Genomic DNA, 46,380 nt, shown 5'->3' with positions numbered 1-46,380 from the left:
TTCATTAGATCTCAACTTCTGACCTTTGACACAATTTATTTTACAATCCCCTAGCGACTGCTGAAACTCATTAGAAGCGCGATCGACCACCCTGCACGAATGCCTTAAAGCCTTCAATGCAACGTGAATTCAACGAAACCTTTCGCCGCAATTATGAATGCAAGAAAGCAAGCTAAATCTCCCCTCCTCCCTCCTCCCCAAACCGAACCAACCAAACCACCCACTACTATTCCCCAACGTCCCATCTTTGAGTATTCTCATAGTTGCCCTTGAGATAGACATCTATGCTGAACCTGACCGGAAAAAATGCCTTAGTGACTGGGATCGCCAACAACAAATCGATCGCCTGGGGCATTGCCCAACAACTCCACAAAGCCGGGGCAAATCTTGGCATTACCTATCTACCCGACGAAAAGGGCAAGATGGAGAAAAAAGTCGCCGAACTGGTCGAGCCGCTGCAACCTAGCCTGTTTTTGCCGCTCAACGTTCAGGATGATGCTCAGGTGCAGTCTACGTTTGAGACAGTACGCGATCGCTGGGGCAAGCTAGACATTCTGATTCACTGTTTGGCATTTGCCAGCAAAGATGATCTGTCGGGCGACTTTAGCAAAACGTCTCGTGCAGGCTTCAACACGGCTCTGGATATCAGTGCATATTCGCTGATCACGCTGGCTGGAGCGGCAAAACCATTGATGACAGAAGGGGGAAGCATTGTGACGTTGACCTATTTAGGCGGCGTGAAGGTGATTCCGAACTACAACGTCATGGGGATTGCAAAGGCGGCACTAGAGATGAATGTCCGCTATCTCGCTTATGAGTTAGGAGGGCAAAATATTCGCGTCAATGGCATCTCAGCCGGCCCCATTCGCACGTTGGCCTCCTCTGCGGTAGGTGGCATCTTAGATATGATTCACCACGTCGAAGCGGTAGCTCCCCTCAAGCGAACCGTCACTCAAACAGAAGTTGGAAACACAGCCGCGTTTTTGTGTAGCGATCTATCGAGCGGCATTACAGGGCAGGTGATCTATGTCGATGCGGGCTATGAAATCATGGGCATGACCGGAACAAAAGGCGAGTAAACATCCCATTTAGAACCTGGTTGACTGACAAAACTTCTTGCTTGGCAGTTAAAACCGCAGCCATGAGAACAAAATCCACCTTCGCGGATTAACAAAACCTTGAATAGCTTCGGATTTCATTCGCTAGTCAACCACCAACAGATTAGGGCTTCCAAAAGTTTTGTCAGTCAATCAACATCAAAAACTGTATTGGATGCGATCGCTCTAGTAAAAAACTTTCCCTAGAATTCGATGAAACGCTTCTTAGTTAAAGATTCTAGCTGCCCTCCAACCCCTCGCCCGTGAGGAACTTTACATCAGCCGCTTGTCTAAAAGTCCCTCAGAATTGGCAGCTTGGGGGGCAGAAGTACCAAACACCGAAGCGAAAACCCCTCATCAAATCCAGGTTCTAATGAGTGCCGTAATGCGTTTCTAAAAGCGATCGCAGCATATCAACCATCGGGATTCCTTCTTCAACCGCCTTTGCTTTGATCGCTTTGTGCAACGGTTTTGCAATATCCAACGTTAGCCGCTTCATCTTGACGTTTTTATTAGCCTCCTCCTTAACCGTTTCTTGAGGGGTTGGCTCGACTACGATCGGTTCAACGACATCAGTTTTGGTGATCTTTTTGGCGCTGCGAGTCTTCTTTTTGGTGGGTTCTGCGATGGGATCTGAAGGTACGATCGCCGTTTCCAAAACAGGACTTTCTTTAACGCTGATCGAAGTCGGAATCGATGTAGCCTCAGTCTTGGAGCTTTTCGCTTTTTTGTTGACCATGTTTGCTTGTCCTACTGACGCTAGGAATAATTTGTTTTCTGTGAATACAATAACTCACATTTGCAGAAAATCGTAAATACAGAAAACTAGACCGTTGATGAAAGTGAGGTCTTCTGCACCAGAGCAAGCAATTTTTGATGGGGTGAGCGATCGGTATTCCTCTACACCTGTCGCAAAAGTTTAGCCCTTTAAGATCACAAAGTTGCATTCAGACATCTGGATGAAAACAGCGTCGCTTTTAAGGAACTTACCAATGGTTTGTTTTGATTTCAAAAGTCTTGCATCCAAGCTTCTGCTCACCAGTATTGCAAGTATTTTTTGCGTTCCTCTACCGTCACTTGCCGCCGAGCCAATTCGCGTTATTCTTGACCATGACGGCGGATTTGAAGACTACTATTCACTCCTGGTTTTGGCGCTGGCTTCTCAAAAAGATGCGCCCCCCGTCAAACTTTTAGGAGTCACAACCGCTTCTAACGGAGAGTCTTACTGCAAAGATTCTAACGGATATCCAGAGTTAAAAAAAGAACTGTTAGGCAACTTTAGTGCAGACGAAGGCTCGATTTCGGGCATCACTCAAAAAGTTCTCTCCGTCGCGGGCTATAGTGGCGCAAAAATCTATACAGGCTGCGATGAAAGAGTGACAACAATTGCCGTTCCCAATCAAGCCGACGAGTTTGGCAAGCCGCTTCCTGGCTCCAAAAGAACGCGGTTTCGAGTCCAACTTCCGCTATCTGGAAAACCTGGATTAGAACCTTGCTTGCTGCACAAAGAATTTGTTTTTTCTCAACGAGACATTGTTTGTTTTAACGAATTCAATCGACCCTTTCGAGATGAAACTTTGCGGTACGTTTTGCCCAAAGCACAAGACGCACTCAATGAGTTTCAGCTACCCGAATTAAACTTATTTGACCCCAGAAAGAAGGCTTCTACATTCTTGGCAGAGGCAATCTGTGAGTCTTATCAAAAGCAGGAAAAGCTGACGATCGTTGCCGTTGGCCCCGCGACCAACATTGCCAGAGCCTACGCCAAACTAGAGCAAGCCCCCCAAAAATATGGCTGTCCTTTTAACATCAAGCTGACCGATTTGAAATCAGTGATTTCGGTACGCTACATGGGAGGCGCATGGGACGCTAACAAAGCCGACAATTTTGACGCAAATGGCAACTATCGACTCAACGAACCCTTCCCCACCTGGACAGAAGGCAACATCTATTTCCAAGCTGGAGAACACATTTTTGGAATGCACCATCTTCCCTTTCCCGGCACAAACTTTGAAGCCATCCAAACCGGGGAATCTAAAAAAGCATTCAACTCTCTGAACAACGCAGAATTTAACTTTTGGATCGACGCAAAAGCCGTTGAGAAACTTCTAAACTCAGGCATTCCAACTGACATTGTGCCGTTAAATGCGACCAATTTTGCCAGACTGCAAGGGTTTGCCGATCGCATTCAAGATAACCCCGCTCAATGCAAGACGGCTCCCGCTCAGTTCGTCAAAAATGTGCAGTTAGCCAACTCTCCTGCTCCAGGGGTGTTTGTCTTTGATGGGCTATTTCTCTGGGATACGTTAGCAGCAACCAGCGTCTGGAATAACTTTGTAAACTTTGAAGACTTCCGCGATCTCGAAATTACAACTTTGACAAATGGAGATCCCAACACCGTGACGGGACAGATTTCTGCCAAAGAACTTTTTCGTCGAGATATTGGCAGTCTATTTAGACTGGGACGAGTCAACAATCCTGTTAGAGTGGGGCTTACCGTCAATCCGGCTCCCGGCGACCCTGACTTTAAGACAACGATTCAAAACGTAGTGTTTGATCTAGTTTGCCCTTCTTAAAAGGTTAGTTAAATGGGTAGTTTATCTCTAATTGAGGGCGAAAATTAACTACCCACTTTTTCAAATCTAACGTTCTTTTTTGATTGAGCAGCGATCGAACCAGCCTTGATATAACTCAGATTGACTTGCGTCTTCTAACTCGATTTCAACTCGAATGCGTTTGCAGCCGTGCCGCAGTTGGTGAGCGATCGTATCCATCAACCAGGCTGCCGTTTTGGGTGAATCGAATTCTCCACTAACAATATGATTGCTAATTTGATGCGTCTCAGGAATGTAGTCTTGCAAATTGAGATCAGAAATTCCGTCTTCTCCCAAATCGATTTCAGCAAGCTGTCTACGGTCTGGGCTAATCTGTTCGACAATCAATTTTTCACGCCGGACAGGAACCTGAATCATCCGAGTTTCGATTTCTTTACGAACAATTACCTCGCCAACTTTATGTTTCGTGTAGTCAACTTTTAGCCGTTCTTCTAATAGCTGAATTGACTCTTCTTGTACAACCGTTTCTGACAACACTTTTGGACTGTCAACATGCTCAATCACACCCTGCGCCTGTTCAGGAATGGGCTGATTTTCGAGGGTGTCAACTTCAATTTCTTGAGCCTGATTGTCCTGCTCAATGATGATAGCGCCAAATAAGTCTTGGGTCGGTTGATTCGATGATTGCATGGGAAAAGAATACTCCGGAAGACGACGAATATCTGCTTGATTAAGATTGATCGCAACGGTGCGATCGCGTGATTTTACACGACTGACAAATCGACTAGAAAGCAACAAAAATCGCTCTCCTTGGTTGACATCCGGTTGAGCAACAATAATCTTTAGACGCTGCTGATCATCAAGGATCAAATCTCTTACCTCGCCAACAAACCGCCCCTGACGATCGACCAGATTAAAGCCCATAATTCTGCTTTTCAAATGGTCAAGTCTAGCGTTAATCGGCTCAGATTCTCCTGTTTGGGGTGAATGCTCTTTTGTAAAAGTTTCAGAATTCATAAGGTTGAATTTTCGGGTAATTTCACTTCTTTAAAAACACAGGCAGAGCCTCACAGATTAGCCCTGCCCATGTCTCTTAAACGATTAGATCAGCCATTAACTAACCTAGATTCTGCGGTTTGCAGCGTCGCCTTCCACCACGGGGCGGCCTTGAGTATCCACATCCAATTCTTCACGACGGATTTGTTCTTCGGCGGTTACAGTGTCTTGCTCGACTACTTTCTTCACCTTCACTTCTTCCCGCACAAACGCTTCTTTGTGGATGTCTGGCGTTTCCTCATAAACTTCAACTCGCGCCACTTCACCTTCCTGGAAAGCAGTTGCATCAGGGGTGATGGTGCCAGAGGTAGGAGTTGTCCGCTCGATCACAACGCGCTCTTTTTCAACGGGGACAGAGACTCTAGCGGTTTCGGTTTCGACGCGCTTACCGATCGCCACTTCGCCCGTTTTGGCACGAGTCTTGCTGGCTACTAGACGTTCTTGATACAGCTTGAGGCTGGGGTGTTTGGTGTCATCGATCGCATACAGATCTGCGTCGTGGTTGTCATAGCTGTAAGTGTCACGATCGTAGGTCGCAGGAGCCGCACCCATTGATGAGCCAGTGTAGGCAACGCCAGTATCAACTGGGATCGGAGAGTCAAGGGAAGCAGAGGCTTCTAAAGGAGCGCCAAGACCTGTTGTTGCGGTAGCCGCAGTTGGACGGTAAACATTACGAACTTGCTCTTCATGCTCGTAATCGATCTTCAAATCTTCGGTAAATTCAGGCAGAGACTCGACTTGAGCTTTGGTTAGACCATCCGCATAGACGTGGTTATCGCTGTAATCGATGCGGGCACGTCCGATCGGCAGCATGACTTGCTTGCCAAAAATCCAGGCTCCGGTGTTGATGACTAAATAGCGAAAACGCCCTTCCTCATCGACTAAAACATCATTAACTGAGCCAATTTTCTGGTCGCCAGAATAGAGATCCATACCTTTAATATCGTGACCCTCAAAGTGATCGCGATAGTCAGGATCAAAGTCCTTAATTTTATAGAGTGCCATGTTTAGTTTCCTCAAGTTTAGCTTTGGTTTCAACTATCAATGTTAGGGATTGAATTTAGAAAGACCATCTTTCTAATGACCTAATCAACTCTCTCTAATGACTGAACTTTTCTCAAATGTAACTTCCGATTAATTTACGACTAAGGTAATCTTTTGATTAAGAAACATTGAAGGAGGCGTTGAATTCGATAAAATCATTTCTCTTGACTTCTACAACTTTGTATTTCTACAACTATTTATAGATGAAAGCAGACTCTTGGTTAGCAAAGCTTCGAGCACATCGAGCGATCGCGGTTATTCGTGCCCCTACGCTCAACCTGGGTCGAGAAATGGCTAAAGCAGTCGCACTCGGTGGAATGAAGCTAATCGAAATCACCTGGGACAGCGATCGCCCCGCTCAATTAATTCATGAACTCAGGAACGAACTTTCTGACTGTACGATCGGGACGGGCACTGTTTTTACACTCCATCAATTACAGTTAGCGATCGAGGCGGGGGCGGAGTTTGTCTTTACGCCTCATGTCAATCTTCATTTGATTGAGCGAGCGATCGAGCAAGAAATTCCTATGATTCCAGGGGCGCTTACGCCGACTGAGATTGTGATGGCGTGGCAAGCAGGGGCCAGCAGCGTCAAGGTTTTCCCAGTTCAGGCGCTTGGAGGAAGCCGCTATATGCAAAGTTTGCAGGCCCCTTTGGCACACATTCCGCTGATTCCAACAGGTGGGGTAAGTCTGGATAATGCAAAAGAGTTGGTGGCGGCAGGCGCGATCGCTGTGGGACTATCGGGCAATTTGTTTCCCAAGTGGGCAGTCGAGAATCAAGATTGGGACGCGATCGTGCAGCAGTCCAAAAGTTTGATGCAAGGGTTGGAGGATTTTAGAAGAGGGAGGAGGGAGGAGGGAGGAGGGAGGAGGGAGGAGGGATGAGCTGTCCAACGTGGATTCTGTACTTGTCGCGGCGTTGCTGAATCAGGGGGTGTGCCCCAAAGCGGCGGGAAACCCAAGGTTCAAAGTCCCCCAATTTTGGGGGATTTAGGGGGCGAAAAGACTAACGCTTCCCACAGATTCATCCCTCCAATCAGCAACGCCCTTGTCGCTTTTGTTGCAGGTTCGCTTTGCTTCATAAATGGAGGAACTTTGAACCGGAAATTTTCTCTGAAAGTTACTCAGAATTGGCAGAAGATTTGAACATTGAAGCGAAACAACTTCATCGAATTGATATTAAACAAAATTGGGAGTGACTGGAATCTGTACAAGTGGCGGTGTAGTCGAATAGACAAGGGCGAAACAAGTATAAATGTCCGATGCGAAAGTGAAATGGCTCAAGATGCAAATTCTACTTGCAGACTTTCTGAAGCTGACTTTTGCACAGGGTTGCAGCATTACCACCAACATATCCATTATCAATAGAAGAGAGGGGCTAAAAATGAAGTGCCTCAACTACGCTGCTGCTATGCTTTTGGCTACTACTGGCTTGACTTTGACTACCCTAAATGTTGATTTATTACCTGCTTTAAGCAAACCTGTCTCGATCGCGAAACCAAGTCCGGTCGTCACCAAAATTGCAGCCCTCAAAAAGTCTAACCAACGTTGGATTGAGATCGATTTGTCCAGTCAACGGCTCACCGCTTGGCAAGGCAAAAAGCCCGAATATGCAATGATCATTTCGACGGGTAAAGACGCGACCCCAACACCAACGGGTGTGTTTGCAGTCCAAACTAAACTAGAATCGGCTCGAATGCAGGGTGACGACTATGACATTCCGGATGTGCCCTACACCATGTTTTATTCGGGCAACTATGCCATTCATGGCGCTTATTGGCATCGCAGGTTTGGCACGCCTGTCAGTCATGGCTGTGTCAATGTGGCCGTCGATCATGCAGAACGTCTGTTTGATTGGGCTGAAGTCGGTACTCCAGTCATTGTTCGCGAGTAGTTCCTGAAGGTGGGTAGCGATCGACCTGAGTTTTATCGAGTGCATTAAATTGATATGAATTCTATGATGTTAGCGGACGTTTGAAACGTATCAGAAGCTGCTTTGCTTTGTTGCTGTCCCGCCACTAGCGGGTGAATGCGATCAACGGTATTCTTTAAACGTCCTTCTACAATCAGGTTGATGATTTAGGAAACTTGAAGAAAGTTATGCATAAACTGATGAGCTAGAGGCGCAACCAAAGGAGAGAACTGTTTGGCTTCTATGAGCATTCGATCGACGCTCTCATCAATTTGACTTTCTGCAAACTCTTGCTCAAGAACAATTGAACAATCTTGAATTACAGCGTCATCCATTTCTAGATGAAACTGAATCGCCCATAGAAAGTCTTGATAGCGAAAAGCTTGATGGGTATAGATTTCACTTTTCGCTAAATGGGTGCAACTTGGCGGTAAATCAAATGTATCTTGGTGAGACTGAAATACTTTGAAGCGATCGGGAAACTCCCTCAACAAAGGGTCAGTTTTTGCCGCCTCGGTTAATTGCACCTCACACCAACCTGCTTCTCGACCCGCCTTTCCCCGATAAACAGAGCCGCCCAGAACTTTTGCCAAAACTTGCGACCCTAAACAGATGCCCAATGTGGGAATTTTTTGAGCGATCGCGCTTTCCAAAAGCTTAAATTCATCGCGCAAAAATGGATATTCGTCATTTTGATAAGCGCTAATACTGCCGCCCAAAACAACAATATGAGAGTAGTTTTCTAGCGGGTGACTCAACCCCTCACCTTGAGAAATATCTAAATATTGAATCGAAAAATTATTCTCCTGAGCAGCATTTTTTAGCATTCCTAAACTGGTACATTTCTCATGTCGAATGACTAAAATTGCAGTCATTTAGCGTTCCCTCGTTTTGACAGAATTGATGTCTCAAACCGCAACCTTTCTTGAATGCTGCTAGGTTTTAAATCCCGGTTTCTGTATTCCTCGCCACATATCATAACAAGTGGATACGGTACAAATTTTGAATCATTCCGCAAGCCGAATTCACTATGCCATTGAGCCTGATCACCCCAGAGCAGCACGATCGCTTTCGAGAAGATGGCTTTTTGATTGTAGAAAACCTGATTGATCAACAGACCGTCGATCTGTTAATCGATCGCATTGATCTGCTTTTTTCGGGCGAATTTGAGACGGGCATGTATCCCGATGAATGGTACTGGAATCCCGCTCTGGGGTTGCCGACTGCCTCTGGTCAGATGAGTAATGTCTGGAAAAGCGATCGTACGTTTGCCTCAGTCGTCCTCTCGGCCAAAATTGGCGAAATTAGTGCCGCTTTGGGCGGTTGGAATGGCTCCCGGTTGCTCAGTGATAGCCTGTGGCGCAAACCTTACGGAGCCAATGAAACGACGCTGCACCAGGACTCGATGTACTCCTTTTATCACACGCCTCAAGAACTTGTGACTTGTTGGATTGCGTTGAGCCATGCCGTTAAGGGAGCCAGCACGATCGAGTATGTGCGCGGTTCTCATCATTGGCCCAGGTCAGGAGCCGTCGCAGAATTTCACGCCACAAACAAGAGCTATCGATCGGATATGGAGCAGGCCGCCCAGCAAGCAGGCATCAATCATCCCGAAGTTTTGCAATTAGAACTCAAGCCAGGAAGCTGCGCCTTTCATCACGGAAACATGTGGCACGGCTCTAACAAAAACTTAATGCCTGGTGTCGTGCGTCGCAGTTTGGTCATGGCTTACATTCCCGCAGAGTCTCGATTCAAACCCGCCGGGGCCTATGTGCCAGGAGGCTATCTGCCAGGACGATACAAACGATTTGGAGACGACACAATGGATGAGAGTTTTTTCCCGATCGTCTATCACTCCAAGGGCGATCGTTCGGCGTTTTTGGAAGACGCTAAACGTTAGAAGACTTAGACATTAGACCGAAGACTAAACGTTTATTGAGTCAGAGTGAATTCGGTGTGAATCCGATGAAATTCTTCACTTCGCTTACAGATTCAGAGGAGCAAACTAAATCCCCACGACTAAGGGATTTTGGAACTCTTCTCTTGAAGTCCCCCAAATTGGGGGGTTGGGGGGCAGAAGCTCCTAATAACGAAGCGAAAGAATTTTATCAAATCCACGTTTCCCCAAAGTCCAAAGTCCAGTGTCTAATGTCCTACCCCATGCAGCTAACCCAAACGCAAATTAATCAGTTTCGTGAACAGGGATTTCTCATCGTGGAGAAGTTTCTCACCTTCGATCAGGTCGATCGCCTCAACGATCGCCTCGATCCGCTCTTCGCCACTCAGCTAGAAACAGGCATCTACCCCGACGAATGGCACGGTCGGCCCGGATTGAGTCAGCCCAATGCAACTCGCCAAATGTCTGGGTTGTGGCGCTGCGATCGTACCGTTGCCAGCTTTTCACTCTCTGCCCAAATCGCCCGTCTCAACGCAACCCTCGCAGGCTGGTCAGGGGGACGGTTTGCCCTCGATAGCTGCTGGATCAAGCCTCCCAACGCGCCCGAAGTCTCCTTTCACCGCAACAATACGCTCGTTTCTAGCATTGCGCCCTCTGCGATCGTCACCTGCTGGATTGCACTCGACAACGCCACCGCCGCCGCCGGAACGCTAGAATTTGTCCCCGGTTCTCATAAATGGGAGTGTCACGATCGCTTTCGATTTTTGCACGCACCTCAAGCCGACTATCGACAACCCCTCTGGGATGCTGCCCAAGAAGCGAAACAAACTGGGACGATCGTTGCGGCAGAGCTTTCTCCGGGTGGATGTGTGTTTCTTGACGGCAACCTTTGGCACGGATCGGGACGCAACCAGACGGCTGATTTGACTCGCCGCAGTTTCTCAATTAGCACCTTTCCGCTGGATATTTGCTTTCGATCGCCCGGAGTCGGAACGGACTATATTTTTGGTCGCTATCGTCGTATCGGCAGTGCTGAAGTTGATGAGAGTTTTTTCCCGACGCTGTGGACATCAGACGGGTATCGCACACCAATGGTTAACGAGTATTGCGATGATGCGTTAATGAGTGTGAAATGATTCAACAAATGTGATCTTCTGCGGTCAGTAACGATTGCTACGAATTTTAGGTAACGATTCTCGTAGTGTTAAGCAGGTTACTTTGGCACGATCACAACCTACGGATTTTTGGTGGCTTATAGTTTGATCTCGATCGCCGCTCCCGTTTATCTTCATCGAGAACACCAATTGCGCTGGAGTGATGTAGTGTTTGCAATATTGAGTGTAGCTTTCATGGTCTTTCCGGTTCTCAGAAACGTTGACATTTCCGGTAAATCTAGTTTTTTTCCGGTTCCGACGGTTTATTACAATGTGTTTTCTTATTTGTTTTTACTGTATTTAGTGGTGGGCGCAGGTTGGTTTCTCTATATGCGATTTCCTGAGATCATTAACCATATGGGGAGAGACATCAAAGCCTCACACAGCCGTTCTAGCGACCTGAAAAAAGTGTAATTTACGGAGGTGTTGTCATGGTCATGGAAATTACGAAGCCAGAACAAACGATCGACCCAATTGCCGAATTTATCGCCACCCTTAGAGCGCAGAACGTTGAATATGTGCGGTTTGAACTGCCCGATCTACACGGGGTTTCTCGACTCAAGGTGGTGCCGATCGACAAAGTAGAAGGCTACACGCGCAAAGGGCTAAACTTCTACGGCGGTACATTGGCCCTTGATACAGCCTCAATGGTCGTTCCCAAATCGGGACTGCACGAAGAACGCAACTATCGCGATCATTTGCTGGTGCCCGACCTCAAAACGCTGGCTCCCGTTCCCTGGCAACCGCACACGGCAAAGGTGATTTGTGATGCGGTGTGGAGTGCTGATGAGCCGCTAACCGTTGCCCCTCGCTACGTCTTCAAACAGCTATTAGACAAAGCGACTGAGATGGGATTTGATGTGATGATGGGTCACGAATTTGAGTTTTACCTACTACATAGAGAGACTCAAGCGCCGCTGTTTGGCGGGCTACACATCTTCAATCACATTCGCAATCAATATGTCCCCGAACTCAATCAAATGTTGGATTACCTGCGGGCGGCGGGCATTGATGTGATCACCCACAATTGCGAGTATGCGCCTTCTCAATTTGAGATTAATTTTGGGCCGGCGATCGGGCTTCACGGGGCAGACAAGGCCTTTACCTTCAAGAATGCGGTCAAAGAAATCGCGCATCAACTGGGCTATCAGGCCACCTTTATGTCTAAGCCATTTTCCGATCGAGCGGGTTGTTGTTGTCACTTTCACATCAGTTTGCTCGATCGCACCACTCAACAAAACGCCTTGCTCGATCGCACTCAGCCTGATGGATTGTCTCAAACGGCTCGATCGTTCATTCAGGGCATTCTCACCCACGCGCCCGCGATGATGCCGTTGATTGGCCCGACTCCCAACTGTTACCGCCGTCTCAAACCCCACACCTTTGCCCCCTCCAACATTAGCTGGGGAATCGAAGACCGATCGGCGATGGTGCGCGTCAAAGCTACGGGCGATCAAGACACTCACTTTGAAATGCGGGCGGCTTCTGGGTTGAGCAATCCTTATCTGACGGCGGCAGCGACCCTTGCGGCGGGTTTGTTGGGCGTTCAACACGGCTATAAATTGCAGCCCCAGGCGGACGGGCCGAGTGAAGATAATCCCGATTTGCCCAAGTTACCGCCGACCTTAGAAGCTGCGCTAGAGAGTCTGAATGCGGATAGTGGGATGCGATCGCTCTTAGGCGAAGAATTTGTACATCTATTGACAACCGTCAAACAGTTTGAATTAGGGCGTTTTCACAGCCACGTCAGCGATTGGGAGCGACAAGAATATCTGGAAGTCTATTAGTAAATCAAATAACTCCGGCAATTAATTTGCGGCTATCACAACGAAACCCACCTTCGCAGGTTAAAACTTTCAGTTGTAGATTGTTCATTCCTTTCTCCTTAACCAGTCTGGTTGTGAGGTTTACTCGGACTGCCATTGTCCCAAATGCTGATCACAAAGCCTTGTTGTCTGGCGTGCTGTTCGATCGCGCTTTGATCCAATCGGTTAGCAAAGAGCAAGATTCCGCCCTCACAGCCATCACCCCGATTTAACGCCTGAGCGATCGCATCGAATGGTTGCAGATGATAGCCCTGCCACCCAAACGTTGGATAGGTGTCGCAAACCAAGACGAGCGATCGTGCCTCCCCTTTAACAGTGCCAGCCAAAATCAGAAAGTGCCCCACATTCCAATCCGCCGGGGGCGCAGAAATCGGGTTGCCTTTGAGATAAGCGATCGCGTCACTGACCGACAACTGGCTTCCCCACAAATGGCTCGTTCTCAGGTTGCAAAGCGGAATCATTTCCCAATCTGCCTGATGACAAAACTTCAAAACCGCCTCGACCCGTTCAGCAGACCACTCCGCCCGCAGAGGCACCAGACAATAAGCGTTTTGAGAATGCTCTGACACCGCCTCGATCAAACCCTGAGCAGACGTTCCCGCATCTTGCAGACGATCAGTTTCTGGTAAAGCCAACTCATAATCCTGACGAGACAAAGCACCCCTAGGCAGCCAGTTTGACGCATCCCCGATCGGAAGGACTGAACCCGCCGATCGCGCGATCGCTGCGGGAGAAATCGAGAAGCGGCGCGATCGTAGCAACAGAGATGCCCAATAGGGCCCACAAAGATTATCCTGCTGCTGTCCTGCAAGCTGACGTTCGCTCACAGCCTGCGACATTCCAGGAAGTAGCTCGATTGAGAATTCACGATGCTGCATAGGGAACATCAGCTTACTTTTTAATGACTATAGGTTAGGGAAAGGACATTGGACGCTAGACATTCGACATTAGAAGTTAGGTATGAAGCAAAGCAAGTCTTGGGTTTGTGTCTCTTGCCTCCTGTCCTCTGTTTTCTCTCTTAGGTCAAACGTCTTCAGCCTATTTCTCTATCTTTTGGGATGCAAGTGGCGCTTGCAATTGGGGGCAACACTCGCTACGATGGTGCAAGTAATGCTTACATAACCCCACTGTAACGCCCTGCGATCAAAAATCCAGGTCATAGGAATTTCAATGACTCCAAACTCTCCGACTGTTCTTCCTAAGAGCAGAAACACCCTTGCGCCCAGTTGGATTACGATCGCCTTTCTGACTTCAATGCACGCGCTGGCACTCTTGGCTCCCTTGTGCTTCTCCTGGTCTGCCCTGGGGGTTGCTTTATTTCTCCACTGGCTGTTTGGCGGGATTGGTATCTGTCTGGGGTATCACCGATTGTTGAGTCATCGGAGTTTTCAGGTTCCTAAATGGTTAGAGTATACGATCGCCACCCTCGGCGCTTTAGCGATTCAAGGCAGTCCGCTTTCCTGGGTTGGGGGTCACCGCCAGCATCACGCGCACACCGAAGACGTTGACAAAGATCCTTACTCGGCAAAACGTGGCTTTTGGTGGAGTCACATGCTCTGGTTGCTGTACGATCGTCCCGAATTTTTTGATCGAGAAGTCTATTCTAAATATGCGCCTGACCTGGCCAAACAGCCCTATTATCGCTGGCTCGATCGCTACTTTCTGGTGTTGCAGATTCCTTTAATCGTTTTGCTGTATGCGATGGGTGGCTGGTCGTTTGTGCTGTATGGCGTTGTGGTGCGATCGGTTTTGTTGTGGCATTCTACCTGGCTGGTCAATTCGGCGGCTCACGCTTGGGGCTATCGTACCTTTGATGCCGCAGACGGCTCTCGCAATTTGTGGTGGGTTTCGCTGGTCACCTATGGAGAGGGCTGGCACAACAACCATCACGCCTATCCCCATGTTGCCCAAGCAGGCTGGCGCTGGTGGGAAGTCGATACAACCTGGTGGGCAATCCGCGTTTTGAAGATGTTGGGATTGGCCAAGAAAGTTGTAATGGCTCCTGTGCAGGTGAAAAGTGAGTAAGCGTCTTTAAGGGAGCAATTAGCTGCTTTTACGAAAGTAGAACGACTGTGCTGACCCTTGGTATCAAACAGATTCAACGACTTTAGAAGAATAGAATACACTCTCGTTTAGATCTCCGATTTCTTGAAGAAGTTGGGGATTTTCACCTTTAAAGTGATGTCAGTTCGATGAACGCTTCGCTTCGCTTTTAGATCCAGGAACGCCCCCTAAATCCCCCACGAGTGAGGGACTTTGAACCAGAATTCCTCTCTTAAAGTCCCCCAAATTGGGGGGTTGGGGGGCAAAAGCCGTGAACAACGAAGCGGAAAACCTCTCATCGAATTCACCTTTAAAGTGATTCAAATAACGTGTCGATGAAGTTTTCTCGCTTCATTATTGGGGATGAATCGTTGAGGTTGAAAGTTCGGCAGTCTCGCAGAATTGGGGTTTGGGGAGCGAGTTCAGACCGTTATTCAGCAAGGTCAAAGTTCTGGGAAACGTCGATCGCGCCAATAACTTCCCAAATCTGCCCAATTCAGGGACAATCAAAGCGATAATCTGTAGCAACTTTCAGCAATGGACTCACAAATCGCGCAGTTAGTCGTCAACGGTATCTCGATCGGGACAATTATCGCGCTGTCTGCGGTGGGTCTGACGCTAACCTATGGCATTCTTCGGCTGTCTAATTTTGCCCACGGGGACTTTATGACGCTGGGTGCTTACATTACTTTTGTCCTAAACACGGCGGCAGGGGTGAATATCTGGTTGGCAATGGGGATTTCATCGATCGCAACGATCGCTGTCGCCCTCCTGACCGAAAAGATTCTCTGGGCCCCGATGCGAGCCAAAAGAGCCACTTCTACCACACTGATTATTATCTCGATCGGGCTGGCCTTATTCATTCGCAATGGCATTATTTTTATTTGGGGCGGCAGTAACCAAAGGTATGATCTCCCCGTTGCCGAAGCGCTTTCTTTTTTAGGAATTCGCATTCCTTTTTATAATCTTTTAGTGATTGTGTTAGCAGTCATTGCGATCGCGGCCCTGCATTATCTCCTGCAAAACACCAAAATCGGTAAAGCCATGCGAGCCGTTGCCGACGATATCGATCTGGCCAGAGTCACCGGAATTAACGTTGATCGCGTTGTGCTTTGGACGTGGGTCATCGCAGGCGGAATGACGGCCCTGGGAGGCAGTATGTTGGGCTTAGTCGAAGCGGTGCGCCCCAGTATGGGATGGTTTCTAATTTTGCCGCTGTTTGCGTCGGTCATTTTGGGCGGAATTGGTAATCCCTATGGGGCGATCGCGGGTGCCCTGGTCATCGGCATTGCTCAAGAAGTTAGCACCTACTTTTTGCGCCCCGAATACAAACAGGGAGTGGCCCTTTTGATTATGGTGCTGGTATTGTTGGTGCGTCCGCAAGGTTTGTTTAAGGGGACGATGTAGGCGGATCATGAGGTCGCCCTTGAAGAATCTATATTACAAATTCAATTACATCGTCCCGATGAGGAGCCGCTTATCCGTTCAGTTTTTTGGCCAGCAGTTGATTGGTTAGTTTGGGGTCAGCCCGTCCGCCTGTTTGCTTCATGACTTGACCCACAAAGAATCCTAACAGCTTTGTTTTGCCACCGCGATAGGCTTCCAGTTCTTTAGGATTGGCAGCAATGACGGCCTCGATCGCCGCTTCGATCGCTCCCGTATCCGAAATTTGCACCAGTCCTTCTCGTTCGACGATCGCCTTAGGTGAGCCGCCTTTGGTCAGCAGTTCGGGGAGGATGTCTTTGCCGATTTTGTTGCTGATCGTGTTGGCATCAATTAGAGCGGTCAATTCTGCCAGAGCGTCTGGGGTGAGCGGCAGATCTTGAATGCTTTTCTTCTCGGTGTTGAGATAGCCGCTGATGTCGCCCATGATCCAGTTTGCAGCTTGTTTGGGATTGGCCTTGGCGGCAACGGCCGCTTCAAAATAGGCGGCGACATCTCGATCGTCCGTCAACACCCGCGCATCATAAGCCGACAGCCCAAACTCATCTTCATAGCGATGGCGCTTTTGATAAGGCAGTTCAGGCAATTCATTGCGCCACTGGTCTAACTGCTCAGATGTGACTTCGATCGGGCCCAAATCCGGCTCAGGAAAATAGCGGTAATCGCTGGAGCCTTCCTTGATTCGCATACTGATCGTGCGTTGTGATCCTTCTTCCCACAGTCGCGTTTCTTGAAGGATCTTTTCTCCGGTCTCGATCGCGGCAATTTGTCGTTCAATTTCGTATTCGATCGCACGTTGAATGGCATTGAACGAATTCATATTTTTGATTTCGACCTTGGTGCCAAACTCGGCTCGACCAACGGGACGCACTGAAATATTCACATCGCAGCGCAGTGACCCTTCTTGCATGTTGCCATCGCTCACGCCCAAATAGCGCATGATTCGCCGCAGTTCTTGAGCATATTCGGCCGCTTCTTGCCCCGATCGCAGATCCGGTTCTGACACAATTTCAACTAGCGGCACGCCCGCCCGGTTGTAATCGACGAGCGAATAGGTTGACCCAGACAGTCTATCGCTGCCGCCATGCACCAGTTTTCCAGCGTCTTCTTCCATATGCAGTCGAGTCACCCCAATGCGTTTGCGAATGGGCTTGCCCTCTGCGTCAGGCAGTTCGATCTCTAGCCAGCCATGTTCGGCGATCGGCAGGTCAAATTGAGAAATCTGATAATTCTTAGGTAGGTCAGGATAAAAATACTGCTTGCGATCGAACTTACTATAAGGTGCAATCTGACAATTGAGCGCCAGTCCCGCTTTGACCGCATACTCCAACACTTTCTGATTGAGCACAGGCAACACCCCCGGCAGTCCCATACAGATTGGGTCAATGTGAGTATTGGGGTCGGTGGTAAATTTTGCAGAGCTATCGGAGAAAATCTTGGTTTCAGTGCTTAACTGACAATGAGTCTCTAGCCCGATCACCGCTTCATACTGTGTTTTGGTTGGGGCAGCAATGGTCATAGAATCCTTCCCATATCGTGAAAGCCATACACTATTATTGTAACTTCAAGCGTGAGAAGGCTCTTCAACCTCTGACCCTCATACCTCATGCGTCTCCTAACGTTTCTCACAAAATTCTGCTTAAGATAGTCAATAGAACCGACACAGAAGGGTTTAATAGAAAAGTTCCCCACTTCTGACTTCCACGGGAATTGAGGAAGATCCCAATGCTTGTTTGCCCTCAGTGCCAATTCGAAAATCCTCACACTAACAAGTTTTGTCAAGAGTGCGGAAGTTCTTTGACCGAAAAAGCTTGCCCTACCTGCGGGACGATCGTATCCCTGAGCGACCAGCGCTGTCTCAAGTGTGGCACCGTCACCGGAACTCTCTGGTGGGCGATTTTGTCAAACCCGTTGGATCAAACGCGGCAATCAGACTATCTGGATGTCGATCGTCGCTATCAGATTCTTGAACCCTTGCCCGATGCTCCCTCAGCCGTGAAGGTTCTTGATTTGCAGCCGCTACAGCTATCACCTCTAGAGACGCTGATTGCACCAGTGGAGGATATCTCCGAGCCTCAAGCTGTTGATCCCAGTGCAGAAGCGTTGAGGTCGGTGATCATTTCGCCCCAGGTTCAGCTTTATCTAGACGTGCGATCGCAGATCAATCAGACCATTCCTCAAGTCCACGATGCCTGGAAAACGGAGCATCAAGAAGTGCTGCTGGTCGAAGATCGCTCTTCCTTGCCGTCTCTTGCGACTTACCTCAAGTCACAGTCTGCCATTCCGCTTCTGCAAATTTTGCACTGGTTTCACGAGATGCTGGACATCTGGGACGCTCTGGAGCCATACCACGCTCGTCAAAGTCTGCTGGACTTGCAAAATTTACGCCTCGACGAAGACCAGGCACTCTGTCTGCAATGGCTATCTGGGGAGTCAGAACCCGCACCCAACCTGCAAAATTTAGGAGGAGTCTGGCAATTTCTCTTAGAGCAACTTTCTCAAACTCAATCGGCCGCTCTGCATCTGCTGGTTGTAGACTTGCAAGTCGGTAAACTTGAAACAACGGACGTGCGATCGCGACTCGAAACGATTGCCCACGATTTTCAAATCAGTCTTACGCAAACCGAAACTATGCCTGACCCCCAAGAGTTTTCGCCTGATGACACGACCCTGCCGTTGAGTTCCGACGAAGACGGGGACGACGATTTTGCCCAAGCTGTGACCCTGCCTCCCGACGTTGAAGAGGACTCAGATGGGGACGATATGCCTACGATCGTTCTGCCGATGCAGCTATTCAGTCTGGATGATGCCGGACGCACCGACATTGGTCGCCAGCGCGATCACAACGAAGATTGTTTTTGCATCAATACACGGGTGATGAAGGCGCAACTTCCGGGAGGTAAAACCGTTCGGGCGCGAGGGCTATACGTGCTTTGTGACGGAATGGGCGGTCATGCCAGCGGGGAAGTAGCCAGCCAGTTGGCGGTAGACACCCTCAGAGAGTTCTTTCAAGACTTCTGGGAAAATGACGCGACGGGGCTACCCTCTAAATCGGTGATCCAGGAAGCGGTGCAGTTGGCAAATAAGGCGATTTTTGATGTCAACCAGCAGAATGCGCGATCGGGCAGTGGCAGAATGGGCACCACAATGGTGATGATGCTGCTTCACGATACCGAAATTGCGGTTGCTCATGTAGGAGACAGTCGGCTTTACCGCTATACGCGCAAACGACAGTTAGAACAGATCACTCTGGATCACGAAGTTGGACAGCGAGAAATCCAGCGAGGAGTTGAGAAAGAAATTGCCTACGGTCGCCCCGATGCTTACCAGTTGACTCAAGCGCTAGGGCCGCGAGATGAGCATTTCATCAACCCCGATATCCAGTTTTTAGAACTCAATGAAGACACTTTGATCATCCTGGCTTCTGATGGCTTAACGGACAATGATTTGCTGGAGAAACACAAATTGACTCACCTTGATCCCTTTATCAGTTCACAAGCCAGCCTGGAGCAAGGAGTGGGTCAACTTATCGATCTTGCTAATGAGTACAATGGTCACGACAATATCACGGCCGTCGTGATCCGTGCCAAAGTCCGACCCAATTTGGATCATTTGAAGTAAAGCGTTCTGAGTTCTAGTTTTGATCGATCCGTTCTATTAACTCAAACCTAGAACTCAACTTTTTGTCGTAACTTTTTGGAGTATTTGGCGAAAGTAGGCTTACTTTTTTATTCTTCGCACAGAGTTGTTAAAAAACTCATGCTGAGGTCTACTAATCTTCTTCCCAGCTATCAACTGATAACAGGTCACTAACAGGGTCTTGCATGGTGAAGTCAAACGCCTGGAGTTCTTGTTTCCAATAGGCCCATTCGTCTCCATAGAGTAGGGCAATCTTCCACAGGCTGTCGCTGGGTTTGAGCAGTTTTGAATCGACGAGCGATCGCACCTGGCGTTGCAGCTTAACCATCGGGTGAGCTACTTGTTGAGTCATACCGTCTTTGATCATGATTAGGTTGTGTAAAAATCTAAGTCAGCCTTCTAAAAGTTCCTGAGCAATGCGTAGGTAGTTGCTTAATCAGAAAGCGGCTTTTCAGCTTCTAATGTTAGCGTATTTAGTGAGCTTTGTGGCAAGTAATTTTTTTTGATCCGCACCTTTAGATCCGTTGATGAATCTATCTGTAATAATCGTGAAAAATCACGGATAGTCTAGCATCTACAGGAAGAAGGATTTTATTTACTCAGTCACATAGCGTACTTCTAAGCTTTTTTGTCTAAGTCTGCTAATGGCTCTGCAATCGTTAAGGGTAGCGCTGTGGGTCAAAGGTGAGTCAGACTTTTTTTCGTGGCTGAGATAGTAGGGTGAATAGCTTGAGCGATCGTATCGTGAATCTAAATTACAATACTCAGCAACTCAACTGACTAAGATAAAAAAACGACCATCATCTACTGACAGCCGCTTGTAAGTTCAGGGAATGATTTAGGAAATTTAAATTGAGTCTAGGCAACCCCTACTAATTTGTGTTCTGGATTCATTTGTAACACTGACGACTCAGCCGGAATGATCGAGAAATCAATGGCTAAATGTGGATCAACGCCTGATGCGGCGGCTAGATAGCGTTCTGCGATCGCATTCACAATCGGCATCTCTCCAAAGGCTCGGCCATCGACTGATCGGATCGGCGTAATCTCAGCCAAAGTCCCCACCAGCGCCATCTCGTCTGCAATGATCAACTCAGTGCGATCGATCGGCCGCCGCTCAAACGGAATCCCCATTGAGTTGCACAACTCTTCTACAATATCGATGCTGATACTTTCTAAGGCACCTTCCCAGGCGGGTGGCGTAAACACTTTGCCATCGCGCACAATGATTACACAAGAAGAAATGCCTTCAGCGACTCGCCCTGCCTGATTGAGCAAAATCATGTCAGAATAGCCGCGATCGCGTCCTTCAATCTTCACAAATCGCGCTACTTGATAATTTGTGCTGGTTTTGACTCGACAGGGAAGGGCGAGATCGGTGGCTCGTTGCCAGGGGCTAATGCCAACATCCATTGGGGCCGGGCGCTCTTTTGGGGTGTGGTAGGCCGTCAACACTAGATTAGTCGTGCTGTCTTCGCCCCAGTGGCCTTCGTCTCCATAGAGTGTGGCGCGTACCCACATATTTTTGTCGTGTTTGTAGAGTTGTTTTACCAGTTCGTGAGTAGCCTGTTCAAATTCTTCGTAGCTCATTTCAAAAGGCATGTACATGATCTTGGCAGAACGCAGCAAGCGATCGTAGTGTCGTCTCATCGCTACAATGCCAAAGCTGCCGTCAGGTTGCCAATAGCCTTTTAGACCTTCAAAAACATTTAGCCCCCGCAAGACGGCCTCGCTTGAAATGTGAAAAACAGCCTCTTCCCACAGACAGACTTTCCCGCCAAAGTAGACGTATTTGGGTTTCTGTAGCTTTGTTGATAAGGTCATAGGGTCTGATTCCTTCAGGTAAACAGGAGATGAGTGAACCGGATTGTAAAGCTGAAAAGAGATCGTCCTGGGACACTGCTCAAACAAAAGGGGGGCTTTTGAGACATTCGCTGGACTGGCAACTCTGAAAGGGGTCAAGTCGTCTGGTTGGGTCTAGAGGTTAAGCACTCCAAAAAATCCTCCGAGTTTCTCCGCAGAGGGGGAGTTAGTTAATTACTCCGTATCATAGTTACGCCAGAATAATTACTGATGACTAAAGTTGAGAACTTTATGGAATTCTTAAGGAAAACCTAAAATTATAAATTTATTATTTCTCACAAGTTGAATTAGGCAGAAAAAGCAACTTCTAAATTGGATGAACTGCTTGCAAAATATGGCTTACTCAATCGTTTTTTAACTGCTCATCCATTCGTATTTGTCTAAAAAGGTCATAGATTAATAACGATGTTTACTCAAACAAAAATGTACTCAATCAGGCAAGAATGAACGCTCAAATTTCCATTCTCTTGCTCTAATCAGCTTTTACAACTTCTCAAGTCTCTATTCAAAGCGTCCCTAAAAGCGATCGATCGCTAAACTGCGATCGTCGGCATATCAAACCGAATATTGGATTGTCTGAAGCGATCGAGGGCCTCACCAAGACGATCGCAGTCCGCAATCAAGCTAATCCGCACATAGCCTTCGCCTCCCGCTCCAAAGGCGTTTCCAGGAGTCACGACTACACCCGTTTTCTGCAACACAGACAGCGCAAAATCAGTCGAACCCGTACCTGGAGGACAGGGAATCCACAAATACATCGTGGCTTTGGGGGTAGGAATCGACCAGCCCAGGTCTGCCAGACCTTTGATCAAGAAGTCTCGACGAGTGCGGTAGCGATCTTGCACTTCAACCAGGTACTTGTCTGGAAGCTGAAGGGCTGTTTCTGCGGCAGTTTGCAGCGCGGCAAAAATTCCGTAATCCAGATTGGTTTTGAGCGTGCGTAAGCCTTGAATCACATGCCGATTGCCGACGACAAATCCGACGCGCCAGCCTGCCATATTGTAGGTTTTGGACAGCGTATGAAACTCAACACCAATTTCTTTGCCCCCCGGAATCTCAAGCAAGCTGGTGGGCTGATAGCCGTCAAAGGCTAATTCTGCATAAGCCTGATCGTGGACGAGCAAAATCTGATAGCGACGGGCAAAGGCGACAACTTCCTCAAAAAATTCACGCGGGGCGGTGGCCGTTGTGGGATTGCTGGGATAGTTGAAGTAAAGGATCTTGGCACGTTCGGCAATGCGATCGGGAATCGCCGCCAAGTCAATCAACCAATCCTGCTCCGCCTTGAGAATCAACGGATAAATTTCTCCACCTGCGATCAGCGGCCCGCGAAAATGGGGCGGATAAGACGGACTCGGCACCAAAACGACATCGCCTGGATTAATATAAGCCAGCGCCAGGTGAGTGAGTCCTTCCTTGGAACCTAAGAGGGGCAACGCTTCACCGTCAGGATCGAGATCCACTGCATAGCGACGACGATACCAATCTGTAATCGCTTTTCTAAAGCTGGCAGTGCCTTCAAAGGGAGGATAGCCGTGATTTTTGGCATCCTGAAGGGCCGCGCTGGCCGCCTCAACGATCGGAGCCGGAGTCGCCCCATCAGGATTGCCCATTCCCAAATCAATTAAATCAACCCCTTGCGCTCGTGCATTTGCTTTCAATTCATCCAGCCGCGCAAACACGTAGGGAGGCAAAGATCGCAGACGATCGGCGGGGGTAATCCAATTTAGGCTCATGATCAATGGGTGAGGAGTGAGGAGTGAGGAGTGAGGAGTTAACGAAAGGGGTAACTTACCCAAACTGCCTGTCTGAGTTAGGTATTTTAACCTGGAATAGATCCCGATCGACCATCCTCACGGCTCACACTTTTCTCCTCACTCCTCACCCCTCTCTCCTCACCTCTTCCACAAGGCGCTGTTGTTGAAACCATTGCGGCCATCAGTTGGGCTGGAGTCACGCTAAAGGGTAGACGATGAATGTCAGAAGTCTCGGCGCAAGCGATTTCGGCGGATTTTTGAAGGGCGGCGATCGTTACGCTTTCTAGTCCCAACTCTGTCAACGTTTGTGGCAGTCCAATTTCACGGTAAAACTTCAACAACTGCTGGCGGGCTGTGGCGGCTAATTGGTTGCCCTGGATCATTTCTTCGAGACGAAGCTGTACCAAAATCCCAAACGCAACCTTTTCACCGTGTAGGGTTCCATGACTTTCGAGCAGGTGCGTTAAGCCATTGTGAACAGCATGAGCCGCGACGGTTCGACATTGTGCGCCGCCGATTCCCCCGATTACGCCCGCCATCAAAACGGAGGCATCGACGACTTCGCGCCACGGTTCGCTCCCTGGTTGTTGGAGAGCGATCGCTGACTTTTGAAACAAGATATCTCGCAGCACTCGCGCCTGCTGGACGGCAGCAATCAGAAAGGTTTTTTCAGAGTGACCGCTACTGACCGAAGCCTCATACCATTTGGCGATCGCGTCTCCAATCCCGGCAACCAGCGTTCTTTGGGGTGCAGTGGCGATCAGGTCATAATCTAGAATCAGTAAGTCAGGACATTTTGACAAACTCACGTCATACAAAAACGCCCCTTGTTCTGAGTAAATGTTGGAGAGGGCAGTCCAGGCGGCACAGGTAGCCCCGGAAGTTGGAATCGTGACGATCGGCAATTCACCTTGAAAGGCTAGAAGTTTAGCGGCATCCAACGCTTTACCGCCGCCAATTCCAATAATCAAATCAGCTTGATGATCAATGGTCGCCTGTTTGAGAGACAGAAGCGCTTTTTCGCTGCAATCTGCGCCATAAGAAGCTTGAGCGATCGACAGCTTTTGCGCCTCCAAAACAGAATTGAGACGAGGCTGGATCACTTCTAACGTACGATCGCCTCCTACCAATAGCGGACGAGATCCCAATCGAGCGATCGTTTTACCCATCTGCTCCAACGCTCTTACCCCTCGAACGACTTGAGCAGGAGCGATCGCCAGCGAAATCAAAGAATCAGTTTGAGTGGACATTTGAGCTTAACGAATCACAAAGACAACGGTTTATGGTTGAGATTTTTGGAAGGGCTAAGGATCGTGAATTGAATAAGATCGATAATTGCCTGGTTGCTTCGCCCCCTAAATCCCCCATTCTGGGGGACTTTGAGAAAGAAGAAATTCTAGAATTTAAGGCAGTTTCGCGGTTCAAGATTTAGGGGGCAGAAGCCGAATCAAACGAAGCGAAACCGCGAGAATTACAGGTTGTTTAATTCACGATCCCAAGGATTAGAGTTTCAAGCTTTTGCCTGCGGGAGTTGAGCCAGGTTTTCGCGGTAGATCTTAATGGTCGCCTGATCATCGTCTCGAACGGACAGCGATCGCTGAATTTCTCCGATAAACAACGGCTGAGACAAACCTTCTCTGGGATGCAAAATCGTCCGCGCTCGAATCAGCAGGCGATCGGCTCCTTGAGACAAGCGACCTGGAGAATACAAATCGGCGGAGGCTTGACGCAGGGTGGCTTCTAACTGCGGCTCCGTAACCGTCGGCGGCACAGCAATCACCACAACATCAGCCGACTGGTCATAAATTCGAGAATAATGCACCGCACCCGGAATCGACGGACGCGCATGGAGACCCAAACTCAGCCCAAAAATTCCCGCCGTCAAAACCCCCATAAATCCAGTAATCCCCACCAATCGAAAGCGAATTCCCCATTTGAACAAAAAGGCCATCACAGTCAAGACCGCCAGCGCGATCGTCAAAATTCCTGCCCATTGGGTTCCGGTAATCAGTTGTTGAGTTTCAAACATGGCAAGGCGTTTTGAGGGTTAAATTAAGCTTGAATTTGAGGCTATTCGTTGCTGACAGCGACAGGCGCGTTTGAAGCTTCGAGGGCAGCTTTCATCGTATGCCAGGTCAGCGTTGCACATTTGATTCTGACAGGAAACTGAGAAACGCCCTGCATAACATTGAGCTTGCGCTGCTCCGTCGGAAATTCAGCTTTGCCCAACATCATATTTTGAAAGCGCTGCACCATTTCTAACGCTTCGTCAGTCGCTTTACCGCGCAGAGCCTCCGCCATTAGATCCGCCGATGCCATTGCGATCGCGCAGCCTTCTCCTTCAAATTTCACATCCTCAATGCGATCGCCCGTCTCATTAAGCTGTACGGTTAGCTCGATCGTATCTCCACAAGAAGGGTTGTGTCCCCGCTGTTGACGGTGAACCGGATTCGTCACCCCTTTGTGTTTTGGCTTCTTGTAGCGTTCAAGAATGACCTGTTGATAAAGGTCGCGCAGGTTCCCCAAAGTCATGGCTTGGATTTGTAAATGGATGGTTCATCTTTCTTCACTCTAGAAGTTTTTGAGCCGTTCTGTCATAAATCGCGCAAGAAAGAGACATTCGACCAGAGACAAAGAGAGACATTGGAAGTTAGACCGGAGACGTTAGACCGGAGACGTTAGACCGGAGACGTTAGTCCAAAGTCCCTTCTGTCCAAAGTCCAAAGTCCCTTTTGTCCAAATTCTACAAACCCGATCGCTATCTAAATTTGGTACTCTATCGAAATAGTCTTGGGGAAGAGAGCGTGGATATTCAAATTGGCAGGGGCAAAACCGCTCGTCGAGCATACGGAATTGACGAAATTGCGCTGGCTCCAGGACAGCGAACCCTCGATCCAAAGTTGGCCGATACTCGGTGGAAAATTGGCGGCATCGATCGCGAAATTCCGATCATTGCCAGCGCGATGGATGGAGTCGTCGATGTAGAAATGGCCGTCTTATTGTCAAATCTGGGAGCATTAGGCGTTCTCAATTTAGAAGGGGTACAGACGCGCTACGAAGACCCCAACCCGATTTTGGACGAAATTGCATCAGTCAGCAAAGACGAATTTGTCACCCTGATGCAGCGACTCTACGCCCAACCGATCAAACCTGAACTGATCGAACAGCGCGTCCGAGAAATCAAAGAGCGCGGTGGCATTGCGGCCGTTAGTGCGACCCCGGCGGGCGCGGCTCAGTTTGGGCAGGTCGTCGCTAAAGCAGGAGCCGATTTGTTCTTCATTCAGGCAACGGTTGTCTCAACGAACCATTTGTCTCCTGACGCGATCGCTCCCCTCGATCTGGCAAAATTCTGTCTAGAAATGCCGATTCCAGTCATCCTGGGCAACTGTGTCACCTACGAAGTCACGATGAATTTGCTCAAAGCAGGTGCGGCTGGCGTTTTGGTCGGAATTGGCCCCGGTGCAGCTTGTACCTCGCGGGGCGTTTTGGGGGTGGGTGTCCCGCAGGCAACGGCGATCGCAGACTGTGCGGCCGCTCGTGATGACTACTTCCGCGAAACTGGAAACTATGTGCCAGTCATTGCCGATGGCGGCTTGATCACGGGGGGAGATATTTGTAAATGTATCGCCTGTGGAGCCGATGGTGTGATGATTGGTTCCCCGTTTGCGAGAGCCAAAGAAGCGCCTGGTCGCGGATTTCACTGGGGAATGGCCACACCAAGCCCTGTTTTGCCCAGAGGCACTCGGATTCGAGTCGGCACCACAGGCACGCTAGAACAGATTTTGCGTGGCCCGGCTCAACTTGACGACGGCACCCACAACTTTTTGGGCGCACTCCAAACCAGCATGGGCACTCTTGGCGCAAAAGACCTCAAGGAAATGCAGCAGGTAGAAGTGATCATTGCCCCCTCACTACTCACCGAAGGCAAGGTGTATCAAAAAGCGCAACAGTTGGGGATGGGGAAGTAGAGGATGAGTGTCAATTCGACGCTGAAAGTTCAAGCTTCTTTGCCAAGTTCTAAACGAATTCTTAAGAGTTTTTTCAGTCTTGGCTGGAGTGACTGGTAATTCCAAATCCGTCGTCTAGAATAGAGAAAGCGGAGACGCATGTTTCCGTTCACTCCTCACACCACACTCCGCCTGAGCTTCGGTTCGGGCGGTTCCTTTTTAAACGGAGTAAGGGATGGGGAAGGGTGTGACAGAAAAGAAATTAGAGAAATCTCGACAGTTAAGACTGCAATAGAGGTCAGCTTTACCCCACACGCTGCACCCTAACCCCTCTTTCTCAATCTTCAGGATTGTATCTATTTATGTATGGCGTGAATTCTAATAGCCCCGTTATTGCTATGGTAGAATTTCGTCGAATGATATATTAGGCAAGGATTTTCAGGCATGTCAGCAGCCGCACAAGTCACAGATTCTACGTTTGATCAAGAAGTGCTTGAGAGCGAAGTTCCGGTATTGGTAGATTTTTGGGCCCCTTGGTGCGGCCCCTGCCGGATGGTGGCTCCCGTTGTCGAAGAAATCGCAGCGCAGTACGAAGGCAAAATTAAGGTTGTCAAAGTGAATACAGATGATAACCCCAGTGTTGCCAGCAAGTATGGGATTCGCAGCATCCCCACGCTGATGATTTTTAAGGGTGGACAGCGGGTTGATATGGTGGTGGGTGCCGTGCCCAAAACCACTCTGTCAAATACGTTGGAAAAGCATCTCTAGTCGCTTAATTCGCTCCAGGTCGCCCCTGTCCGAAGTTTCGTCAAACAAATCGTTACTTTACTCGCTTGTCCGTCATTTTCTTTAAGCATTGAGCATTTGAGAAAACTCATCTGCGATCGGGTGAATTGACGCTTCTGGTCATCAGGTAACTTTGCTCTCACTGCGCCTCAGCTTTCGGGTTTTGGGGCGTTTTTCAATGGAGAAGCTCAACCGATTTGCAGAATACCGATAGAATAGAATACCCGGTTTGCAGGTAGTGTTTATGGCTTCCGATCGCTCCTCTCATTCCATCGAGTCTCTTCAAGCAACGGTGAATGATCTGTTTACTCAGTTGCCTCAGTTGCGGAATGGCGACTTGATTGCTCAAGCGTTTGCGACCATTGTACGAATCGCTGGGGATGAGATCGATCGCCTCGACTGGAAGATGCTCAATGCCTCGCTGCAAGATATGGAGCGGGCTTTCAGTACGTTTTATCCCTATCGTCACGTTCGCAAGATCGCAATTTTTGGCTCGGCTCGCATTTCGTCAAACACTGAGGAATACGAGATGGCTCGTGAGTTTGCCCGCTGTGTGACGGCTCAGGGCTATATGGTGATTACGGGAGCAGGCGGCGGGATTATGCAGGCTGGCAATGAAGGGGCTGGGGCCGAGAATTCATTTGGTCTAAACATTCAGCTTCCGTTTGAGCAGGGCGCAAATCCCTTTATCGAAGGCGATCCGAAACTGGTGCCCTTTAAGTATTTTTTCACGCGCAAGGTGTTCTTTCTCAGAGAGAGTGACGCGCTGGCGCTGTTCCCAGGCGGGTTTGGCACGCAGGATGAGGCGTTTGAATGTCTGACGCTGACGCAAACAGGCAAGTCTGCCCCGGTGCCATTGGTATTAATTGACAAGCCTGGTGGCGACTATTGGCACGATTGGGCGACCTATATCGACAAACAGTTGATGAATCGCGGCTTGATTGGGGCTGACGATCCGAGTCTATACACGATTACGGATGACCTGGATGTGGCTTGTGACGCGATTTCTAGTTTTTATAAGGTCTACCACTCCAGTCGATATGTGGGCGAAAAGCTAGTGGTGCGCCTCAAGTCAGAACTGCCTGATGAGCGGGTCGAGAAGCTAAACGATCGCTTCTCTGATATTCTCGTGTCGGGCAAAATTGAGAAAAGTCGAGCGCTGCCTCAAGAAGGTGAAGATGAGACTTTGGAGCTACCGCGTTTGATTCTTCACTTTAACCAGCGCGATCTGGGCAAGCTGTATCAGTTTATCGCCGCGATCAATCAATTGGGAACGCCGCTACTGTCGCCCGAAGACTCGGCCCATCCCGAAAGAAAGTAGGAGTATGGGATGTGCTGTGCCCCTAACGAAATCCAGGTTCAGCGGGTACTTTATTTGCGCGCTAGTCCCTTAGCTGCTTTGAGGAGAACGATCGCTTTCTGACAAGTCATTCTGAGGAATCTGTGTGTCGGTGAGATGCTTTAAGCCCCAAGCCGTTATTACCTTTAAAACAGGGCGCAAACTTTTTCCCTTCTCGGTCAGTTGATAGTTCATTCGGCGGGAATGGTTACTGTAAGGCTGCTTTTCTGCTAACCCTAATTCTTCGAGCAGCTTGAGGCGGTTTGCCAAGATGTTCGTTGAGATGCCTTCAGGAGAGTCCAAAAACTCTTCAAATCGCTGCTTTTCAAAGAACATCATGTCTCGGATCACTAATAGCGTCCAGCGATCGCCAATCAGATCCAGCGTACAGGAGACAGGGCAGGTAGAGCGTCTGGGTTGGGTCATGGCTTAGAGCAAGTTGATTACTTGCATTTTACAAGCGATGCCTGCTAAAGTGCCTTCTAACTTGCAACTTAAGAGGTAAGGATGGACACAGCCAACCAGAAGCAGCCGTTTGAGGTTGAGATCAACTTATCGGTTAGAACCTACGATATTGACTTTGCAGGTGTTGTGAGCAACATCGCCTACGTTCGCTGGTTAGAAGATTTGCGCCTGGAGATGTTAGCCCACCATTTTCCATTGGATAATCTACTCAAGAGTGGCGTTGTCCCTGTTATTGTGCAGACAAAAATTGATTACAAGCAGCCCATCAAACTCTTTGACATTCCGAGCGGCAAAATGTGGATCAAGACGATGGAGTCCTTACGGTGGACGGTGAATGCCGCGATCGTCGTCAATGATAAAGTCGCTGCTCTCGGTGAGCAAGTTGGCATTTTTGTTGATGTGCAAAGCTACAAACCAATCCGCGTGCCACAAGGATTAAAGCAGAAGTATCAGGAGTTTGTCGCCTAAACAGCGCAAGATTTTGGTTCGTCAACGTGATTAAATCAACGACTTATCGCACTCTTACAAATCCAGCTTTGGCGATCGCCTCCTGTCCCTGGTCGGTCAGTAGAAAATTGGTGTAGGCTTCCCCTGCCTGCTGTTCGGCTTGACCGTTTTGCTTGATCACGACAAATAAATTGCGCGTAATCGGGTAGCTGCCGTTTTGAAACGCTTGTGTATTGATTTGGTTGCGCTGACCGCCCGGACACTGCGCCAAAAAATTGCCCTGATAGGGAGCCACAAACTGAGCGGCAGTCCGTCCGATCGCCAACGGTTTGATCGTGCATTGTGGAACCACTTCGGGCGCAGATGCAAAATAGATGCCTCCCGGTGTCGCCGCCAATCGCTGAAGGGCTTGAGTCGTGGTTGAGACAATTTGCACATCGTTGGCAAGGGGCTGACCGCCCAAAATGGTTTCGATGAATAGCTCAACAGTGCCGCCAGAGGTCGCCGATCGAGAAAACGGAGTGATTGCTAGATTGGGGCCGCCTAGTTCTTGCCAGTTTTTGACGCGGCCGCTGTAAATTGATTTAAGTTGCTCAATCGTCAAATTTTGCACAGCCAAACCAGGATTGACAGCCACCGCAACGCCATCGATCGCCACAGGAATCTGTTTGAGCGTAAAGCCGCGCTGTTGGGCCTGCTGATACTCCGTTTCTAAAACCGGACGCGAGGACTGCGTAAAGGCAATCTGCCCATCTAACAGCATTTTGATCCCCAATCCAGAACTCGGCGGACTGCCCACCGGATCGACATAGCGCAAGCGAAATTCAGGTCGTGTGGATTGAATAGCGGTATCGATCGAGCCGCGAATCGGTGCCCAAGACGTACTGCCTCCATAGCTAAACAGCCCCGACGGAACGTTCTGAATCTGAGAAAAATTGGCGGCTCCTGCTTGCCCAGATGGAGTACCAGGAGACTGATTAGGGGATTGCTGCGGGGACGAATTGGGCGATTCTTGCGGAGTCAACTTGCCGACATCCACACCCGATCGCTGCGTAAACCACCAAAAACCACCGCCCAACAAACCAGTCGTAATCAACAGCGAAGCAATCAATACTGGAGTTTCGTTCTTTTGAGACATAAAATCATTGCTCAACGAGCGATAGGAACAAAATCAAATCCTGAACCCGATCGATTACCGGGAGAAACTTTCACTAACTGAATGCCCGCATTGCGATCGCCTGATGGCAAAAACCGCACCGCGCCCGATGCCCCCACCGCCGAAAAATCAGCAGCCACCAACGCCGCCTGAATCCCCGATCGCGTCTGACTTTTTTCTAGCGCGCCTGCAAAGGCTTGAACGGCATCATAAGAGATCGCCGATCGCCAACTCACATCTCCTCCCCAAAGCTGTCGAGATTTGGCAGGAAACGCCGACCCCGGATTGCCGTCAATATGCCAGGGCACCGCAACGACCATCCCAGTTGCTTGCTGTCCTCCCGCCTGGAGCATCTTGGGCGAATACACATCATCTCCTCCCAAAAGATTAACCCGTTGCTGGGCAGCGTCAACCACCTGAAGTGCTTTATTCAATGTCCCGGTGTTGGCAGCTAACATCAGCACTTTGACACCCTGTTTGAGAGACTGGTCGATCGCTCTAGACGCGCCAAAATCACCAGAGGACAGATCATATTCGCCAGACACGGTGCCCCCACCCAGAGAGACCGCGGTGACAAACTCTGACTTGAGAGACATGCTGTAGTCGCTTTGAGAATTGAAAAAGACGGCAAAGTTCTTTTGCTGCAACGTTTTGAGGGCGTAGTCTGCCAAGGCTCTCGCGGCTACATAATCGCTGGGCACTGTGCGAAACACATACTTGCCAAAGCCAGACAGCTTGACGGTACTGCTGATGGGTGAGATGCTGACGAGCTCTCCTGCGTTGTAGACGCTGCCTGCTGCCAAGGTGACATCGCTGGCATAGTGCCCCACCACACCGAGAATTTGAGGGTCTTGCACAAAGGTACTGGCGATTTGTCGAGCGATGCTGGCACTGTTGTCATCGTTGGCGATCGCAACTTTCAACGGCACCCCCTTCACGCCGCCTGCTTGATTGATTTCGGTTTGCGCCTGGGCTACTCCTCTGAGAATTTCGGCTGCGCCATTGGAATCAGTCCCGATCGGGACGGCGACCGCGATCGTATAAGCCTTGTTGTTGGCGATGCGGGCATTGTTGAGATAAATTAGCGTCTCTGGGGCATTGCGAGATTTTTGCAGCGCCGATTCAAATAAGGTCACTGCTTGGCTGTACTGTTGAGCTTTCATCGCCCCGGTGCCCGCTTCTTTTGCCTGAGAAAACGCGGGGTTGTCCGATCGCTCTTCTAAAAGAATCTTCTCACCCTGACTAATCCGGTCTGAAAGGGTGATCGTGGGTGCCCCGTTGCTGAGTCCAATGGTTTCCCCGGTGCCCGTGTCCGTTTTTGGGCTAAACCGTTGAGAAAACCACCAAAATCCGCCACCCAGCAGACCTGCCGTAATCAACAGTGAAAGAATCAGAACGGGCGTTTCGTTTTTTTGGGACATCACATTCAACCAGTAGAGAGCAATCAAACTTAAAATTTAATCGGTGCAAACTCGTACCCTTCTGACTGAGCGCCCGGCTGCACCCGCACCATAATTGGGGCACCACTGCGATCGCCCGATGGCAAAAACTGAATTTTTCCGGTTGCTCCCATTGTCGAAAAATCTGGATTTGACAGCGCTTTTTGCAATCCGTCTCGACTGCTGTTTGATTTTAAACCTGCGACGATCGTCAACACCGCGTCATAAGACATTGCTGTTCGCCAGTTGACTCGCCCGCCCCAATACTGATTGGCACTGACCGTAAAAGGATTGTTGGCAATTGCATCGGGATGCCACGAAACGGGCAACACCAACCCATTTACGTCTGCCTGTCCCAGTTTGAGCGTGTTGATCGTATACATCGTCTGATTGCCCACTAATAGCAGCCGACCTTGATTGGTTCGGGCCACATTGATAGCAGCATCGAGTCTGTCCACTTGAGGAGCCAACAACAGTGCTTCTGCCCCACTGCTGACTGCTTTGGAGACGATCGCGTCTGCTCTAAAGTCAGGGGCCGCCAGATCACAGCCAATATTGACAAACCTTCCCCCGTCTGCCGTCATCGCTGAAATCATGTTGTTTGCAAAGGATTGACTATCGGGTGATTTGGAGTCGAGACAGATGGCGATCGCGGTTTTGCGGGCCGTCTTCAGCACATATCTGGACAACACATCCGCCGTCAGCCGACTACTGGGCACCACGCGAAACACATAGCTGCCGATTCCTGAAATGGCATCCGCCGAGCTAGTCGAGGTAATCATCGTCAGCTTTCCCTGTTCATAAATTGGGGCAGCCGCGATCGACGCATCGCTAGAGTTATGTCCCACGACCGCTAACACGCTGGCATCCTGGACGAATTCTGCGGCGACCTGTTTGGCGATTTCAGGATTGTTGTCGTCGTTGGCGATCGCCACTTCTAAAGGGATCTCAGCCCGTCGGTTTAATTCATCTTGGGCTTGAGCGACTCCTCTGAGAATTTCTTGAGAGACGTTAAGGTTGCTGCCGATCGGGGCGCTGACAGCAATTTTGAGCGGAGATTTTCGATCAAGCCGCAGTTGAGCATTATTCAAGTAAATCAGCGCTTCTGGATCATTACGATTGTCTTTGAGAGACGCTTTGAGCTTAGTCACGGCTGTCTCATAATCTTTTTTGGCAAACGCCTCAATTCCAGTTTGTTTTGCCTGACTTGCGTTGGCAATAATCAACAGTTTGTCACCCAGACTGACGCGATCTTTTGATTGGAGGTTGCTTCTGACTGAGGGCGACTGACCTGGCGGAGAAAACAGTCCTCTAAACAACCAGAATCCTACTCCCAACAAGGTTGCTGTGATTAGAAGTGCCAAAACCAGCAGCGTCGTTTCGTTTCGTTTAGCCATGTCGCAGACCTCGCCAGTCGTCTTTTTACATCTCTCCTCTAGGAGAGCTTTTATGCAAATCGACTTATAGACTATGGCTTCAGTAGCAGATCCGTAAATTCCTCAAGACTCTTTACTGAATCGTCAACGTCTAAAGAATATTGCTCAAAAGTTTATAAATCAGGCGAAAAACGGCTGTGACGGCGATCGCCACCAATCCCCCAAAGGCGGCCAAGATCAACACGCCCTCAAATCCATTTAACGACAACAATTTAAGCGCCGTAGACAACCCTGGGAAAATCAAAAGTACCGCCAGCGTAATCGCAATCAAAATCAGCAGATCGACTTTTTCAATAATTCGTCGCGACTGAGCTAGAACGAGAATGCCCGACAGCACCAGCCACAAACCCGCATTAATCACAGGAGACAGGGGAAGGCTAAAGAGAGCGATCGCCAACAATCCTCCCTCAAATCCAGTGAATGCGGCGTTGCCCAAAAGCTCCAAAGTCGAGAAACCGGGAACCGATCGAGGGGGCGCGATCGGAAGTGGCGGAACGGCGGGCTGAATCGGCAGCGGAGCAGATTGCTGAGTCACCACAGGTTGAACGGGCTGCGACTGAACGGGCTGCGGAGCCACCGGGGGAACAACAGGGTGCGATCGTGCTGTCAAAGCCTCCAGCACTTCGGCGGCCGATTGATAACGCTGACTGGGCTGCGGCAATAACAGCTTATTTAACACGCTGGCCAGACGGGGGCTGGGTTGGGCGTAAACTTGCCACTTCCAAACATTTTTATAGGCATCAAATAATTCTTTGGTTTGCTTGCCCGTGAGCAGCATGATGCAGGTGACTGCCAGAGCGTACAGATCGGTCGAGGGATAAACCTCGTCTCCAGCAATTTGTTCGGGTGGGGCAAATCCTAGCGAGTAGATGCCCGTCGAAGCTTTGCTGCCTCCAGCGGCTTTGGTGGCAAACTTGACAGCGCCAAAATCAAGGAGATAAAACCGTCCGTTGCGGTGGCGCATGACGTTGGAGGGTTTGATGTCGCGATGAATGGAGCCGTTTTCATGGACAAATTGCAGCACCTTGAGCGTTTCTCTCAGCACCTCTAACACGTCTGCTTCTGAGAATTTGCCCTTTTCTGCTAACGCTTCTTCTAAATTCTTGCCGTCGATAAACTCTTGAACGAGATAGAAAAACTTGTCTTCTGAGCCTTTGTAGGGATTGGGAACCGCCAACTCAAAATAAGCAAACAGATCGGGAATCTGAGGATGCTGTGATCCAAGCTGTTCTAGCACTTCGGCTTCGCGCTCAAACAAATCTTGCGCCGTTTGTAGTTGAGTGGGTGAGAGTTGTCCCGATGGCTGAAACTGCTTGACTACACATTGTCGCAGACCCGGAGTGTAGCGATCGCGCGCCAAAAACGCCGCCCCAAACCCACCTTGACCCAAAAGCTTAGTCGGCAGATAGCGACCCAAAAGAATTAAGGGCATCCCGCAGTGGGTACAAAACTTTTGCTGTACGGTCTTTAGCGTGGTGGAGTCGTCAAGATCGCTAAAGAAATTAATCGGTCTTGAGCAGCCGGGGCGTGTGCAATGAAGCTGCATAACTGCGGTGTGGAAGCATCCAATTCTAACTTAGCTTACCAGGGATGAAACTGGCACTATTTTTTAGTATTAATCGAGATCGGGCGTTAAGCGATTTTGATTGGAGGCCTGAAGCATTGCCCGCAGGTTTTGCGGTTCTGGATAAGGACTTTGTTTGCGCTCAAAGGCGACAGGCTGGTTGGTAAATTTGGGTAAAATTTCTCGACAAAACGCCTCGGCAGCCTTGGATCGATAGCGATTGGGGTTGATGATCACTGACAGCATTCGTTTGACGACGACATCATCAATTTTGGCGCGGTGCAGCATTCCCATTTGCAACTCTTTCTCGATCGCTGAGATCGACACAAATGACGCACCCAATCCGGCCTGAACGGCATTTTTGATGGCTTCGATCGAGTTCAGTTCCATTTCAATTTTGAGGCGGCGGGTTTCGATGCCACATCTAGCCAACACCTGATCGATGACTTTGCGAATGGTGGACTGTGAATCCAACGCGATAAACTGCAAGCGATACAGGTCGTCTTTCTGAATGACTTCTGTGCGAGCCAGCGGATGCAACGTCGGCAAAATTAGGGCCAGTTCGTCTTCGGCGTAAGGGATAATCTCTAACGTGTCTTGCAGTTCGGGAGAAATTTCGCCTCCAATGATCGCCAGATCAATCTGCCCGTTGGCTACGCTCCAAGAGGTGCGTCGAGTCGAATGCACATGAAGCTGGACGGCCACATCGGGATACTGCTGGCGAAACATCCCAATCATGCGCGGTAGCAAATAAGTCCCGGTTGTTTGGCTGGCTCCAATAATTAGTGAACCGCCCTGGAGATTTTGCAGATCTTCTAGTGCCCGACAGGTTTCTTGACAAAGGGTGAGAATTTTTTCACCGTAGTTAAGTAAGAGATGTCCAGCTTCGGTTAGTTGCGCTCGTCGCCCTCCGCGATCGAACAAAGGCACATCCAACTGGCGCTCTAGATTTTGTACCTGGAGACTGACGGCGGGTTGAGAGACATATAAGCTGTCAGCCGCGCGTTTAAAGCTCCCCTCGCTGGCGATCGCTTTAAGAATGCGTAACTGATCCAAAGTAAAAGGAAGGTCAGACATACGGCTAAACCTGAAGTGTGTAAGGAGCCTGAAATAAAAGTTGACTCAAATTGAAGTTTAGAAAGCAACCTGTGAAAAACCCCCGATGGCAATGTAAAGACGACCAAAAACATCACCAATCCATAGAATCTCCCTAAAAGAAAGATGTGGCATGTATTGTACAGAAACGTAACTTAAAGAATTTATGAAACAGGAAGTGATCTGGGACTTTCTGAATTTACCAGGAATTGCCGGAATTGCCCTAATGGATGGGCGGCCCTTTGCGAGCAACTTAAAGCAACCCCCTGCGGGTAACTCACAGAGATCACAATCTTTTTTTTATGGAAATGATCAGGCTATTAACTTTCAGCAAAAAGAAGCCCTGTCACAAGGTATCCTACAGGTTGTTGAAACGATCCCCGATGGGTTTGAGTCTTTTGAATTAAAGTTTTTGGAGTATCAAGCTTACATTTATAAGCTGCAATCCGGACGAGTTTTGCTGGTGTTGGCGCGTCGAGATTTAGATTTTTTAGCGTATTCAAGGGCGATCGTTCCTCTGCAAGCCTCAATCGAGTCAGACTTTGAAGGGACAATCAGCGTTTTGCACGCGATCGCAGCAACCCAAAATTCACTCGCTATCGATCGGCGCGTGACCCATTCTCCTCTGGCCGCGGGTGTCGAAACCGCTGTAACAGAGCAAACTATCATTACTTTGCGCGATCTACTAGCGGCATTTAATCACCTCAACACCTTTACAACTCAGTTTTTAGGAACGGCTGTCATTGTCAATTACTTAAAAACGACTCGCCCTGACAGTGAATGGTTGAGCAAATTTCAGATTGATCGAGCCGCTCATATGACCTTTGTGGGCGAAGTAACGGACGCTGTAACTGACCAGCAGCACCAATGGATTCGTGATTGGGTGGCGGCTTTTATTCGTCGCTGTTCTCAAGTTGTGCGAAATTTTGGTGCGATCGTCGAACAAAACGCTTTTGATGCTCAACAAAAACTTCTGCTGTTAAATTAACGTGAATTCGATGAAGTCTTTCGCTGCGGTTAAAAATCCAGGCAGCCCCCTAAATCCCCCAAAATTGGGGGACTTTGAACTGAAATTCTTGGCTTAAAGTCCCCCAATTTTGGGGGGTTGGGGGGCAGAAAGCTGAATCACGAAGCGGAAAAACTCCTATCGAACTGACGTTAAACTAACGTGAATTCGGTGAAATCTCTCACTACGGTTGTCAATTTGATCTGCTTCCTAAAGGGGCTAAAAGTCCCCCAGAATGGGCAACTTGAAGGGCAGAAGCGCTTTCTAACGAAGCGACAAACTCAATCGAACTGACGAACTCACATTTCCTCACGCTACCTACTTAACCTACGATGGCCAAAATTGTCAGACTCGAACCGATCGCCCAGCAAACTTCTGTCGAAACCAACGGCAACCTGCTTTCGGTGTTGATCAATAAAAATTTAGACGTTTTGAGAGAGTGTGGCGGCCGCGGTATGTGTGCGACTTGTCACGTCTATGTTAGAGAAGGCATGGAGTCTCTTTCGCCCGTCAACCGTCGAGAACAGCGCACCCTAGAAGTCATTACCTCTTGCAAATCCAACTCTCGCCTCGCTTGTCAGGCCTGTGTTCTCAAAGATGGAGTCGTCGTCGAACTGCCCCCCGGCATGTATATTAACTCCATCAAAGACATCGAAGACCTGATTGGCCGCCGCGCCGAACAAGACCTGCTGCACCCCCTGACCGGACAAGTTTTGGTCGAATCTGGAAAACTGATCACACGATCGATGCTCAAAAAAATCCAGGACACCACGAGCTTTAACGTCTCCAATTATTTCTCAAATTCATCTGGCAGTTAAGAGGAGCAATCAAAAACTGAATGGCACCATTCGTCAAATTTAGAAGATCAGTCCGACCGAAACCTCCTTAAACTCCCCTGATAATGGGAAATTTGAACAGAAAGCTCACATCGTCTATAATTCACCTTTGGTTTCAGGCTTCACCGCTCACGTTCTCGTTACCGCTCTTCCAAATCTGGGAATGCTGCGTACAAAACCACCAATTCCGAGAGAAAGTCACATGTTGAGCCAGATGCAGCGCTTGAGTTTGGAGGCAGAAGGCCGGTACGCCACTGACGAAGAATTGAGCTTTTTGACGGATTATGTGCGATCGTTTGAGTTGCGCGTCCAAACCTACCAAAAACTTCAAGGCTGTGAGGCGCTAATCATGCAGCAGGTGCAAGCCAAAATGCAAGCGATCGACCCCGCTCTTTTTCGCAGTGGCAATGATGACATCACGATTAAATGGAAGCGAGATACTTTGCGCGTGTTGCGATATTCGGCAGTTGCGATGCTGGTAGACGACCCGGAGACCCTGAGAGAACGGTTTTTGTTTTGGTTTCAAACCATTATGCGAGCCTTTGGCGCTCAACGAAGCTGCAATGTCACCTACACTGTGATGCAGGAAGTCGTCAAACAACACCTCAGCCCCGCTCAAGCCAACGTATTCTTGCCAATCTTAGAAGTCAACCGTCGAATGCTGGGCACCGTCTAGCCGTTAGTTCTCAATCACCAAGGGAATACTCAACCCAATCACTCGTTTCACGGTCATGTCAGCCATTTTTGACTGTGATTTGCGCCCCCACTAGACTTTGCAGGAGAAGATGATGGCGACTGCTCTTTTTAATCAAAACCCCGCGAAACTCAAGAACCCCAAACGCCACAACCACTACGGTTTCAAAGACTTTTTTCAATTTGACCCCGATCGCGGCAACATCATCGACTGGAATGATAGCCAAAATGTGTTGACGACTGAGGACTTTATCATCGGTCTAGTTGAGGGATTAGAAGAAGAAGTCGGAGACGCTTCGGCGGCGACAATGTACACGATCGGCTGTGAGTGGGGTCAGAAGGATGCGTTCTTTTTTGAGAAGTGGTTTGAGAAAGAATACGATCGCAACATGCGTCAGACCAATCTGATGTTTTTGCTCGAAACCTGGTGGTGGCCGTTTACCTCTCAAGGCTGGGGTCGCTGGGAAGTCGATATGGGCGATCGCAAGCAAGGCTTTATGTTCATCAACGTTTTTGATTCCGCTGTGGCGAGAACGCTGGGCGATGTGGGCAAGCCTGTCTGCTATCTTTATGCGGGACTGTACGCTGGATTTTTTACCGAATTGGTGAAAAAACAACTCAGTTGCATTGAGATTCAGTGTTACTCGATGGGCGAGACTTACTGTAAATTTCTGCTGGGCGGCCAAGAACGCATCGATGCTGCTTCATTTTGGCTCAACGAAGGAGCGACCGCACGAGACATCGAAAAGCGGCTGCGGGCAGGAGAATTGCAATGAGTGCTGAAATGAGTGCTGGATCATTTCCCGCTCAGGGTCAGAATTGGCTGGACTCCTCCGTTCAAGAATTCTTCAAAACCTGCAATTGGGATGACCACTCGATCGCCGTACAAGATATCCAATTCGCGTCACTCCTCGACGAAAATATTTCTTTGGAGCTTACGCTAAGTGTGGGTCAGTTTTTTGCAGCGGTTAACTGGGAGGGTGCAAGTTTCAACAAAGCGCCTTTACCCATTGTCGAAGCGCCGATCGCCTCAGACTCAGACGGCACATTCACGCTGACAGACTTTTCAGATCTCTTTGGCTAGGTTCTAAAACTGTTGTTGAATTTTATTTTTTGCTATGCAATCTCCGATCGAAACTGTGTTTGACGAAGCCGAAAGTCGCTACCTCAAAACAGAGGAACTGCGAAGCCTGGGTAAATACGTCGTTTCTCTCCCCGAACGGATTAGCGCCTATCGTGCCCTGCGTGACCAAGAATTGACGATCATGCAGCAGGTGGCAGACCAACTTCAACTCAAACTGCCCGACACCAAGCTAGACGTTTTAGAACGCAGTCTCAAAAATGGCATTCTAGTACTGCGCTATTGTGCAATGGGCATGTTGTTGGCCGATGAAAATTTTGTGCGATCGCGTCTCCTCCATTGGTTGAGCGATTCAGTTCAGCTACACAGCACCCAAGCGATCGACACCACCGTTTACTCACTAACCTTCCAAACCCTCAAAACCACCCTCACGCCCAAACAAATGGCTGCCCTAGAACCCTTCTTCACCCTCGTTCAAAGCGCCTTTACCCAATCTGACCCAGACGAAGATCTCCTCACGATCGCGGGTATGTTCTAAAAAGCGTGAATTCGATGAGGTTCTTTTGCTTCGTTGCTCTGCGCTTCTGCCCCCCCAAGCTGCTCACTCTGGGGGACTTCATTTAGAACCAACTAGAACAGTTACTTTCATCCCTCATCCCTCATCCCTCATCCCTCACTCCTCATCCCTCCCTCCCTCACCCCCCATGATTTCTGTTGCCGACCTCCTCACCTCCGATCGTCTTCCTGCCAACTATTACGCCAATGAAGTCTACGTCCGAGGCGATCTAGAAATGGGGCTGCTCGAAAGTCGTCGGGGCGATCGTCTGCTGGCCCTGCCCCAAACCCTGCTGCAAGCCATTTATTCTGGGCTGACCAAAGAGACGGGACAGGCTTCTAAGCTGGTGTTGTTTAACTGTGGTCGCTGGTGGGGCAAAAACTTTTACAATCGCTTTCGAGAAGAGTTGTCTGATTACTACGGGACACCGCTCAGTGACATGGTGATGGCTGACTTTTTGCAATCACTCAAGCAATGCTGGATTACCTATGGCTGGGGCAAAATGGACTTAGATCAGACGCACCACCATCGCGGCTTTTTGATCGTTCAAACCTGGAATTCGCCCTTTGCTAATCAAGCCCCTCCGACTGGGTTGCCCGTCTGCTTTCTCGAAGCGGGGATTTTGGCTGCATTTTTTAGTCAGCTTGCCGGGAGAGAATTGTACTGTGTGCAGACAAGCTGTGAGTCAATGGAGGCAGACTGCAATCGCTTTATCATCGGACTCCAAAACCGGGTAGAACCGGCCGAGGCGCTCGTCGAAAGTCATTTAGATCACGACGCTATTCTGCTCAAACTCTGCGGGTAACTCGAAGAGACTAAGTTCTTTCGCTTCGTTGTTTGGCGCTTCTGCCCCCCAACCCATTCTGGGAACTTTGAGATTAGAGTTTTGCATCTCGTACTGTTGCGTCTCGTACTGTCAAATATTCTGATTTTCGCTCCAACTCTCAGATTTAAAACGCCCCCTATCGTGTGTCACAGCCAGAGTTAAATCGATCGAAATATCGCCTCCTGGGATTGGTTGGGCAGGGGCAGTTTGGTCGCGTCTATTGTGCTATTCACCGCAAAACTGGGCAGATTGTTGCGCTCAAAGCGTTGGAGCGATCGCGCTTTCCGACTCGACAATTTTTGAGAGAATTACGCTTTCTCACGAGTTTGCAGCATCCGCATATTGTGGCGTTTCAAGCGTTGGAGCATGTAGACGATCGCCGCTATCTGGTCATGGATTATTGCGAAGGAGGGACGCTGCGATCGCTCATGGAATATCGTCTGCATCCCGCCTTGAGTGTAAAACTGGTGGCCGATGTGTTGAGCGGACTCGACCACGCCCACAACAATGGGGTTATTCACTGCGACATCAAGCCAGAAAATATTTTGCTCAGTCTGCAACCGATGGGTTGGTCTGCCCGGATTTCTGATTTTGGCATTGCTCGTCTCAGCCAAGAACTCGAACAAAACAGCAACGGTCTGACGGGTTCCCCTGCGTATATGGCTCCAGAGCGATTTTATGGGCAATATTCTCGATCGACTGATTTGTATGCGATCGGGATTCTCCTCTTTGAGTTGTTGGTGGGGCATCGACCGTTTTCTGGCGTTCCTTCAGAGTTGATGTCGGCTCATCTCAATCAATCGGTACAGATTCCAGATTGTGTGCCTGCTCCGTTGCAAAGTCTTTTATTAAAGTCACTGCAAAAGCTTCAGGCACGACGCTTTCATTCGGCGGCTGAGATGTTGTCGGCGCTCAAATCGGTGCTGCAAAGTTGCCCAGAGTTGAAAATTAACCCACGGTCGCCCAACTTTTCACTCCTTGCTTCTACGAGCGTTTTGTTGGCGCATCCTCTACAAAGTTTGCGGGAGGAGATTGTGCGGTATCCGATCGAGCGTCTGGCTGTGATCGAGTCTTCTCCGATTTCGGGGTACGATCGCTATTTGAGTCGATCGTCGAGAGCGTTGACCGTCACTCAGCTAGAAAGGGGCAGTCAGATCTGGGGTCGAGACTATCCCAAAGGGCTGCTGTCGATTGGTCGTCAACGAGGTCAAGAAGGGCTACTAACCCAATTGATTGAACCGATTCGAGAATTACTGATTCGTCCGCAGGGCTGTTTTGTGGTGACGGCGCGATCGATCACCCTGCTCCCATCTCTTAAGCCACTTATTCAAACTGATCAGCCGTTGGTGGCAGATATTGAGGCTCAGGGGCGCTGGATTGCGGTGTCATCGGAGACTCAGTCTCTCAAAATTGGGCGGCTCCCTGACTTTAGAGTGACTGATCCGCCGATCGCTTGCTCTGCAAACCTCTTCAAACTGATTGTTCTGGATTCTCGCCATTTGGTTGCGATCTCTCGCGTCTCGGCGGGGACTCATCTAGAATTTTTTAATCGTCGTAGTCAAACGATCGGTCAGGTGTCTCTTCCGGTTCACCTCGATCACGTCATTTTGGGGAGATCATCTTACCAACTGGCAGCCATCGAACCCAACCATCCCAGATCTCTGTTGTTAATTAACCTCAAACCGTTGAGTTTGCTACGAATCCCTCTCAAAATCAAACCGAAATTTTTGGCAGCGATCGCCGAGGGCTACAGTCTCATCGATGAACAGGGACAGCTTGTATTAATCGACCACAGCGGACACGGACTCAGCCGCATTACAGGATTAACGAACCCTTGCGCGATCGCGTCTTTTGGTGAATCTGGCTTGCTGGTCGCCACCTGGCATCAAAGACAAGGCAAACTGCACACGCTCAACCTCAAAGCCTTTCTAGACTAGGGACTCAACAAAAGATGGTCTGACCTGTAAGCTAGTAGATAGTGAGAAAATTCTGATTCCCCCTCGCCGTTTTCGCGTTATGACGTTTGACTGGCTCACTCCCAGCCATTGGATAATTTTTGGACTGTTAACTGGGTTTGCGATCGCTCACAGCGGTTTGGCGGCTCTGCGCCCCTGGGCCGAAAAGCGAATTGGAGCAAGGTTTTATCGAGTGCTATTTGCGATCGTGAGTCTCTCGATCGCCGTTCCTCTAATCATTTACTTTTACAATCACCGCTACGATGGGTTACAGCTTTGGCAAGTTCAGGGCGTTCCGGGTGTGCAGAGTTTTGTTTGGGTTCTCTCTGCGATTTCGTTCTTCTTTCTCTATCCGGCTACATTCAATCTGCTTGAAATTGCGGCCATTCAAAAGCCTGAAGTGCATCTGTTTGAGTCGGGCATCATTCGGGTCACGCGCCATCCGCAAATGGTGGGTCAGGTGATCTGGTGTATTGCCCACACCCTATGGTTGGGGACGACTTTTACAATCGTGACCTCGATCGGGCTGATCTTGCATCATTTATTTGGCGTGTGGCATGGCGATCGTCGTCTCAGCGCCCGGTATGGAGAGGCGTTTGAGAAAGTCAGGGAGCGGACATCTATTATGCCGTTTGCGGCTATCGTGCAAAAGCGTCAAACCTTTGAGTGGAAAGAGTTTCTGCGTCCTTCCTACGTGGGGGTCTCCATTTTTATCGGATTACTTTGGTGGGCCCATCCGATATTAGTTGATGCAACAAGCCGCGTACCCTGGTAGGATGATCCCAAAGCAATAGTAAACAGCAATAATAAAAAGAAACTATGCGGTCTTCGATCAGCGAACAGGTGTTTGTGAAGGAAGTGCTGGAATCTTCAATGCCCGTTATTGTCCATTTTTGGGCACCGTGGTGTGGCATTTGTCGATTGATTGAACCCTCGTTGGATAAGCTGCGATCGGATTGGAATGAGCAGATCAAGATCGTTGGCATCAATGCAGACGAAAATCTCAAATTGTCCAGTGGCTATCGGATTAAAACATTGCCAACGGTCTTACTGTTTCGAGAAGGTGAGTTGTTGCAACGGTTTGACAGCTTCCACAATCGCGAGGAGCTTAAGACTGTGTTGCTAAAAGTAATGTCTATGGCGGCACGAGCCGAGATGCCACGGGCGATGTAGTGCAATTAGCTTAAATCTAGCTGGCGGTTCAAACTGCGTCGATAAGAACGAAGTCTACATTCGCAAACCAGGAAATCCTTTCAATTCGTGAAGAAAACTTTGTTGGTAGCCCTGTTGAAGGCACCTGCGAAGCTAACTTCATTCACTAGGTATTGAACCCATGACTCTAAGGATCGTGAATTAAACAACCTGTAATTCTCGCGGTTTCGCTTCGTTTGATTCGGCTTCTGCCCCCTAAATCCCCCAAATTTGGGGGACTTTGAACCGCGAAACTGCCTTAAATTCTAGAATGTCTGCTTTCTCAAAGTCCCCCAGACTGGGGGATTTAGGGGGCGAAGCGATCAGGCAATCATCGATCTTATTCAATTCACGATCCTAAGCTAGACGGGTGGGAATGAATGCGATCGCTAAACCTGCCCCATTCCCGCTTATTTCACTGACTACTCAGAACTATCGACTATGGGCAGCCGCAGAGTTTTGAGGAGGTTGGCTGGCGATTTCAAGCAGCCCTGGAGAATCAATAAAGCCGTAGTAGAAGGAAATCGCCGCGACGATCGCATGAAGCCAGACATCGTTGCCAAAGATGGGTATCAAGCCAAATCCTGTGCTAAATTCGGGCACCAGTCCAAAGGCGGCCAGCAGCCCAAAAAAGAAGGCCAATCCGCGCCCATAGATGCGAGATCCACCCAGACCGATCGCTGAGACGAGTCCCAAAATTCCCACAATAATGTAGATGCCATTCTCAATTGGGTTAATCGGAAACAGCCCAAACAAATAGCCCAACTGTACCTCAACGCCGCCATGCGCCTCGATCACATTGATGGGGTGCTGCAAAGCCGGGATGAACCCTAAAATTCCAAATACGATAAAAAAGATGCCAGTGAATAAGGCAAAATACTGACCTGGTTTCATGTTCTTCATACGATCACTCCGATGTAGAAATAGAGCTTTTTGCAGGCTCTACCGATTTCTATTTCAGATTAAGCAATCACTGTTTTAGCCTCCTCTCCTTAATGGAGGATTTGAGAACTAATCCCCATTTACACATTGATGGCAAAGAACCTTAGACATTGGATAGCAGACTCTAAACTCTGAGAACTATAGCAATCCCAAATCATTCGTGAAATGCAGAATTGATCGTGCCCCCAGAATGGGGGATTTAGGGGGCGAAGCGGACTGGAACGGAGCGACAAAAATCTGTTTATGACTCATTTAGGATTGCTATATTTAACTTCTCCTAAGTAGCTAGGTGCAATTAAATATAAAACGCTCCAAGGAGTACTCCCCTATTT

At 49.1% G+C, this 46,380-nt stretch carries 45 protein-coding genes; 25 read left to right on the top strand and 20 right to left on the bottom strand.

The window, feature by feature from the left end; translation table 11 throughout:
- The first annotated feature begins 284 nt into the window (after positions 1 to 284).
- A complete protein-coding gene (fabI, locus tag ACKFKH_RS28695) occupies positions 285 to 1,079 on the top strand; it encodes an enoyl-ACP reductase FabI (RefSeq protein ID WP_446861781.1) in 795 nt (264 codons plus the stop codon).
- Between the two features lie 388 nt (positions 1,080 to 1,467).
- Here the strand turns inward: fabI and ACKFKH_RS28690 are convergent, their stop codons facing one another.
- Entirely contained in the window at positions 1,468 to 1,836 is a 369-nt protein-coding gene (locus tag ACKFKH_RS28690) for a hypothetical protein (protein ID WP_446861780.1), read from the bottom strand.
- 253 nt (positions 1,837 to 2,089) lie between these two features.
- On the opposite strand from ACKFKH_RS28690, the gene ACKFKH_RS28685 reads away from it, so the two are divergent.
- Complete coding sequence (locus ACKFKH_RS28685; protein ID WP_446861779.1) at positions 2,090 to 3,673, top strand: nucleoside hydrolase; 1,584 nt, start codon at positions 2,090 to 2,092, stop codon at positions 3,671 to 3,673.
- Between the two features lie 66 nt (positions 3,674 to 3,739).
- On the opposite strand, the gene ACKFKH_RS28680 is transcribed toward ACKFKH_RS28685, so the two are convergent.
- Entirely contained in the window at positions 3,740 to 4,669 is a 930-nt protein-coding gene (locus tag ACKFKH_RS28680) for a YsnF/AvaK domain-containing protein (RefSeq protein ID WP_446861778.1), read from the bottom strand.
- A 105-nt stretch (positions 4,670 to 4,774) separates the two neighbouring features.
- Positions 4,775 to 5,713, bottom strand: coding sequence for a DUF2382 domain-containing protein (locus tag ACKFKH_RS28675; RefSeq protein ID WP_446861777.1), 939 nt, complete (start codon positions 5,711 to 5,713; stop codon positions 4,775 to 4,777).
- A gap of 242 nt (positions 5,714 to 5,955) precedes the next feature.
- On the opposite strand from ACKFKH_RS28675, the gene ACKFKH_RS28670 reads away from it, so the two are divergent.
- Entirely contained in the window at positions 5,956 to 6,639 is a 684-nt protein-coding gene (locus ACKFKH_RS28670) for a bifunctional 4-hydroxy-2-oxoglutarate aldolase/2-dehydro-3-deoxy-phosphogluconate aldolase (protein WP_446861776.1), read from the top strand.
- 499 nt (positions 6,640 to 7,138) lie between these two features.
- Positions 7,139 to 7,648 carry a L,D-transpeptidase gene (locus ACKFKH_RS28665; RefSeq protein WP_446861775.1) on the top strand — a complete coding sequence of 170 codons (510 nt, stop codon included), beginning with the start codon at positions 7,139 to 7,141 and terminating at the stop codon, positions 7,646 to 7,648.
- 185 nt (positions 7,649 to 7,833) lie between these two features.
- On the opposite strand, the gene ACKFKH_RS28660 is transcribed toward ACKFKH_RS28665, so the two are convergent.
- Positions 7,834 to 8,541: a type 1 glutamine amidotransferase gene (locus ACKFKH_RS28660; RefSeq protein ID WP_446861774.1), complete on the bottom strand. Its 708-nt coding sequence runs from the start codon at positions 8,539 to 8,541 to the stop codon at positions 7,834 to 7,836.
- 155 nt (positions 8,542 to 8,696) lie between these two features.
- On the opposite strand from ACKFKH_RS28660, the gene ACKFKH_RS28655 reads away from it, so the two are divergent.
- From ACKFKH_RS28655 to ACKFKH_RS28640, 4 genes are all read left to right on the top strand, one after another.
- Complete coding sequence (locus ACKFKH_RS28655) at positions 8,697 to 9,566, top strand: phytanoyl-CoA dioxygenase family protein (RefSeq protein WP_446861773.1); 870 nt, start codon at positions 8,697 to 8,699, stop codon at positions 9,564 to 9,566.
- A 248-nt stretch (positions 9,567 to 9,814) separates the two neighbouring features.
- Positions 9,815 to 10,699, top strand: a complete 885-nt coding sequence (locus ACKFKH_RS28650; protein WP_446861772.1) for a phytanoyl-CoA dioxygenase family protein — start codon at positions 9,815 to 9,817, stop codon at positions 10,697 to 10,699.
- A 111-nt stretch (positions 10,700 to 10,810) separates the two neighbouring features.
- A complete protein-coding gene (locus ACKFKH_RS28645) occupies positions 10,811 to 11,131 on the top strand; it encodes a hypothetical protein (RefSeq protein ID WP_446861771.1) in 321 nt (106 codons plus the stop codon).
- 17 nt (positions 11,132 to 11,148) lie between these two features.
- Positions 11,149 to 12,504, top strand: coding sequence for a glutamine synthetase family protein (locus ACKFKH_RS28640; protein ID WP_446861770.1), 1,356 nt, complete (start codon positions 11,149 to 11,151; stop codon positions 12,502 to 12,504).
- A gap of 98 nt (positions 12,505 to 12,602) precedes the next feature.
- Here ACKFKH_RS28640 and ACKFKH_RS28635 read toward each other — a convergent pair whose 3' ends face one another.
- Positions 12,603 to 13,421 (bottom strand): DUF6885 family protein, encoded by an 819-nt coding sequence (locus ACKFKH_RS28635; RefSeq protein ID WP_446861769.1) that lies wholly within the window; start codon positions 13,419 to 13,421, stop codon positions 12,603 to 12,605.
- A 292-nt stretch (positions 13,422 to 13,713) separates the two neighbouring features.
- Between ACKFKH_RS28635 and ACKFKH_RS28630 the strand changes: the two genes are divergently transcribed.
- Complete coding sequence (locus ACKFKH_RS28630) at positions 13,714 to 14,568, top strand: acyl-CoA desaturase (protein WP_446861768.1); 855 nt, start codon at positions 13,714 to 13,716, stop codon at positions 14,566 to 14,568.
- 555 nt (positions 14,569 to 15,123) lie between these two features.
- Positions 15,124 to 15,993: a branched-chain amino acid ABC transporter permease gene (locus ACKFKH_RS28625; RefSeq protein WP_446861767.1), complete on the top strand. Its 870-nt coding sequence runs from the start codon at positions 15,124 to 15,126 to the stop codon at positions 15,991 to 15,993.
- A 70-nt stretch (positions 15,994 to 16,063) separates the two neighbouring features.
- On the opposite strand, the gene gatB is transcribed toward ACKFKH_RS28625, so the two are convergent.
- Complete coding sequence (gene gatB / locus ACKFKH_RS28620; protein WP_446861766.1) at positions 16,064 to 17,548, bottom strand: Asp-tRNA(Asn)/Glu-tRNA(Gln) amidotransferase subunit GatB; 1,485 nt, start codon at positions 17,546 to 17,548, stop codon at positions 16,064 to 16,066.
- A gap of 206 nt (positions 17,549 to 17,754) precedes the next feature.
- Between gatB and ACKFKH_RS28615 the strand changes: the two genes are divergently transcribed.
- Positions 17,755 to 19,650, top strand: a complete 1,896-nt coding sequence (locus ACKFKH_RS28615) for a serine/threonine phosphatase (RefSeq protein WP_446861765.1) — start codon at positions 17,755 to 17,757, stop codon at positions 19,648 to 19,650.
- Between the two features lie 151 nt (positions 19,651 to 19,801).
- Here the strand turns inward: ACKFKH_RS28615 and ACKFKH_RS28610 are convergent, their stop codons facing one another.
- The 6 genes from ACKFKH_RS28610 to sufU all read right to left on the bottom strand — a co-directional run bounded on the left by ACKFKH_RS28610 (position 19,802) and on the right by sufU (position 25,820).
- Positions 19,802 to 20,020, bottom strand: a complete 219-nt coding sequence (locus tag ACKFKH_RS28610) for a DUF4327 family protein (RefSeq protein WP_446861764.1) — start codon at positions 20,018 to 20,020, stop codon at positions 19,802 to 19,804.
- A 506-nt stretch (positions 20,021 to 20,526) separates the two neighbouring features.
- A complete protein-coding gene (locus tag ACKFKH_RS28605; RefSeq protein WP_446861763.1) occupies positions 20,527 to 21,492 on the bottom strand; it encodes an aminotransferase class IV in 966 nt (321 codons plus the stop codon).
- Positions 21,493 to 22,064: 572 nt separating this feature from the next.
- Positions 22,065 to 23,267, bottom strand: coding sequence for an aspartate aminotransferase (locus tag ACKFKH_RS28600; RefSeq protein ID WP_446861762.1), 1,203 nt, complete (start codon positions 23,265 to 23,267; stop codon positions 22,065 to 22,067).
- A gap of 86 nt (positions 23,268 to 23,353) precedes the next feature.
- Positions 23,354 to 24,538: an iron-containing alcohol dehydrogenase gene (locus tag ACKFKH_RS28595; protein ID WP_446861761.1), complete on the bottom strand. Its 1,185-nt coding sequence runs from the start codon at positions 24,536 to 24,538 to the stop codon at positions 23,354 to 23,356.
- A gap of 260 nt (positions 24,539 to 24,798) precedes the next feature.
- On the bottom strand, positions 24,799 to 25,317 hold the full coding sequence (locus ACKFKH_RS28590) for a DUF2518 family protein (RefSeq protein WP_446861760.1): 519 nt from the start codon (positions 25,315 to 25,317) through the stop codon (positions 24,799 to 24,801).
- Between the two features lie 41 nt (positions 25,318 to 25,358).
- A complete protein-coding gene (gene sufU, locus ACKFKH_RS28585) occupies positions 25,359 to 25,820 on the bottom strand; it encodes a Fe-S cluster assembly sulfur transfer protein SufU (protein ID WP_446861759.1) in 462 nt (153 codons plus the stop codon).
- A 272-nt stretch (positions 25,821 to 26,092) separates the two neighbouring features.
- Here sufU and ACKFKH_RS28580 point away from each other — a divergent pair, with 272 nt between their 5' ends.
- Both ACKFKH_RS28580 and trxA read left to right on the top strand, forming a co-directional pair.
- Entirely contained in the window at positions 26,093 to 27,256 is a 1,164-nt protein-coding gene (locus ACKFKH_RS28580; protein ID WP_446861758.1) for a GuaB3 family IMP dehydrogenase-related protein, read from the top strand.
- 423 nt (positions 27,257 to 27,679) lie between these two features.
- Complete coding sequence (gene trxA / locus ACKFKH_RS28575) at positions 27,680 to 28,003, top strand: thioredoxin (protein ID WP_446861757.1); 324 nt, start codon at positions 27,680 to 27,682, stop codon at positions 28,001 to 28,003.
- Here the strand turns inward: trxA and ACKFKH_RS28570 are convergent.
- Complete coding sequence (locus ACKFKH_RS28570; RefSeq protein ID WP_446861756.1) at positions 28,000 to 28,164, bottom strand: hypothetical protein; 165 nt, start codon at positions 28,162 to 28,164, stop codon at positions 28,000 to 28,002. The genes trxA and ACKFKH_RS28570 overlap by 4 nt on opposite strands.
- A 101-nt stretch (positions 28,165 to 28,265) precedes the next feature.
- Here ACKFKH_RS28570 and ACKFKH_RS28565 point away from each other — a divergent pair, with 101 nt between their 5' ends.
- Positions 28,266 to 29,342, top strand: a complete 1,077-nt coding sequence (locus tag ACKFKH_RS28565) for an LOG family protein (protein WP_446861755.1) — start codon at positions 28,266 to 28,268, stop codon at positions 29,340 to 29,342.
- A gap of 69 nt (positions 29,343 to 29,411) precedes the next feature.
- Here the strand turns inward: ACKFKH_RS28565 and ACKFKH_RS28560 are convergent, their stop codons facing one another.
- Complete coding sequence (locus ACKFKH_RS28560) at positions 29,412 to 29,786, bottom strand: winged helix-turn-helix transcriptional regulator (protein ID WP_446861754.1); 375 nt, start codon at positions 29,784 to 29,786, stop codon at positions 29,412 to 29,414.
- An 81-nt stretch (positions 29,787 to 29,867) separates the two neighbouring features.
- On the opposite strand from ACKFKH_RS28560, the gene ACKFKH_RS28555 reads away from it, so the two are divergent.
- The gene (locus ACKFKH_RS28555) at positions 29,868 to 30,293 is read left to right on the top strand and encodes an acyl-CoA thioesterase (protein WP_446861753.1); all 426 of its coding nucleotides are present in this window, start codon (positions 29,868 to 29,870) and stop codon (positions 30,291 to 30,293) included.
- 43 nt (positions 30,294 to 30,336) lie between these two features.
- Here the strand turns inward: ACKFKH_RS28555 and ACKFKH_RS28550 are convergent, their stop codons facing one another.
- The 5 genes from ACKFKH_RS28550 to ACKFKH_RS28530 form a co-directional block, all read right to left on the bottom strand.
- A complete protein-coding gene (locus ACKFKH_RS28550) occupies positions 30,337 to 31,410 on the bottom strand; it encodes a PstS family phosphate ABC transporter substrate-binding protein (RefSeq protein ID WP_446861752.1) in 1,074 nt (357 codons plus the stop codon).
- Positions 31,411 to 31,421: 11 nt separating this feature from the next.
- Positions 31,422 to 32,849, bottom strand: coding sequence for an ABC transporter substrate-binding protein (locus ACKFKH_RS28545; protein ID WP_446861751.1), 1,428 nt, complete (start codon positions 32,847 to 32,849; stop codon positions 31,422 to 31,424).
- 29 nt (positions 32,850 to 32,878) lie between these two features.
- The gene (locus ACKFKH_RS28540) at positions 32,879 to 34,264 is read right to left on the bottom strand and encodes an ABC transporter substrate-binding protein (protein ID WP_446861750.1); all 1,386 of its coding nucleotides are present in this window, start codon (positions 34,262 to 34,264) and stop codon (positions 32,879 to 32,881) included.
- Between the two features lie 130 nt (positions 34,265 to 34,394).
- Entirely contained in the window at positions 34,395 to 35,849 is a 1,455-nt protein-coding gene (locus ACKFKH_RS28535; protein WP_446861749.1) for a protein kinase domain-containing protein, read from the bottom strand.
- Between the two features lie 69 nt (positions 35,850 to 35,918).
- On the bottom strand, positions 35,919 to 36,944 hold the full coding sequence (locus ACKFKH_RS28530; protein ID WP_446861748.1) for a LysR substrate-binding domain-containing protein: 1,026 nt from the start codon (positions 36,942 to 36,944) through the stop codon (positions 35,919 to 35,921).
- Positions 36,945 to 37,128: 184 nt separating this feature from the next.
- Between ACKFKH_RS28530 and ACKFKH_RS28525 the strand changes: the two genes are divergently transcribed.
- The 10 genes from ACKFKH_RS28525 to ACKFKH_RS28480 all read left to right on the top strand — a co-directional run bounded on the left by ACKFKH_RS28525 (position 37,129) and on the right by ACKFKH_RS28480 (position 45,088).
- Complete coding sequence (locus ACKFKH_RS28525; RefSeq protein ID WP_446861747.1) at positions 37,129 to 37,950, top strand: hypothetical protein; 822 nt, start codon at positions 37,129 to 37,131, stop codon at positions 37,948 to 37,950.
- A 350-nt stretch (positions 37,951 to 38,300) separates the two neighbouring features.
- Positions 38,301 to 38,786 (top strand): 2Fe-2S iron-sulfur cluster-binding protein, encoded by a 486-nt coding sequence (locus tag ACKFKH_RS28520; protein ID WP_446861746.1) that lies wholly within the window; start codon positions 38,301 to 38,303, stop codon positions 38,784 to 38,786.
- A 181-nt stretch (positions 38,787 to 38,967) separates the two neighbouring features.
- Complete coding sequence (locus ACKFKH_RS28515) at positions 38,968 to 39,480, top strand: phycobilisome protein (RefSeq protein ID WP_446861745.1); 513 nt, start codon at positions 38,968 to 38,970, stop codon at positions 39,478 to 39,480.
- A gap of 112 nt (positions 39,481 to 39,592) precedes the next feature.
- On the top strand, positions 39,593 to 40,273 hold the full coding sequence (locus ACKFKH_RS28510) for a V4R domain-containing protein (RefSeq protein WP_446861744.1): 681 nt from the start codon (positions 39,593 to 39,595) through the stop codon (positions 40,271 to 40,273).
- Positions 40,270 to 40,581: a hypothetical protein gene (locus ACKFKH_RS28505; RefSeq protein WP_446861743.1), complete on the top strand. Its 312-nt coding sequence runs from the start codon at positions 40,270 to 40,272 to the stop codon at positions 40,579 to 40,581. Before ACKFKH_RS28510 ends, ACKFKH_RS28505 begins: the two co-directional genes overlap by 4 nt.
- Positions 40,582 to 40,615: 34 nt before the next feature.
- Positions 40,616 to 41,116: a hypothetical protein gene (locus ACKFKH_RS28500; protein ID WP_446861742.1), complete on the top strand. Its 501-nt coding sequence runs from the start codon at positions 40,616 to 40,618 to the stop codon at positions 41,114 to 41,116.
- Between the two features lie 166 nt (positions 41,117 to 41,282).
- On the top strand, positions 41,283 to 41,939 hold the full coding sequence (locus ACKFKH_RS28495) for a V4R domain-containing protein (RefSeq protein ID WP_446861741.1): 657 nt from the start codon (positions 41,283 to 41,285) through the stop codon (positions 41,937 to 41,939).
- A gap of 164 nt (positions 41,940 to 42,103) precedes the next feature.
- The gene (locus ACKFKH_RS28490; protein ID WP_446861740.1) at positions 42,104 to 43,897 is read left to right on the top strand and encodes a serine/threonine-protein kinase; all 1,794 of its coding nucleotides are present in this window, start codon (positions 42,104 to 42,106) and stop codon (positions 43,895 to 43,897) included.
- 79 nt (positions 43,898 to 43,976) lie between these two features.
- Positions 43,977 to 44,690 carry an NnrU family protein gene (locus ACKFKH_RS28485; RefSeq protein WP_446861739.1) on the top strand — a complete coding sequence of 238 codons (714 nt, stop codon included), beginning with the start codon at positions 43,977 to 43,979 and terminating at the stop codon, positions 44,688 to 44,690.
- A 44-nt stretch (positions 44,691 to 44,734) separates the two neighbouring features.
- A complete protein-coding gene (locus ACKFKH_RS28480) occupies positions 44,735 to 45,088 on the top strand; it encodes a thioredoxin family protein (protein WP_446861738.1) in 354 nt (117 codons plus the stop codon).
- 450 nt (positions 45,089 to 45,538) lie between these two features.
- Here ACKFKH_RS28480 and ACKFKH_RS28475 read toward each other — a convergent pair whose 3' ends face one another.
- Positions 45,539 to 46,009, bottom strand: a complete 471-nt coding sequence (locus ACKFKH_RS28475; RefSeq protein WP_446861737.1) for a DUF4383 domain-containing protein — start codon at positions 46,007 to 46,009, stop codon at positions 45,539 to 45,541.
- Positions 46,010 to 46,380: the final 371 nt, after the last annotated feature.

This window comes from Phormidesmis sp. 146-20 (assembly GCF_052939475.1).
Note: the sequence above shows the minus strand (reverse complement) of the source record. Positions and strands in the feature narration are given on the sequence as shown.

Bases quoted from the DNA above. Each gene is read 5' to 3' on its own strand.
- fabI (WP_446861781.1), top strand. From the start codon at position 285: ATGCTGAACCTGACCGGAAAAAATGCCTTAGTGACTGGGATCGCCAAC.
- ACKFKH_RS28590 (WP_446861760.1), bottom strand. From the start codon at position 25,317: ATGTTTGAAACTCAACAACTGATTACCGGAACCCAATGGGCAGGAATT.
- ACKFKH_RS28545 (WP_446861751.1), bottom strand. From the start codon at position 32,849: ATGTCCCAAAAAAACGAAACGCCCGTTCTGATTCTTTCACTGTTGATT.
- ACKFKH_RS28555 (WP_446861753.1), top strand. From the start codon at position 29,868: ATGGACACAGCCAACCAGAAGCAGCCGTTTGAGGTTGAGATCAACTTA.
- ACKFKH_RS28650 (WP_446861772.1), top strand. From the start codon at position 9,815: ATGTCCTACCCCATGCAGCTAACCCAAACGCAAATTAATCAGTTTCGT.
- ACKFKH_RS28690 (WP_446861780.1), bottom strand. From the start codon at position 1,836: ATGGTCAACAAAAAAGCGAAAAGCTCCAAGACTGAGGCTACATCGATT.
- ACKFKH_RS28530 (WP_446861748.1), bottom strand. From the start codon at position 36,944: ATGTCTGACCTTCCTTTTACTTTGGATCAGTTACGCATTCTTAAAGCG.
- ACKFKH_RS28540 (WP_446861750.1), bottom strand. From the start codon at position 34,264: ATGGCTAAACGAAACGAAACGACGCTGCTGGTTTTGGCACTTCTAATC.
- ACKFKH_RS28500 (WP_446861742.1), top strand. From the start codon at position 40,616: ATGCAATCTCCGATCGAAACTGTGTTTGACGAAGCCGAAAGTCGCTAC.
- ACKFKH_RS28565 (WP_446861755.1), top strand. From the start codon at position 28,266: ATGGCTTCCGATCGCTCCTCTCATTCCATCGAGTCTCTTCAAGCAACG.
- ACKFKH_RS28630 (WP_446861768.1), top strand. From the start codon at position 13,714: ATGACTCCAAACTCTCCGACTGTTCTTCCTAAGAGCAGAAACACCCTT.
- gatB (WP_446861766.1), bottom strand. From the start codon at position 17,548: ATGACCATTGCTGCCCCAACCAAAACACAGTATGAAGCGGTGATCGGG.
- ACKFKH_RS28475 (WP_446861737.1), bottom strand. From the start codon at position 46,009: ATGAAGAACATGAAACCAGGTCAGTATTTTGCCTTATTCACTGGCATC.
- ACKFKH_RS28685 (WP_446861779.1), top strand. From the start codon at position 2,090: ATGGTTTGTTTTGATTTCAAAAGTCTTGCATCCAAGCTTCTGCTCACC.
- ACKFKH_RS28640 (WP_446861770.1), top strand. From the start codon at position 11,149: ATGGTCATGGAAATTACGAAGCCAGAACAAACGATCGACCCAATTGCC.
- ACKFKH_RS28550 (WP_446861752.1), bottom strand. From the start codon at position 31,410: ATGTCTCAAAAGAACGAAACTCCAGTATTGATTGCTTCGCTGTTGATT.
- ACKFKH_RS28560 (WP_446861754.1), bottom strand. From the start codon at position 29,786: ATGACCCAACCCAGACGCTCTACCTGCCCTGTCTCCTGTACGCTGGAT.
- ACKFKH_RS28525 (WP_446861747.1), top strand. From the start codon at position 37,129: ATGAAACAGGAAGTGATCTGGGACTTTCTGAATTTACCAGGAATTGCC.
- ACKFKH_RS28680 (WP_446861778.1), bottom strand. From the start codon at position 4,669: ATGAATTCTGAAACTTTTACAAAAGAGCATTCACCCCAAACAGGAGAA.
- ACKFKH_RS28515 (WP_446861745.1), top strand. From the start codon at position 38,968: ATGCTGCGTACAAAACCACCAATTCCGAGAGAAAGTCACATGTTGAGC.
- ACKFKH_RS28675 (WP_446861777.1), bottom strand. From the start codon at position 5,713: ATGGCACTCTATAAAATTAAGGACTTTGATCCTGACTATCGCGATCAC.
- ACKFKH_RS28505 (WP_446861743.1), top strand. From the start codon at position 40,270: ATGAGTGCTGAAATGAGTGCTGGATCATTTCCCGCTCAGGGTCAGAAT.
- ACKFKH_RS28535 (WP_446861749.1), bottom strand. From the start codon at position 35,849: ATGCAGCTTCATTGCACACGCCCCGGCTGCTCAAGACCGATTAATTTC.
- ACKFKH_RS28605 (WP_446861763.1), bottom strand. From the start codon at position 21,492: ATGACCTTATCAACAAAGCTACAGAAACCCAAATACGTCTACTTTGGC.
- ACKFKH_RS28610 (WP_446861764.1), bottom strand. From the start codon at position 20,020: ATGACTCAACAAGTAGCTCACCCGATGGTTAAGCTGCAACGCCAGGTG.
- ACKFKH_RS28635 (WP_446861769.1), bottom strand. From the start codon at position 13,421: ATGCAGCATCGTGAATTCTCAATCGAGCTACTTCCTGGAATGTCGCAG.
- ACKFKH_RS28595 (WP_446861761.1), bottom strand. From the start codon at position 24,538: ATGTCCACTCAAACTGATTCTTTGATTTCGCTGGCGATCGCTCCTGCT.
- ACKFKH_RS28655 (WP_446861773.1), top strand. From the start codon at position 8,697: ATGCCATTGAGCCTGATCACCCCAGAGCAGCACGATCGCTTTCGAGAA.
- ACKFKH_RS28615 (WP_446861765.1), top strand. From the start codon at position 17,755: ATGCTTGTTTGCCCTCAGTGCCAATTCGAAAATCCTCACACTAACAAG.
- ACKFKH_RS28510 (WP_446861744.1), top strand. From the start codon at position 39,593: ATGGCGACTGCTCTTTTTAATCAAAACCCCGCGAAACTCAAGAACCCC.
- ACKFKH_RS28670 (WP_446861776.1), top strand. From the start codon at position 5,956: ATGAAAGCAGACTCTTGGTTAGCAAAGCTTCGAGCACATCGAGCGATC.
- ACKFKH_RS28495 (WP_446861741.1), top strand. From the start codon at position 41,283: ATGATTTCTGTTGCCGACCTCCTCACCTCCGATCGTCTTCCTGCCAAC.
- ACKFKH_RS28600 (WP_446861762.1), bottom strand. From the start codon at position 23,267: ATGAGCCTAAATTGGATTACCCCCGCCGATCGTCTGCGATCTTTGCCT.
- ACKFKH_RS28485 (WP_446861739.1), top strand. From the start codon at position 43,977: ATGACGTTTGACTGGCTCACTCCCAGCCATTGGATAATTTTTGGACTG.
- ACKFKH_RS28665 (WP_446861775.1), top strand. From the start codon at position 7,139: ATGAAGTGCCTCAACTACGCTGCTGCTATGCTTTTGGCTACTACTGGC.
- ACKFKH_RS28660 (WP_446861774.1), bottom strand. From the start codon at position 8,541: ATGACTGCAATTTTAGTCATTCGACATGAGAAATGTACCAGTTTAGGA.
- sufU (WP_446861759.1), bottom strand. From the start codon at position 25,820: ATGACTTTGGGGAACCTGCGCGACCTTTATCAACAGGTCATTCTTGAA.
- ACKFKH_RS28480 (WP_446861738.1), top strand. From the start codon at position 44,735: ATGCGGTCTTCGATCAGCGAACAGGTGTTTGTGAAGGAAGTGCTGGAA.
- ACKFKH_RS28520 (WP_446861746.1), top strand. From the start codon at position 38,301: ATGGCCAAAATTGTCAGACTCGAACCGATCGCCCAGCAAACTTCTGTC.
- trxA (WP_446861757.1), top strand. From the start codon at position 27,680: ATGTCAGCAGCCGCACAAGTCACAGATTCTACGTTTGATCAAGAAGTG.
- ACKFKH_RS28625 (WP_446861767.1), top strand. From the start codon at position 15,124: ATGGACTCACAAATCGCGCAGTTAGTCGTCAACGGTATCTCGATCGGG.